The sequence below is a fragment of the Reyranella sp. genome, from assembly GCF_036558665.1.
Lineage (GTDB): Bacteria > Pseudomonadota > Alphaproteobacteria > Reyranellales > Reyranellaceae > Reyranella.
The window spans coordinates 1-56,186 of the sequence record NZ_DATBFE010000057.1; the positions used below are offsets into that span (position 1 = coordinate 1).

General features: G+C 65.1%; 55 protein-coding genes and 1 rRNA gene (1 of these 56 running past the window's edge). 20 read left to right on the forward strand and 36 right to left on the reverse strand.

Going from position 1 to position 56,186, the window contains the following annotated elements:
- Positions 1 to 987 (reverse strand): 16S ribosomal RNA (locus VH499_RS07910); the annotation flags it as partial.
- Between the two features lie 492 nt (positions 988 to 1,479).
- Between VH499_RS07910 and VH499_RS07915 the strand changes: the two genes are divergently transcribed.
- Positions 1,480 to 2,943: a peptidoglycan DD-metalloendopeptidase family protein gene (locus VH499_RS07915; RefSeq protein ID WP_332052162.1), complete on the forward strand. Its 1,464-nt coding sequence runs from the start codon at positions 1,480 to 1,482 to the stop codon at positions 2,941 to 2,943.
- A gap of 73 nt (positions 2,944 to 3,016) precedes the next feature.
- On the opposite strand, the gene clpB is transcribed toward VH499_RS07915, so the two are convergent.
- The 9 genes from clpB to VH499_RS07960 all read right to left on the reverse strand — a co-directional run bounded on the left by clpB (position 3,017) and on the right by VH499_RS07960 (position 15,976).
- On the reverse strand, positions 3,017 to 5,623 hold the full coding sequence (gene clpB, locus VH499_RS07920; protein WP_332052163.1) for an ATP-dependent chaperone ClpB: 2,607 nt from the start codon (positions 5,621 to 5,623) through the stop codon (positions 3,017 to 3,019).
- Positions 5,624 to 5,966: 343 nt separating this feature from the next.
- The gene (locus VH499_RS07925; RefSeq protein ID WP_332052164.1) at positions 5,967 to 6,548 is read right to left on the reverse strand and encodes a DUF4167 domain-containing protein; all 582 of its coding nucleotides are present in this window, start codon (positions 6,546 to 6,548) and stop codon (positions 5,967 to 5,969) included.
- Between the two features lie 180 nt (positions 6,549 to 6,728).
- Positions 6,729 to 7,568, reverse strand: coding sequence for a peptide chain release factor N(5)-glutamine methyltransferase (gene prmC, locus VH499_RS07930; protein WP_332052165.1), 840 nt, complete (start codon positions 7,566 to 7,568; stop codon positions 6,729 to 6,731).
- 20 nt (positions 7,569 to 7,588) lie between these two features.
- The gene (prfA, locus tag VH499_RS07935; RefSeq protein WP_332052166.1) at positions 7,589 to 8,653 is read right to left on the reverse strand and encodes a peptide chain release factor 1; all 1,065 of its coding nucleotides are present in this window, start codon (positions 8,651 to 8,653) and stop codon (positions 7,589 to 7,591) included.
- A gap of 3 nt (positions 8,654 to 8,656) precedes the next feature.
- On the reverse strand, positions 8,657 to 9,898 hold the full coding sequence (gene hisS / locus VH499_RS07940; RefSeq protein WP_332052167.1) for a histidine--tRNA ligase: 1,242 nt from the start codon (positions 9,896 to 9,898) through the stop codon (positions 8,657 to 8,659).
- Positions 9,899 to 9,946: 48 nt separating this feature from the next.
- Positions 9,947 to 11,095 (reverse strand): flavodoxin-dependent (E)-4-hydroxy-3-methylbut-2-enyl-diphosphate synthase, encoded by a 1,149-nt coding sequence (gene ispG / locus VH499_RS07945; protein ID WP_332052168.1) that lies wholly within the window; start codon positions 11,093 to 11,095, stop codon positions 9,947 to 9,949.
- A gap of 86 nt (positions 11,096 to 11,181) precedes the next feature.
- Positions 11,182 to 12,222 carry a helix-turn-helix domain-containing protein gene (locus VH499_RS07950; RefSeq protein ID WP_332052169.1) on the reverse strand — a complete coding sequence of 347 codons (1,041 nt, stop codon included), beginning with the start codon at positions 12,220 to 12,222 and terminating at the stop codon, positions 11,182 to 11,184.
- 26 nt (positions 12,223 to 12,248) lie between these two features.
- Positions 12,249 to 14,480, reverse strand: a complete 2,232-nt coding sequence (ptsP, locus tag VH499_RS07955) for a phosphoenolpyruvate--protein phosphotransferase (RefSeq protein WP_332052170.1) — start codon at positions 14,478 to 14,480, stop codon at positions 12,249 to 12,251.
- Between the two features lie 248 nt (positions 14,481 to 14,728).
- Positions 14,729 to 15,976, reverse strand: coding sequence for an aspartate kinase (locus tag VH499_RS07960; protein WP_332052171.1), 1,248 nt, complete (start codon positions 15,974 to 15,976; stop codon positions 14,729 to 14,731).
- A 61-nt stretch (positions 15,977 to 16,037) separates the two neighbouring features.
- Here VH499_RS07960 and ubiG point away from each other — a divergent pair, with 61 nt between their 5' ends.
- Together ubiG and VH499_RS07970 are read left to right on the forward strand one after the other, a co-directional pair.
- The gene (ubiG, locus tag VH499_RS07965) at positions 16,038 to 16,820 is read left to right on the forward strand and encodes a bifunctional 2-polyprenyl-6-hydroxyphenol methylase/3-demethylubiquinol 3-O-methyltransferase UbiG (protein ID WP_332052172.1); all 783 of its coding nucleotides are present in this window, start codon (positions 16,038 to 16,040) and stop codon (positions 16,818 to 16,820) included.
- Between the two features lie 49 nt (positions 16,821 to 16,869).
- Positions 16,870 to 17,688, forward strand: coding sequence for a DMT family transporter (locus VH499_RS07970; protein WP_332052173.1), 819 nt, complete (start codon positions 16,870 to 16,872; stop codon positions 17,686 to 17,688).
- A 19-nt stretch (positions 17,689 to 17,707) separates the two neighbouring features.
- Here the strand turns inward: VH499_RS07970 and VH499_RS07975 are convergent, their stop codons facing one another.
- Complete coding sequence (locus tag VH499_RS07975; protein WP_332052174.1) at positions 17,708 to 18,187, reverse strand: DUF1178 family protein; 480 nt, start codon at positions 18,185 to 18,187, stop codon at positions 17,708 to 17,710.
- Positions 18,188 to 18,326: 139 nt separating this feature from the next.
- On the opposite strand from VH499_RS07975, the gene VH499_RS07980 reads away from it, so the two are divergent.
- On the forward strand, positions 18,327 to 18,770 hold the full coding sequence (locus VH499_RS07980; protein ID WP_332052175.1) for a class I SAM-dependent methyltransferase: 444 nt from the start codon (positions 18,327 to 18,329) through the stop codon (positions 18,768 to 18,770).
- A gap of 3 nt (positions 18,771 to 18,773) precedes the next feature.
- Here VH499_RS07980 and VH499_RS07985 read toward each other — a convergent pair whose 3' ends face one another.
- Genes VH499_RS07985 through VH499_RS07995 form a run of 3 tightly spaced genes read right to left on the reverse strand, consistent with a single transcriptional unit; the run spans position 18,774 to position 20,679 of the window.
- Positions 18,774 to 19,643 (reverse strand): carbon-nitrogen hydrolase family protein, encoded by an 870-nt coding sequence (locus VH499_RS07985; RefSeq protein ID WP_332052176.1) that lies wholly within the window; start codon positions 19,641 to 19,643, stop codon positions 18,774 to 18,776.
- Positions 19,644 to 19,655: 12 nt separating this feature from the next.
- The gene (gene grxC, locus VH499_RS07990; RefSeq protein WP_332052177.1) at positions 19,656 to 19,916 is read right to left on the reverse strand and encodes a glutaredoxin 3; all 261 of its coding nucleotides are present in this window, start codon (positions 19,914 to 19,916) and stop codon (positions 19,656 to 19,658) included.
- Positions 19,917 to 19,935: 19 nt separating this feature from the next.
- Positions 19,936 to 20,679: a ComF family protein gene (locus tag VH499_RS07995; RefSeq protein WP_332052178.1), complete on the reverse strand. Its 744-nt coding sequence runs from the start codon at positions 20,677 to 20,679 to the stop codon at positions 19,936 to 19,938.
- Between the two features lie 82 nt (positions 20,680 to 20,761).
- Between VH499_RS07995 and VH499_RS08000 the strand changes: the two genes are divergently transcribed.
- Positions 20,762 to 21,676 carry a methyltransferase domain-containing protein gene (locus VH499_RS08000; RefSeq protein WP_332052179.1) on the forward strand — a complete coding sequence of 305 codons (915 nt, stop codon included), beginning with the start codon at positions 20,762 to 20,764 and terminating at the stop codon, positions 21,674 to 21,676.
- A 2-nt stretch (positions 21,677 to 21,678) separates the two neighbouring features.
- Positions 21,679 to 22,491: a hypothetical protein gene (locus VH499_RS08005; protein ID WP_332052180.1), complete on the forward strand. Its 813-nt coding sequence runs from the start codon at positions 21,679 to 21,681 to the stop codon at positions 22,489 to 22,491.
- Here VH499_RS08005 and VH499_RS08010 read toward each other — a convergent pair.
- From VH499_RS08010 to VH499_RS08020, 3 genes are all read right to left on the reverse strand, one after another.
- Entirely contained in the window at positions 22,488 to 22,934 is a 447-nt protein-coding gene (locus VH499_RS08010) for a (deoxy)nucleoside triphosphate pyrophosphohydrolase (protein WP_332052296.1), read from the reverse strand. The genes VH499_RS08005 and VH499_RS08010 overlap by 4 nt on opposite strands.
- Before the next feature lie 2 nt (positions 22,935 to 22,936).
- Positions 22,937 to 24,175, reverse strand: a complete 1,239-nt coding sequence (gene argJ, locus VH499_RS08015; protein WP_332052181.1) for a bifunctional glutamate N-acetyltransferase/amino-acid acetyltransferase ArgJ — start codon at positions 24,173 to 24,175, stop codon at positions 22,937 to 22,939.
- An 84-nt stretch (positions 24,176 to 24,259) separates the two neighbouring features.
- The gene (locus tag VH499_RS08020; RefSeq protein ID WP_332052182.1) at positions 24,260 to 25,219 is read right to left on the reverse strand and encodes a peptidylprolyl isomerase; all 960 of its coding nucleotides are present in this window, start codon (positions 25,217 to 25,219) and stop codon (positions 24,260 to 24,262) included.
- Positions 25,220 to 25,498: 279 nt separating this feature from the next.
- On the opposite strand from VH499_RS08020, the gene secA reads away from it, so the two are divergent.
- A complete protein-coding gene (gene secA, locus VH499_RS08025) occupies positions 25,499 to 28,255 on the forward strand; it encodes a preprotein translocase subunit SecA (protein ID WP_332052183.1) in 2,757 nt (918 codons plus the stop codon).
- A gap of 156 nt (positions 28,256 to 28,411) precedes the next feature.
- Here secA and VH499_RS08030 read toward each other — a convergent pair whose 3' ends face one another.
- The 5 genes from VH499_RS08030 to VH499_RS08050 are packed head-to-tail and all read right to left on the reverse strand — an operon-like array spanning position 28,412 to position 30,420.
- Positions 28,412 to 29,320, reverse strand: coding sequence for a hypothetical protein (locus VH499_RS08030; RefSeq protein WP_332052184.1), 909 nt, complete (start codon positions 29,318 to 29,320; stop codon positions 28,412 to 28,414).
- A 15-nt stretch (positions 29,321 to 29,335) separates the two neighbouring features.
- Entirely contained in the window at positions 29,336 to 29,533 is a 198-nt protein-coding gene (locus tag VH499_RS08035; protein WP_332052185.1) for a hypothetical protein, read from the reverse strand.
- Positions 29,534 to 29,572: 39 nt separating this feature from the next.
- Complete coding sequence (locus tag VH499_RS08040) at positions 29,573 to 29,995, reverse strand: hypothetical protein (protein WP_332052186.1); 423 nt, start codon at positions 29,993 to 29,995, stop codon at positions 29,573 to 29,575.
- Positions 29,995 to 30,165, reverse strand: a complete 171-nt coding sequence (locus VH499_RS08045; protein WP_332052187.1) for a hypothetical protein — start codon at positions 30,163 to 30,165, stop codon at positions 29,995 to 29,997. Before VH499_RS08045 ends, VH499_RS08040 begins: the two co-directional genes overlap by 1 nt.
- Positions 30,166 to 30,420, reverse strand: a complete 255-nt coding sequence (locus VH499_RS08050) for a hypothetical protein (protein ID WP_332052188.1) — start codon at positions 30,418 to 30,420, stop codon at positions 30,166 to 30,168. It lies immediately after the preceding gene.
- 571 nt (positions 30,421 to 30,991) lie between these two features.
- Between VH499_RS08050 and VH499_RS08055 the strand changes: the two genes are divergently transcribed.
- From VH499_RS08055 to VH499_RS08065, 3 genes are all read left to right on the forward strand, one after another.
- Positions 30,992 to 31,246 (forward strand): hypothetical protein, encoded by a 255-nt coding sequence (locus VH499_RS08055; protein ID WP_332052189.1) that lies wholly within the window; start codon positions 30,992 to 30,994, stop codon positions 31,244 to 31,246.
- A gap of 175 nt (positions 31,247 to 31,421) precedes the next feature.
- Positions 31,422 to 32,177 carry a tyrosine-protein phosphatase gene (locus VH499_RS08060; protein ID WP_332052190.1) on the forward strand — a complete coding sequence of 252 codons (756 nt, stop codon included), beginning with the start codon at positions 31,422 to 31,424 and terminating at the stop codon, positions 32,175 to 32,177.
- A gap of 25 nt (positions 32,178 to 32,202) precedes the next feature.
- Positions 32,203 to 33,453, forward strand: coding sequence for an epoxide hydrolase family protein (locus VH499_RS08065; protein WP_332052191.1), 1,251 nt, complete (start codon positions 32,203 to 32,205; stop codon positions 33,451 to 33,453).
- On the opposite strand, the gene VH499_RS08070 is transcribed toward VH499_RS08065, so the two are convergent.
- The 3 genes from VH499_RS08070 to VH499_RS08080 are packed head-to-tail and all read right to left on the reverse strand — an operon-like array spanning position 33,450 to position 35,523.
- On the reverse strand, positions 33,450 to 34,310 hold the full coding sequence (locus tag VH499_RS08070; RefSeq protein ID WP_332052192.1) for a hypothetical protein: 861 nt from the start codon (positions 34,308 to 34,310) through the stop codon (positions 33,450 to 33,452). The two genes, VH499_RS08065 and VH499_RS08070, sit on opposite strands and share 4 nt — an antisense overlap.
- A complete protein-coding gene (locus tag VH499_RS08075) occupies positions 34,307 to 34,630 on the reverse strand; it encodes an MmcQ/YjbR family DNA-binding protein (protein ID WP_332052193.1) in 324 nt (107 codons plus the stop codon). The genes VH499_RS08070 and VH499_RS08075 overlap by 4 nt, the downstream gene beginning before the upstream one ends.
- Complete coding sequence (locus tag VH499_RS08080; RefSeq protein WP_332052194.1) at positions 34,627 to 35,523, reverse strand: TauD/TfdA family dioxygenase; 897 nt, start codon at positions 35,521 to 35,523, stop codon at positions 34,627 to 34,629. The genes VH499_RS08075 and VH499_RS08080 overlap by 4 nt, the downstream gene beginning before the upstream one ends.
- A gap of 175 nt (positions 35,524 to 35,698) precedes the next feature.
- Here VH499_RS08080 and VH499_RS08085 point away from each other — a divergent pair, with 175 nt between their 5' ends.
- Complete coding sequence (locus VH499_RS08085; protein ID WP_332052195.1) at positions 35,699 to 36,343, forward strand: TIGR02466 family protein; 645 nt, start codon at positions 35,699 to 35,701, stop codon at positions 36,341 to 36,343.
- Here the strand turns inward: VH499_RS08085 and VH499_RS08090 are convergent.
- From VH499_RS08090 to VH499_RS08105, 4 genes are read right to left on the reverse strand one after another with little or no spacing between them, the layout of a single operon-like run.
- Positions 36,340 to 37,359: an LLM class flavin-dependent oxidoreductase gene (locus VH499_RS08090; protein WP_332052196.1), complete on the reverse strand. Its 1,020-nt coding sequence runs from the start codon at positions 37,357 to 37,359 to the stop codon at positions 36,340 to 36,342. The two genes, VH499_RS08085 and VH499_RS08090, sit on opposite strands and share 4 nt — an antisense overlap.
- A 28-nt stretch (positions 37,360 to 37,387) precedes the next feature.
- Positions 37,388 to 38,341 carry an acetyl-CoA carboxylase carboxyltransferase subunit alpha gene (locus VH499_RS08095; RefSeq protein WP_332052197.1) on the reverse strand — a complete coding sequence of 318 codons (954 nt, stop codon included), beginning with the start codon at positions 38,339 to 38,341 and terminating at the stop codon, positions 37,388 to 37,390.
- On the reverse strand, positions 38,338 to 39,312 hold the full coding sequence (locus tag VH499_RS08100) for a site-specific tyrosine recombinase XerD (RefSeq protein ID WP_332052198.1): 975 nt from the start codon (positions 39,310 to 39,312) through the stop codon (positions 38,338 to 38,340). The genes VH499_RS08095 and VH499_RS08100 overlap by 4 nt, the downstream gene beginning before the upstream one ends.
- A 6-nt stretch (positions 39,313 to 39,318) precedes the next feature.
- Complete coding sequence (locus VH499_RS08105; RefSeq protein WP_332052199.1) at positions 39,319 to 40,920, reverse strand: hypothetical protein; 1,602 nt, start codon at positions 40,918 to 40,920, stop codon at positions 39,319 to 39,321.
- A 299-nt stretch (positions 40,921 to 41,219) separates the two neighbouring features.
- On the opposite strand from VH499_RS08105, the gene VH499_RS08110 reads away from it, so the two are divergent.
- From VH499_RS08110 to VH499_RS08125, 4 genes are read left to right on the forward strand one after another with little or no spacing between them, the layout of a single operon-like run.
- Positions 41,220 to 41,747 (forward strand): shikimate kinase, encoded by a 528-nt coding sequence (locus VH499_RS08110; RefSeq protein ID WP_332052200.1) that lies wholly within the window; start codon positions 41,220 to 41,222, stop codon positions 41,745 to 41,747.
- Positions 41,744 to 42,883, forward strand: coding sequence for a 3-dehydroquinate synthase (aroB, locus tag VH499_RS08115; RefSeq protein WP_332052201.1), 1,140 nt, complete (start codon positions 41,744 to 41,746; stop codon positions 42,881 to 42,883). The genes VH499_RS08110 and aroB overlap by 4 nt, the downstream gene beginning before the upstream one ends.
- A 6-nt stretch (positions 42,884 to 42,889) precedes the next feature.
- The gene (locus tag VH499_RS08120) at positions 42,890 to 44,188 is read left to right on the forward strand and encodes an HlyC/CorC family transporter (protein ID WP_332052202.1); all 1,299 of its coding nucleotides are present in this window, start codon (positions 42,890 to 42,892) and stop codon (positions 44,186 to 44,188) included.
- 22 nt (positions 44,189 to 44,210) lie between these two features.
- On the forward strand, positions 44,211 to 44,855 hold the full coding sequence (locus tag VH499_RS08125; protein ID WP_332052203.1) for a DUF2889 domain-containing protein: 645 nt from the start codon (positions 44,211 to 44,213) through the stop codon (positions 44,853 to 44,855).
- Positions 44,856 to 44,877: 22 nt separating this feature from the next.
- Here the strand turns inward: VH499_RS08125 and VH499_RS08130 are convergent, their stop codons facing one another.
- Positions 44,878 to 45,159: a BolA family protein gene (locus VH499_RS08130; RefSeq protein ID WP_332052204.1), complete on the reverse strand. Its 282-nt coding sequence runs from the start codon at positions 45,157 to 45,159 to the stop codon at positions 44,878 to 44,880.
- Between the two features lie 47 nt (positions 45,160 to 45,206).
- Here VH499_RS08130 and VH499_RS08135 point away from each other — a divergent pair, with 47 nt between their 5' ends.
- From VH499_RS08135 to VH499_RS08150, 4 genes are all read left to right on the forward strand, one after another.
- Positions 45,207 to 45,782 carry a J domain-containing protein gene (locus VH499_RS08135; RefSeq protein WP_332052205.1) on the forward strand — a complete coding sequence of 192 codons (576 nt, stop codon included), beginning with the start codon at positions 45,207 to 45,209 and terminating at the stop codon, positions 45,780 to 45,782.
- Positions 45,783 to 45,895: 113 nt separating this feature from the next.
- Positions 45,896 to 46,900 (forward strand): cobaltochelatase subunit CobS, encoded by a 1,005-nt coding sequence (gene cobS / locus VH499_RS08140; RefSeq protein ID WP_332052206.1) that lies wholly within the window; start codon positions 45,896 to 45,898, stop codon positions 46,898 to 46,900.
- A 9-nt stretch (positions 46,901 to 46,909) separates the two neighbouring features.
- Complete coding sequence (gene cobT / locus VH499_RS08145) at positions 46,910 to 48,814, forward strand: cobaltochelatase subunit CobT (protein WP_332052207.1); 1,905 nt, start codon at positions 46,910 to 46,912, stop codon at positions 48,812 to 48,814.
- The gene (locus VH499_RS08150) at positions 48,753 to 49,838 is read left to right on the forward strand and encodes an esterase-like activity of phytase family protein (protein WP_332052208.1); all 1,086 of its coding nucleotides are present in this window, start codon (positions 48,753 to 48,755) and stop codon (positions 49,836 to 49,838) included. The genes cobT and VH499_RS08150 overlap by 62 nt, the downstream gene beginning before the upstream one ends.
- Positions 49,839 to 49,847: 9 nt before the next feature.
- Here the strand turns inward: VH499_RS08150 and rpmB are convergent, their stop codons facing one another.
- From rpmB to VH499_RS08180, 6 genes are all read right to left on the reverse strand, one after another.
- A complete protein-coding gene (rpmB, locus tag VH499_RS08155) occupies positions 49,848 to 50,153 on the reverse strand; it encodes a 50S ribosomal protein L28 (RefSeq protein ID WP_332052209.1) in 306 nt (101 codons plus the stop codon).
- 72 nt (positions 50,154 to 50,225) lie between these two features.
- Positions 50,226 to 50,708 (reverse strand): YcgN family cysteine cluster protein, encoded by a 483-nt coding sequence (locus tag VH499_RS08160; RefSeq protein WP_332052210.1) that lies wholly within the window; start codon positions 50,706 to 50,708, stop codon positions 50,226 to 50,228.
- Positions 50,698 to 51,696, reverse strand: a complete 999-nt coding sequence (gene meaB / locus VH499_RS08165; protein WP_332052211.1) for a methylmalonyl Co-A mutase-associated GTPase MeaB — start codon at positions 51,694 to 51,696, stop codon at positions 50,698 to 50,700. The genes VH499_RS08160 and meaB overlap by 11 nt, the downstream gene beginning before the upstream one ends.
- A gap of 15 nt (positions 51,697 to 51,711) precedes the next feature.
- A complete protein-coding gene (locus VH499_RS08170; protein WP_332052212.1) occupies positions 51,712 to 52,866 on the reverse strand; it encodes an MFS transporter in 1,155 nt (384 codons plus the stop codon).
- Positions 52,853 to 54,025, reverse strand: a complete 1,173-nt coding sequence (locus VH499_RS08175) for an MFS transporter (protein WP_332052213.1) — start codon at positions 54,023 to 54,025, stop codon at positions 52,853 to 52,855. Before VH499_RS08175 ends, VH499_RS08170 begins: the two co-directional genes overlap by 14 nt.
- On the reverse strand, positions 54,012 to 55,811 hold the full coding sequence (locus VH499_RS08180) for an ABC transporter ATP-binding protein/permease (protein ID WP_332052214.1): 1,800 nt from the start codon (positions 55,809 to 55,811) through the stop codon (positions 54,012 to 54,014). Before VH499_RS08180 ends, VH499_RS08175 begins: the two co-directional genes overlap by 14 nt.
- Positions 55,812 to 55,994: 183 nt before the next feature.
- On the opposite strand from VH499_RS08180, the gene VH499_RS08185 reads away from it, so the two are divergent.
- Positions 55,995 to 56,186, forward strand: the 5' end (the start) of a protein-coding gene (locus VH499_RS08185) for a DUF3108 domain-containing protein (protein ID WP_332052215.1). Its footprint extends 633 nt past the window's final position; the window shows 192 of its 825 coding nt (coding positions 1-192); its start codon is at positions 55,995 to 55,997; the stop codon falls past the right edge of the window.

A 56,186-nucleotide genomic window follows, 5' to 3' on the forward strand; every position in this document is an offset into this window, starting at 1 on the left:
GACTCCGGCCGAACCGAAGGGAGCGTCTCTGCTCCCGGCGAGTCCCATGTCAAGGGCTGGTAAGGTTCTGCGCGTTGCGTCGAATTGAACCACATGCTCCACCGCTTGTGCGGGCCCCCGTCAATTCCTTTGAGTTTCAACCTTGCGGCCGTACTCCCCAGGCGGGGTGCTTAACGCGTTAGCTGCGACACTGACGAGCAAGCTCGCCAACGTCTAGCACCCATCGTTTACGGCGTGGACTACCAGGGTATCTAATCCTGTTTGCTCCCCACGCTTTCGCGTCTTAGCGTCAGAAACCGTCCAGATAGCCGCCTTCGCCACTGGTGTTCTTCCCAATCTCTACGTATTTCACCACTACACTGGGAATTCCACTATCCTCTCCGGTCCTCGAGTCGCCCAGTATCGAGTGCATTTCTTGAGTTGAGCTCAAGGCTTTCACACCCGACTTGGACAACCGCCTACACGCGCTTTACGCCCAGTAATTCCGAACAACGCTAGCCCCCTTCGTCTTACCGCGGCTGCTGGCACGAAGTTAGCCGGGGCTTATTCTGCGGGTACCGTCATCATCGTCCCCGCCAAAAGAGCTTTACAACCCGAAGGCCTTCATCACTCACGCGGCATGGCTGGATCAGGGTTGCCCCCATTGTCCAATATTCCCCACTGCTGCCTCCCGTAGGAGTCTGGGCCGTGTCTCAGTCCCAGTGTGGCTGATCGTCCTCTCAGACCAGCTACCGATCGTCGCCTTGGTAGGCCATTACCCTACCAACTAGCTAATCGGACGCGGACTCATCTTTTGGCGATAAATCTTTATCCCGTAGGAACCATCCGGTATTAGCCCCAGTTTCCCGGGGTTATTCCGAACCAAAAGGCAGATATCCACGCGTTACTCACCCGTGCGCCACTCGTGTATTGCTACACGCGTTCGACTTGCATGTGTTAAGCCTGCCGCCAGCGTTCGTTCTGAGCCAGGATCAAACTCTCAAGTTTAACGTGCTCCTCCGAAAGGAAGAGCGAGATCCCGTCACTAGATTACTTGTCCGACCCGAAAGCCGGACCTCGAACTAGCGACGACGAAAACGTCCATGCCGAAGCACTGACGTTCGCCGCCGCCGGCGTATCCCTTTCCGAACATACGATGCATAGAACGCACGGCCTTGCGGCCGAGACCTCAGCGAAACAGGAACCATTGGGGTCGAACAACCCTTCGTCGCAAGTACGCGCGACGTTTTCGGTACGCCCCGTTCGCCGTGGGAGCCGCGCTTATATGGGGGGTCTTTCGGGGTGTCAAACGCAAAATTCCAAAAATTCGACCTGCGCCTAAAACGCTGAAATCGCTGGTCAAACCTATTGTATTGTTGTGCTGGCGTAGGCTTTCCGGCATCAATATGTAGCGACCTGCTGCTGGGGACAAAATCACCGCCAGTAGCACCAACCCCAGCCGAGATTCGGATCCACCGAGTCCGTATTAGGTCAACGGTCATGACGGATTTCCCCTCTCCGTCGGACCGGCCCAGAACCGCCCGTTCGGCGGCGTTCAGGCTGTTCCGGCCCGTGCTCTTCGCCGTTGCCGCCATTGCGGCGACGGTGGGCGCGGTGATCGTCATTCACCACCCCCCGGCGCCTGAAGTCGCAGCGGCCCCGGCCTCTCCGGTTCCATCCGCTTCGATCGTGCTGCCCGATCCGGAGCCCGTGCCGCCACTGACCACGGCGGACTTCAAAGGCTTCGAGCTCAAGCCGACCGATCAGGAGGCCGATAGCGACAAGCCCGCACCGGATCGCTACGAACTCACTCTGCGCCTGGAACGCGGCGATACGGTCGAAAAGGTGCTGGCCGACATCAACGTGCCCGAGACCGACCGCAGACAGATCGACGCCGAATTGAAATCGCTCCTGAAGAAGCGAAAGCTTGCCGTCGGTGAATCGATCGATCTGCAACTGCAGACCGTGCCCGAGCAGCCCGATGCGCCGCGCGTCCTGGAGCTGTCGATACGTCCGCAACCGCAGCGCGAGTACATCGTGACGCGGCGTGACGACGGTTCCTACGAAGCGCAGGAGAAGATCTACAAGGTCAGCCCGCGCATCGTGCGGGTCGACGCCGTACGCAAGGGCTCGTTGCAGCAAAGCGGCACCAGGGCCGGCGCGCCGACCACGGCAATCCTCGAATTCATTCGCGCCCTTTCCTATGACGTCGACTTCCAGCGCGAGCTCAAGGAAGGACAGCACTTCACCCTGCTGCTGGAGCAGCAGGTGACCAGCGACGGGCACGTTGCCGATCCCGGCCGGCTGCTGGCGGGAGAGCTCAGGCTCGCGAAGCGCACCATCACCGTCATGCGGTTTCGTCCTCACGCTGGCGCCGACGGCTTCTACGATCCCAAGGGTGAAAGCGTCGTGCGCTCCTTTCTGCGCACACCGATGGATGCCTCACACGTCACCTCCGGCTTCGGCATGCGCATGCATCCCATCCTGGGTTTCAGCGCCATGCACACAGGCGTCGACTTCGGCGCGCCCGTCGGCACGCCGATCTTCGCCGCCGGCGCCGGCAAGGTGGTGATGGCCGGACCCAACGGCGGCTACGGCATCTTCGTCAAGCTCCAGCACACCAGTCAGATCGGGACGGGCTACGGCCACATGTCGAGACTCGGGCCGGGCATCAGGCCCGGCGTGTCGGTTCGTCAGGGCCAGGTGATCGGCTTCGTCGGCTCGACCGGCCTCGCGACCGGACCGCACCTGCACTACGAGTTCTACCGCAACGGACACCCCGTCAATCCGCTCGCCCAGAAGTTCGCGATGCGCGCGGCGCTCGGCGGCAAAGACCTCGTCCGCTTCAGGACGCTGTCCCGGCAATATCTCAGCGAGCTGAAGAACGCGCCTTCGCTCGCCGAGGCGTCGCTGCCGGCCAAGGCGAAAGAGAGCGCCGCGGCGCAGTTCGCGCGGGACGAATAGGAAGGCGCGACGAAAAGACCGTCCGCCGTGCTCGGCGAACGGCCTTTCGCCTTGGCTTCATCGACCGCTGCCGTCAGTCGGCTGCTTCGCTCATGACCCGCTCGCCACCGATGGTGAGCTCGCCCTTGTCGACGCCGATCTCCACCGTTTCGCCGTCGCCGATCTTGCCCTCGAGCAGCAGCGTCGCCAGCGGGTTCTGCAGGCTGCGCTGGATCACGCGCTTCAGCGGGCGCGCGCCGTAGACCGGATCGTAGCCCCGGTTCGCCAGCCATTGCAGAGCCTTGGCGTCGAACTTGAGCTCGATCTTGCGATCGCCGAGCAACTTGCGCAGCCGGTTGAGCTGGATTTCCACGATATCGGTCATGTTCGCCCGGCTGAGCCGGCTGAACAGCAGGATCTCGTCGAGGCGATTGAGGAATTCCGGCCGGAAGGCGCGGCGCACCTCCTCCATCACCTGCTCGCGCACAGTGTCCGTCGACTGGCCGTCCTTCAGCGCCGCCAGGTAGGAGCTGCCGAGATTGGAGGTGAGGACGATCAGCGTGTTCCTGAAATCCACAGTGCGGCCCTGGCCGTCGGTCAGGCGACCGTCGTCCAATACCTGCAGAAGGACGTTGAACACGTCGGGATGTGCCTTCTCGACCTCGTCGAACAGGATCACCTGGTAGGGCCGGCGGCGCACCGCTTCGGTCAGCACGCCGCCCTCATCGTAGCCGACATAGCCCGGAGGCGCGCCGATCAGGCGGCTAACGGCATGCTTCTCCATGAACTCGCTCATGTCGATGCGCACCATCGCCTGGTCATCGTTGAACAGGAACTCCGCGATCGCCTTGGTGAGCTCGGTCTTGCCGACACCCGTAGGCCCGAGGAAGAGAAACGATCCGATCGGTCGGTTCGGATCCTGCAGGCCGGCCCGTGCGCGCCGCACGGCGTTTGACACGGCCCGGATTGCCTCTTCCTGGCCGATGACTCGCTTGCCGAGCTGTTCCTCCATGCGCAGCAGCTTGGCGCGTTCGCCTTCGAGCATCTTGTCGACCGGCACGCCCGTCCAACGCGAGACGACGGCGGCGATGTCCTCCGGCGTGACCTCTTCCTTCACGCCCTTGCCGCCGGATACGTCGTGACCCTCGGCTTCCTTGAGCTTCTTCTCGAGGTCGGGAATCACGCCATAGGCCAGCTCACCCGCCCGACCGAGCTCACCCTTGCGCTGGGCGATCTCGAGTTCGGACCGGGCCTTGTCGAGGTGCTCCTTGAGCTTCTGAGAATCGGCCAGCTTGTCCTTGGCCGACTTCCACTGTGCGGTAAGCGCCGCGGATTTCTGTTCGAGCTCCGCAAGGTCCTTCTCCAGTCGCTCCAGCCGTTCGCGCGACGCCTCGTCGCTCTCCTTCTTGAGCGCCTCGCGCTCGATCTTGAGCTGGATGACACGCCGGTCGAGCTCGTCGAGTTCCTCGGGCTTGCTGTCGACCTGCATGCGGATGCGGCTTGCCGCCTCGTCCATCAGGTCGATCGCCTTGTCCGGCAGAAAACGGTCGGTGATGTAGCGGTTGGAAAGCGTCGCTGCCGCGACGATGGCGCCGTCGGCGATGCGCACGCCGTGATGCAGCTCGTACTTCTCCTTGAGGCCGCGCAGGATCGAGATCGTGTCCTCGACCGTCGGCTCGGCCACGAATACCGGCTGAAAGCGGCGGGCAAGGGCCGCATCCTTCTCGATGTGCTTGCGATATTCGTCGAGCGTGGTCGCGCCGACGCAATGCAGCTCGCCGCGCGCCAGCGCGGGCTTCAGCATGTTCGACGCGTCCATCGCGCCATCGGCTTTTCCGGCACCGATCAGCGTATGCAGCTCGTCGATGAAGACGATGATGTCGCCCTCGGCGGCGGCAATCTCCGAGAGCACGGCCTTCAGCCGCTCCTCGAACTCGCCGCGATACTTGGCACCCGCGACCATGGCGCCGAGATCGAGCGCCATCAGCTTCTTGCCCTTGAGCGATTCCGGCACGTCGTCGTTCACGATGCGTAGCGCCAGCCCCTCGGCGATGGCGGTCTTGCCGACGCCCGGCTCGCCGATCAGTACGGGATTGTTCTTGGTCCGTCGGCTCAGAACCTGGATGGTGCGACGAATTTCTTCGTCACGGCCGATCACGGGGTCGAGCTTGCCCTCGCGCGCCGACTGGGTGAGGTCGCGCGCATACTTCTTGAGCGCGTCGTAGCTTCCTTCGGCCGAAGGAGAATCCGCCGTCCGGCCCTTGCGCAGCTCCGCGATCGCCTTCTCGAGCGCCTGGGGTTTGACCCCGCCCTTGGCCAGAGCCTCGGCGGCATCGGTGCCCTTGGCCAGCGTCAGGGCCATCAGCATCCGCTCGACCGTGACGAAGGAATCGCCCGCCTTCTCGGCGATGGCCTCGGCCTGGTCGAAGAGCCGCGCGGTTTCCGGCGCCATGTAGATCTGGCCGGCGCCTTGCCCTTCGACCTTGGGCTGTTTGGCAAGCGTCGCCTCGACCGCGCGATGCACGGCGCGGGAGTCGCCGCCCGCGGCGGTGATCAGGTTGGCGGCGAGCCCCTCGGGGTCGTCGAGCAGCACCTTCAGAAGGTGGTCGGGAATGAAGCGCTGGTGCCCCGAGCGCAGGGCCAGCATCTGCGCACTCTGCAGGAAGCCCCGCATGCGCTCAGTGTATTTCTCTTGATTCATCTCACTCTACCCTTTCATTTCGCGCCCCCGTCCTGCGGCGGGCGAAAGAGTGGACCCCTATACGGGCATCCTGCGCTCGATATGGGGCGTGCGCGTCGTGGTGCAAGACCGGACCAGCACTACGGCTTTTCCGGACAAGATCGGCGCACCGCACCGGACACCGACGGCATTCGGATCAGGGGAGAGATTCGATGACCGAGGCATCGGAAGCCGGCGCAAGCGCGAAGCGCGCGTGGCCTCGGCCACTCCTATTCGAGCGGCCGCCAGACAGCGCCGAACGGCCGCCGGCGCCGGCCAGCTTCAGGAAAAAGAAATGCCGCGCACCACGGGGCGCGGCGGTCGGTCAGCCACGCCGACCGGCAGTCGGCGTGAAGTCCGGAACGTCGGGCTGGTCCTCGGCTGCCGGATCGGGATTGGCCGGAGTGCCGCGGCCGTTCTGCAGGAAGGCGACGCCGCCCAGTCCAGGTTCGGTCTCGCCCCGCTCTTCGTCGCGATTGGCGTTCCGATCGTCCTGTGTATAGCCGGCACCGTTGCCATTAGCTTGCGCCGGCTGGGGAGACTGACCCGGCTGCTGCGGACTGCCCTGCTGGCCTTCTTCGCTGCTGCCCTCGCCCCAACCCTGATTGTTGCGATGAGTGAAGCCGCCCATCGTCTGGATCACGCGGAAATAGTGATCAGCGTACTGCCAATAGGCCTCCGCCATGATCCGATCGCCCGACGCCGCCGCTTCGCGCGCCAGCGCCTGGTATTTGTCGAACACCTGGTGGGCGTTGCCGCGGACCCGCACATCAGGACCGCTGCTGTCGAAGATCTGGTTGCGGTTGGGTGGGCGGTTGGGATTGTGATGCTGCTTGTGATGGCCATGGCTGCCGCCGCCACCACCACTACGGCCGCCACGCGACCGCTGACGATTGTTTGGTCTCATAAACCTAGGGCCATTTGCACGCCGGACGGTGTTGTTGTTCGCGAGCCCCTCTGCCCTTCCCGGGCGCCGTCCCAGCTCAATATATCGAGGGTCGATTGCCCGTCGGCACTTGCCGGGCCGGGCGAAGCCTCCCCAAGGGGCAGATGGAACGTAGTCGTTAAGCGTTGCCTTGCCAACCTTTTAATGGCGCGCCCCAACCACTCTTTCAATACCCCCCAGGTCCTTCCAGGGCGGCAAGGGGGCGAGGCCGACAGAAGCCAAAATACCCACTATTTCAGTCGCTTGCCCATGTCCCACCTCAAACAGGAGGTGGCCTTCTGGTGTGACCAATCTGCGGCCGGCAGCCGCAATGGTCCGGTATGCGGTCAGTCCGTCCGGTCCGCCGTCGAGGGCTTGCCGAGGTTCGTATTGCGCCACTTCCGGCATGAGCCGGGAGATCGCCGCGGACTCGACATAGGGTGGATTGGATACCACGAGATCGAACGGCCCGCCCAGCCGGTCCTCCCAGCCCGGCTGCCGCCAGTCCCCCTGTACAAGAGTCGCCCGCGCGGCAACATCCAAGGCGGCCGCATTGTCCCGAGCGACCTCGAGAGCGCCGTGGGAGATTTCGAGGCCGACGCCGCCCGCGTTCGGCAATTCCTTCAGGAGGGTGAGCAACAGACAGCCCGAACCCAACCCCAGATCGAGCAATCGCCAGCAGCGCTCGCGGTCGGGCAGAAGCGCCAGCCCCGCCTCGATGATGGTCTCGCTGTCGGGTCGCGGCACCAGGACTTCCGGCGTGACCTTGAACGGCAGGCCCCAGAATTCTCGCTCGCCCAGGATGTAGGCCATTGGCTCATGCTGCAGGCGCCGCACGCTCAGCGAGCGGAGCGCGTCTACGATCGCCGCCGCCACCGGGTCACGGCCGCGGCCGATCAACGCCTCGACCGGCAGGCCCGCCGCCTTTGCCAACAGCAAGCGGGCCTCGAAACGGACATTGTCGATGCCGGCTGCGGCCAGCGCGACGGCCGTGTCACGCAACAGCGAATCGTAAGTGGTGTTCAGCTCGCCAGCTCCGCCAGACGCGTCGCCTCGTCGTCGGCGATCAGCGCGTCGATCAATTCGTCGAGCGCGCGCCCTTCCATCACCTCGTCGAGCTTGTAGAGCGTCAGGTTGATACGATGGTCAGTCACGCGGCTCTGCGGAAAATTGTAGGTCCGGATGCGCTCGCTGCGGTCGCCGGTGCCGACCTGTCCCTTGCGGTCGGCGGCACGCGCATCGTCGCGGCGCTGGCGCTCGGCATCGTAGAGGCGCGCGCGCAGGATCTTCATCGCCTTGGCCTTGTTCTTGTGCTGGCTCTTCTCGTCCTGCTGGCTCACCACCACGCCGGTTGGAATGTGGGTGATGCGCACCGCCGAGTCCGTCGTATTGACCGACTGACCGCCGGGGCCGGATGCACGAAACACGTCGACGCGCAGGTCCTTCTCGTCAATTTTGACATCGAACTCCTCGGCTTCCGGAAGCACCGCCACCGTCGCGGCCGAGGTGTGGATCCGACCCGAGGCTTCGGTTGCCGGCACGCGCTGGACGCGATGCACGCCTGATTCGAACTTCAGCCGGGCGAATACACCTTTGCCGCTCACCGTGACGATCGCTTCCTTGTAGCCGCCGATACCGGTGTCGGACAGCTCCATGATCTCGAACTTCCAGCCACGCTCGGCGGCATAGCGCTGGTACATGCGGACGAGGTCGGCGGCGAAAAGCGCCGCCTCGTCGCCGCCGGTTCCGGCGCGTATCTCCAGGATGGCGTTCTTCTCGTCTGCGGCGTCCCTGGGAAGGAGCATGCGCTTCACAGCGCGCTCGAGCTCGGGCAGACGCTTCTTGATCTCGGCCGCCTCTTCCTCGGCCATCGCCTTCATGTCGGGATCCGCGGCCAGCGCCTCGGCGTCCTTCAATTCACGTTCCGCCTTCCGCCACTCGTTGACCGCCTCGACCAGCGGCCCGAGATCGGCGTACTCCTTCGAGGCCGCTACGAACCTCTGCGAATCGAGTGCCCCACCGGAAAGGGCGGCTTGCAGCTCGGCATGCCGCGCCACGACCTGGTCGAGCTTCTGAAGAAGCGACATGGATCAGCCCTTGAGAACGTCGACGAGCTTGTCGAGCGCCACTTCCTGCTGGCCGCCGCTGTCGAGGTCCTTCAGTTGGACCACGCCCTTTGCAAGCTCGTCGTCGCCGATGATCACGGCGGCGCGGGCGTTGAGCTTGTTGGCGCGCTGCATGCGGCGCTTCACATTGCCACGATAGTCCTGTTCGACGGCGATGCCGGCGCGCCGCAGTTCACGGGCGATGCCGAGGGCCCTGGCCTCGGCCGCAGCTCCCAGCGGCGCGATCACCACCGGCCGCGGCAACGGGGCAGGCTCGTCGGCCAGCATCATCAGGCGCTCGATGCCGCCGGCCCAGCCGATGCCGGCGGTGGGCGGCCCGCCCAGTTCGGCGATCAGGCCGTCGTACCGGCCGCCGCCCAGCACGGTGCCTTGCGCGCCGATATGCGTCGTCACGAACTCGAACGCGGTATGCGTGTAGTAGTCGAGACCGCGCACGAGGGCGGGATCGATCTCGAACGGGATGCCGGCCGCCGCGAGGCCGCCCTTCACCGCGTCGAAGAAATCGCGGCTCGCGGCATTCAGATGATCGGCGAAGGATGGCGCGTTCGCGTTCACCGCCTTGTCCCCCTCGTCCTTGCTGTCGAGGATGCGCAGCGGATTTCGTTGCAGCCGACTTTTCGAATCCTCGGAGAGCCGGTTTTCGTGCTCACGGTAGTAGTTATGCAGGATGCTGCGATAGGCCAGCCGCGATGCCGGGTCGCCCAATGAGTTGAGCTTCAGCACGCAGCGGTCGAGAATGCCCAGCCGATCGAGGATATCGGCAGCGAGCGAGATCACCTCGATGTCGGCCCCTGGCTCGGAGGCGCCCAGCACCTCGACATCGATCTGGTGGAACTGCCGCTGCCGGCCCTTTTGCGGCCGCTCGTAGCGGAACATCGGCCCGGCGGCGAAGATTTTCAGCGGAAGCTGCTGCGCCAGCTCGCCGTTGGAGATGAACGCGCGGCAGATGCCGGCCGTATATTCCGGCCGCAGCGTAAGCGATTCGTTGCCGCGATCGGAGAAGGTATACATCTCCTTGGACACGACATCCGTCGTCTCGCCGATGCCGCGGGCAAAAAGCTCGGTGAATTCGAAGATCGGCGTCGCCATCTCGCGGTAGCCGTAGAGACGCGCGACATCGCGCGCAGTTTCCACCACGTGGGCGAAACGTCGGTACTCATCCGGAAGAAGATCGTGCGTGCCCCGTACGGGCTGGAGTTTGCTCACGTGAAATCGCCTCGGGAGGGAGCTGCAGAGCAGGGGGAGCGAACGGCGCTACTCGGCGGCGGCGCGGTGTCGGTCGGCTTCCTCGGCCTTGCCCTCGGACTTCGCCGCTTCGATCTCGGCCGCCTTCTTCTCGATCAGCCCGGCCAGATGGTCGACGATGCCCGCATCCTTCAGGCGATGATGCGGCACGCCGGCGATGTAGACCTGATGCGTGCCGTTGCCGCCGCCGGTGAAACCGATGTCGGTCTCGCGGGCCTCGCCGGGCCCGTTCACGACGCAGCCGATCACCGAGACGGTCATCGGCGTGGTGATGTGCGCCACACGCTTTTCCAGCGCCTCGACAGTGCGGATCACGTCATATTGCTGACGGGCGCAGGACGGACAGGAAACGATATTGACGCCGCGATGGCGCAGGTTCAGCGCCTTCAGGAGCTCGAACCCGACCCGCACCTCCTCCTCCGGCTCGGCCGAGAGCGAGACGCGGATGGTGTCACCGATCCCCGCCCACAGAAGCGCACCGAGGCCGATCGAAGACTTCACGGTGCCCGTGCGCAGAGCTCCTGCCTCCGTCACGCCGATGTGCAGCGGATAGTCGCAGGCGTCGGCAAGCTGCTGATAGGCGGCGACCGCGAGGAAGACGTCGGAGGCCTTCACGCTGATCTTGAAGTCGTGGAAATCATGATCCTGCAGGATGCGTGCATGATCGAGCGCGGACTCGACCATCGCCTCGGGACAGGGTTCGCCGTACTTCTCCAGGAGATCCTTCTCGAGTGACCCGGCATTGACGCCGATGCGCATGGAGACGCCGTGGTCCTTTGCCGCCCTCACGACCTCCCGCACCCGGTCGGCGCTGCCGATGTTGCCGGGATTGATGCGCAGGCAGGCGGCGCCGGCATCGGCGGCCTCGATGGCGCGTTTGTAGTGGAAATGAATGTCGGCCACGATCGGCACCTTCGAGGCCTTGACGATCGCGGGCAGCGCCGCCGTCGAGTCCTCGTCGGGGCAGGACACCCGGATGATGTCGACGCCAGTCTCCTCGCAGCGGCGGATCTGGGCGATGGTCGCCTCAGCGTCCGCCGTCAGCGTGTTGGTCATGGTTTGTACAGAGATCGGCGCACCGCCGCCCACCGGTACGGATCCGACCATCACCTGCCGCGACTTGCGGCGCATGATATCGCGATAGGGCCTGATGCTCATGCGGCCAATGTAGCGACCGGCAGGCGGCTTATCCAGCGACCCCCGTCATTCGCCCGCTGCCGAGGATGCTTCCCTAAACCGTGCTCTCAGCGGGCCTCGATGATGCGATAGGCGATACCGGCGGGCACGGTATAGCTCTCACCGGCACGCACATAGGTCTGGGCAAGAACGTCGCCATTGGGGGATCGCAGCTCGACCCAGCTGTTCGACCGGACGATGACCCGCGTATCCGACTTGGTCGGAGTCGCCACGACCATCGCGCTGTCCGTGCTGGCCGGTGGCGGCGGACGGACGACGGCCTCCTGGGGATCGACAGCGGGCGGATTGCTTTGGGTTTCGATAGCCGGAGGCTGGGCGGCCAGCGCCTGACCGGCCGCCGGCGCCGTCACGATGACAGGAGGCGGTGCGGCAGGCACGGCGATCACGGCCGGCGGCGGAACGAGCGGAATCTCGGGTGGCGGACCAGAGGCCGCCGGCACTCCGGCCTGCATCGGCGCCGGTGCCGCCGCCCGCACCTTCGACTGGACCTGACTGGGCGTCACGACGGCAGGCGCCGTGGCGAGGTGGGCCGTCTCACTGGTCGAAGAATCACTTTTCGCCGGGCGCTCGGCGAGCAGACGGTCCGGCACAGGCGGCACCTTCTCGGCGACTACTTCCTGTTGCTGTGGCAGATAATGCCAGACCGCGTATCCGGCGGCGACCACCAGCAACACCGTCAGCACGGCGAGACCCACCGGGGCGCGTCTTTCGGCCAGAGGGAAGTTCGCCGGCAGGGAAACCGGACGCACGACGGGCAACGAACCGGAAAGCTGGTAAGCGGTTAGGACCTTCTGCGCATCAAGACCGAGGTAACTCGCATAGCCCCGCAGGAACGCCGGAATGTAGGCAGCGCCGGGGAGCTCCTCGAAACGACCTTGCTCGATCGCTTTGAGAAAGGCACTGCGAATACGCAGACTCTTGGCAACTTCTTCGATCGTGATGCCGCGCTCTTCGCGCTGTTCCCGCAGCAATCGCCCGACGGCGTGCCCCGTCGTGTCGTGCTCCGTCGCTCGCCACTCAACCTGATCCGGCATGAATCGTCCCCGCCGCCCTGCCTTGGTTAAAGTTTTACCAGAGGCGCTTTGCAAGGGCAAAAGCGATTCGCCCCGACGCGCTAAATTTCGATGGCATGATCGGCAGCGAACAGGCGCACTGTCTCACGCAGGGGGCGATCAGGTTGCGCGAGTGCTGAAGATACAAACGCGCTGGCCTCAGCAAGGTCGAGGGAACGAATCATAGCCTTAACGGGACCGATCGATGCCGGCGACATGGACAATGTGCGTACGCCGATCGCCAGCAAGGCCAGAGCCTCCACCGGCCGGCCGGCCATCTCGCCACAAACAGCGAGGTCGACACCGGCCGGACGGGTCTTTTCCACAACAAAATGTAGCAGCCGAAGCAAGGTCGGGGACAAGCTGTCGTAGCGTCCTGCCACGCGTGTGTTTCCCCGGTCGGCCGCGAACAGGAACTGCACGAGGTCATTTGTTCCAACTGAAATGAAGTCGACGTGCGGCAGGAGACTGTCGAGTTGCCAGGCCAGGGCCGGCACCTCGAACATTACGCCAACGCGCAGGCGACTTGGTTCCGGCAAGCCGCGACGGCGCACACGCTCGAGCTCGAGGTCGAGCAGGCCACGTGCCGCCAGCAGTTCGGATACGTCGGCAATCATCGGAAACATGACCGACAGCGGCCTGCCGCTCGCGGCCTGGATGAGCGCGCGCAACTGCCGGCGCAACATCGCCGGGCGATCGAGACCGATACGGATGGCGCGCCATCCCATCGCAGGATTCTCGTCGCCGAACGAATCGACATAGGGCAGTACCTTGTCTCCGCCAACATCGAGGGTCCTGAAGGTCACGGGTCGTCCGTCGGCGATGTCGAGCACGCGACCATAGAGCCATGCCTGCGCTTCGACGTCGGGGAATTCCGAGCGCACCATGAACGGGATCTCGGTCCGATAGAGACCGACTCCATCAGCGCCGGTTTCCTCGAGATGCTGCATGTCGATCAACAGGCCGGCATTCATGTGCAGCCCGATGCGCGCCTGGTCGCGCGTTGCCGATGGCAGATCGCGCAGCGCTGCATACTTCCGTCGCCGCGCGGTGCGCACTTCGATTGCGGCATAAACCGTCTGCAGCACGTCCTCGGCCGGCCGCACCAGGACCTGGGCGCTGTCGCCATCGACGACGATGGCGTCCCCCGGCTCGACACGCGACAGCACGTCGGGCGCGCGACCCACCACAGGAATGTCGAGTGCGCGCGCCACGATAGCGACGTGGCTCATCGCCGAGCTTTCCTCGAGCACGACGCCGCGCAAGCGGGCGCGATCATAGTCGAGCAACTCAGCCGGGCCCATGTCGCGCGCAATCACGATCATGTCGTCGGGTTGCACACCTGACTCGGCGGCCGCCCGGCCGGTCAGGCGCAGCAGGAGCCGGTTGGTCAGGTCCTGCAAATCGCTCAGCCGTTCGCGAATGTAGGGATCTGTCGACTGGCCGAGCCGGGCACGCACATCGTCGAAAGCGCGCTGCACGCCGGCTTCGGCGGTAAGGCCCGAGCCGATGGCTTCGCGCACGCGCTCGCGCCAACCGCGATCGTCGACGAACATACGGAACGTCTCGAGCACCTCGCGATGCTCGCCGGACTGCATGTCGTGCGCCTCGAGCATGCGGTCGACGTCGTCGCGCACCGATTCGAGCGCTTCCTCGAAGCGCTTCTGCTCGGCGCGAATATCCTCGGCTACGACGCGCTGGATGACGATGCGTGGCTCGTGCAGCACGGCATGCCCAACGGCCACGCCCGCGGTGAGCTGCACGCCATCGATGCGCAAGGGCAGCAGGCCGAGCCCGTCGACCTGCTGGACCTCGTTGGGGCTGACCAGATGGCCGGCCGCAACCATCTCCGCCAGGACCATGGCGATGGTCTGGAGGGTCTCGATCTCTTCCTCGTCGTACTGCCGCCGCGTGCGGTTCTGCACGACCAACACGCCCAGCACGCGGCCGGCGCGCAGGATCGGGACCCCCGCCAGCGAGTGATAAACTTCCTCGCCGGTTTCCGGCCGGTAGGCGAATTGAGGATGGCTTTGGGCGTCGTCGAGGGCGAGTGGCCGGCCGTGAGCGGCGATGTCGCCCACCAGGCCCTCGCCGATACGCAGGCGCGTGCGATGCACGGCGGTTGGATTGAGGCCCTGGGTTGCGAACAGCTCCAGCACCTCGCCGGCCCGCAGGATATAGATAGAGCAGACCTCGGCCACCATCTCGTTGGCAACCAGGCGCACGACCTCGCCGAGCGTGTCCTCGGCGGAGACGCCACGCGCCATCGTGTCCCGGAGCCGCTTGAGGAGCATTCGCGGTCCGGCCAGGGGAGTCCCTCTCTCCATGGTCAGACCGCTGGATGCTTGAGTCGGATGACGACGAAGCTGCGGTCGATGACGCACGTGCAGACACGCCACATCGTCGCCGACAGGGCCGGCCGGGCGTTCTGACAGGTCACATGGACGCGTGCGCCGTGCATAAGGCGCTTATAGCAAGAGCCGCGCCGAAATGCCTACCGACTATTTATGCTGCGCATGAGGCAACCTCATGCATCCGTTGCTCACGTGGCATCGAGTTCGTAGGCCGTGTGGAGGGCTCGGACCGCAAGCTCGGTGTATTCGGCCGCCACCAGCACGCTCACCTTGATCTCCGAAGTGGAGATCACCTGGATGTTTATGCCCTTGGCGGCCAGGGTCTCGAACATCTTGAGGGCGACGCCTGCATGGCTGCGCATGCCGACGCCGATCACCGAGATCTTGGCGACGTTGATGTCGGATTTCACTTCGGCGAACTTGAGCTCGCTCTTGGCGCGCTCCAGCCGTTCGACGGCACGAGCCAGATCCGCCCGTGGCACCGTGAAGGTGATGTCGGTCGAACTCCCGTCGAGGGACACGTTCTGCACGATCATGTCGACGTTGATGTTGGCGCCGGCCAACGGGCCGAAGATCGCAGCCGCGACACCGGGACGATCGGCGACGTGTGTGACGGTTACTTTGGCCTCGTCCTTGGAGAAGGCGATGCCGCTCACGACGGATTTCTCGAGCCCCTGGGCCATGATCTCGTCCTCGTCCACAACCAGCGTGCCGGGCAGGTCGCTGCCCAGGGTTCCATCGAACGACGACAGCACCTGTACACGCACATGATGATTCATCGCCAGCTCGACCGAGCGGGTTTGCAGCACCTTCGAGCCCTGCGAGGCCATTTCGAGCATTTCCTCATAGGTCACGCGGTCGATCTTGCGCGCCTTCTCGACGATCCGGGGATCGGTGGTATAGACGCCATCGACATCGGTATAGATGTCGCAGCGTTCGGCTCTGAGCGCCGCCGCCAGTGCCACGGCGGAGGTGTCCGAGCCGCCGCGGCCCAGGGTCGTGATCCGGCCCTCCGGCGAAACGCCTTGGAAGCCCGGCACGATCGGCACTTCACCGGTGGCCATCGAGTGCGCCATCCCGCTCGTGTCGATCTGCTGGATACGTGCCTTGGCATGGGCCTGGTCGGTCTTGATGGGGAGCTGCCAGGACACCCATGAGCGGGCCCTCACGCCTTCCTGCTGAAGCGCCATCGCGAGCAGGCCGATGGTGACCTGCTCTCCGGTAGCGACCACCACGTCATACTCCCGCGGATCGTGGAGCGGCCCGATCTCGTTCACCCATTTCACCAGCTGGTCCGTAGCGCCGGACATCGCCGAGACCACGACAGCAACCTGATTGCCGCGCTCGACCTCGGCCTTGACCTTGCGCGCAACAGTCTTGATCCGATCGGTGCCGCCGACCGAAGTGCCGCCGAATTTGAGAACGATGCGCGCCATGGACCTGCTCGAGAGCGGGGTATAGACACCGGCAGCACCACATGGGTCAAGGGCAGCAGCGATGGTTGGTTCCGCGGATATCCCCAACGCCTCGACGATCGATCCCGCCGAGGTCGAGCGCTTCTCGCGCCTTGCCGACGAATGGTGGGATCCGGCTGGCAAGTTCGGACCGCTCCATCGGCTCAACCCGGTACGCCTTGGCTACATCCGCGATCGTGCCGCCGCCCATTGGCAGCGCGAGGCGCTGAGCGGCTCGCCGCTACGGGGGCTGTCGCTGCTCGATATCGGCTGCGGCGGCGGCTTGATCTGCGAACCCATGGCACGGCTTGGCGCGCACGTGACCGGTATCGACGCTGCGGAGCGCAATGTCGCCACGGCACGTCTCCATGCCCGCGGCCAGGAACTCGTCATCGCCTATCGCGTCGCCACGGCAGAAGCCCTGGCCCAGTCGGGCTCGCGGTTCGACATCGTGCTGGCACTCGAGATCGTCGAGCACGTGGCCGATGTCGATCTTTTCCTGGAGGCCTGCGGCCGGCTCGTCGCGCCCGGCGGCCTGCTTTTTCTGTCGACCCTCAACCGCACCGCCAAGGCCTGGGCGTTGGCGATTGCCGGTGCGGAATACGTGCTGCGCTGGTTGCCGCGCGGAACGCACGACTGGCGGAAATTCCTGAAGCCCTCCGAAGTCGTGCGCGGCCTCGGCGCCGGGGGCATCGCGGCGCAGGAGATCGTCGGCGTCATCTACAATCCGCTCAGCCGGACCTGGTCGCTGAGCAGGAGCGATTTCGACGTGAACTATATGCTGTATGGGAGCAAAGCCGCTGGCGTCCGAAGCACAACGAACTGAAGCCGATGCCGGCCCGCTGTCGTCGCCGACGGTCAAGGCCGCGGCATGGATGGCGGGGTGGCTCGGCTGCCTGACGGTGATGGCCGTGGCAGGACGCGAGGCCACGCGCGAGCTTCATGTCTTCCAGGTCACGATGATGCGCTCCATCCTCGGCCTTTTCATGCTCTATCCGCTGTTGAGAGCCAGCGGCGGCCTCGGTGCGATCCGGACCTCGCGGCCTTGGCTCCATGTCCTGCGCAACATCGTCCACTACGGCGCACAGTTCGCCTGGCTGATGGCCCTGACGCTGATCCCGCTCGCGCAGGTGGTGTCGATCGAGTTCACCATGCCGATCTGGACCGCGATCCTCGCCGTCAGCTTTCTCGGCGAGCGCATGGGAGTCTGGAAGAACATCGCCGTCATGACGGGCCTGGTCGGCGTGGCGATCATCGTGCGTCCCTTCTCCGGCGCGGCGGATGTCGGTCAGCTCATCGCGCTCGCTGCCGCCCTAGGCTTCGCCGCATCGGTAATCATGGTGAAGGTACTGACGCGCACCGAGAGCACGATCGCCATCATCTTCTGGATGATGGTGATCCAGTCGGCGGTGGGGCTCGTTCCGGGATTGCTCGTCTGGCGGTCGCCGTCGCCCTACGTCTGGGCCTGGCTCCTTGTGATCGGCTTCGTCGGCACCTACTCGCACTACTGCATGACCCGCGCGCTGCAGCATGCCGATGCAACGACCGTCGTACCGATGGACTTCCTGCGTGTCCCGCTGGCAGCGCTGGCGGGCTGGATGTTCTACGCCGAGCGGGTCGATCTCCTCACCGGCCTTGGTGCGGGGCTGATCCTGACCGCCAACCTGCTCAACCTGAAAGGGCCACGCCGGTAGTGTGACGAGTGGCCAAGGATCAGTTCCCTCTCGGGATCCACGGCAGGCGACCGAACTCGATTCCTTCCTCGGCCAAGGCCGCTGCTTCTTCGTCGGTCGTCTCGCCGTAGATGCCCCGCTTGTCACCTTCGCCGTAGTGGATCTTGCGCGCCTCCTCGGCGAACTTGTCGCCGACATGCTCGCACGTCTTCTCGACCTCGGCGCGCACCTTCAACAGGGCTTGGCGCAACTCCTTCGGCATATGGCGAGCCAGTGCCGCCATTTTCTGCTGTTCGGCCGTCGGGCTCGGAGGTGGGGCAGTCACCGCTGGCGTCTCCACTTCGACCTTCTCGCCACCCTTGCCGATGCGGGGCGACATGAGCGCACGCGCTACCTTGGCGTCACCACAGACGGCGCAGCCGATCAGGGACTTCTTTTCCTGCCGTTCGTAGGTCTTGCTGTCCTTGAACCAGCTCTCGAATTCGTGGCCCTTGGAGCAGCGCAGTCGGTACAAAATCATAAAATACGGGTAACTTCCGGCTGTTGGCACTCCCGCTGGGAGAGTGCCAATATGATGGGGTCTGAGCGTGTCGGAAGCAAGAGGGATGCTACCCTCGCCCTGGATCGTTCGATGGGCCGGGCTGGCGCCGCCAAAGACTGTGGTTCTCGATATCGCGGCCGGTTCTGGCCGCCATGCCCTTCTTTTTGCGGAGCGTGGTCATTCGGTGATTGCGATCGACCGCGACGTGAGCCGACTTCCGCAGCGTGCCGGTATCGAAGGCCTGCAAGCCGATCTCGAGAACGGGAGCCCCTGGCCCCTGCCCGGCCGGACCTTTGGTGCCGTCGTTGTGACGAATTACCTGCACCGCCCGCTGATCCCGGTTCTGCTCGATGCCGTCCAGTGCAACGGCGTACTGCTCTACGAGACGTTCATGGTCGGCAACGAACGCTTCGGAAAACCGGCCCGTCCCGAATTCCTGCTCGACGACGGCGAATTGCTTGACGTCGTGCGCGGCCGATTCTCCGTGGTCGCCTATGAAGCGCGTCCCGTCCGCCAGCCGCGCATGGCGGTCGTGCAACGGATTGCCGCGCGCCGATTGTAGAGACTATTCCGCCGCCCTTGCCACCACGGCCTTATGCGACACCGGAGGTTGATAACTGCGGTCGTGAGTCAGCGAAGGCACCATCCTCCGCGCCTCCGCGACCTTGCCGAGATCGATATCGGCGATGACGAAGCCAGCTTTCTCGCCGCCGGCGTCGGCCAGCACCTCGCCCCACGGCGCCACGGCGACCGAATGGCCGTACGTCTTCCTGTTCGAGCCCTTATGGATGCCGACCTGGGCGGGCGCAAAGACAAAACAGCCGGTCTCGATGGCGCGGGCGCGCATCAGCGCATGCCAATGCGCCTGACCCGTCGGGACAGTGAAGGACGAAGGAATCGCGAGCATCGTGGCGCCGGCATGAGCGAGATCGCGATAGAGATACGGAAAGCGCAGGTCGTAGCAGATCGTCATGCCGAGGACGCCCCACGGCGTCTCGGCCAGGACCGATTTCTCGCCAGGCCTGAAGGTCGAGGACTCGCGATAGCTTTCGCCGCCGGCAAGTTGCACGTCGAACATGTGAATCTTGTCATAGCTCGCGGTCACGTCGCCTGACGCGTCGATAAGATAGGAACGGTTACGAATCTGTTCCTCGCCCGGCACGCGCACATGGATCGAGCCCAGCAGGAACCAGGCGCCCGTCTCGCGTGCCGCCGCACGGCAGGCCGCGAGCATGGCGTGACTCTCCTCGATCTGCGCCTTGGCCAGCGTCTCGGCCCGGTTGGCACCAATCAGACCGGTATTCTCCGGCGTCATCACGAAGTCGGCGCCGGCGGCGCGGGCGAGCCGCGCCTGCTCGCGCACGAAGGTCACGTTCTCCGCCATTTCGTTGCTGACATTGGTCTGGATCAGACCGGCCTTGAACGTGGTCACCATGTTCCGCTCCCGTCAGCCCGGCTGGGCGAGCAAGCCATCGAGGTCGCCCGTCCGGTCGAGCGCCGCCAATTCATCGGAACCACCAATGTGCCGCCCGTTGATGAAGATCTGCGGCACTGTCGTCCGCTTCGACCGCTCGCGCATCTCCAGCCGCCTGGCCGAATCTTCCATCACGTCCATCTCGTCATAGGCCGCGCCCTTCTTTTCGAGCAGGCCCTTGGCACGGGCGCAATAGCCGCAGAACGGGGTTGTGTAGATCTCGACCCTCGCCATGAAGAACTCCTTGCCCTGACTATAGCGTCGGCCGGACGACCCGCGCCAGCGTCAGGACGTCAACGTACTGCGCACCGGCACGCTGCAGGGCGCGGGCACACGCCTCGACCGTGGCGCCGGTGGTCAGAACGTCATCGACGAGCAGAACGGTCTTCCCCTTTACGCCCGCTTTCCAGCGCGGATGGATCACGAACGCTTCCCGAACGTTGCGCCGGCGTTCCGTGGCCGCAAGCCCTGCCTGCGATCCAGTCCAGCGCGGGCGCAGCAGTAGATCGGGCGCGAGCCTGGCCGACGTGCCCTGCGCGAGATTGCGCGCCAGCAGGAGCGCCTGATTGTAGCGGCGGCTAAAGAGGCGCCGCCAGTGCAGCGGCACGGGAGCCACGAGATCGGCGGCGGCAAGGAGCTCGGCACCGGCACTCGCCATCCACGCGCCGCACGTGCGCGCCATATCGGTCCGATCGCCATGCTTGAAGGGCAGGATCAGGCGGCGGCTGCGATCATCGTAGATCAATGCGGCGCGGGCCCTGCGGAAGCGTGGGCGTCGGGCAAGACAGGCAGCGCACAGAGCCTCGCCGCCCAGATCTTCGGCAAAGGGCGTACCGCAGCAGACGCAATGTGGCGCCGCGATGAAGGAGAAAGTCGGCCAGCACGTCGCGCACAGCGCGCCCGCCGTGCCGACGATCTCGCCGCATCCCAGGCAGAGCGGAGGCAGGACGCTGTCGAGCAGGCGCCGGCCTGCGGCTGCACAAATCCGGAGCGGCATGAGCTCGATTGCACCCGGCAAATGTGCCGCCATCAGGGCGGAACCCCTATTCCTGGCCTGCCTTTAGCCCTACATACACGCCGTGAAATCCCCCGACCCCCTGCTGATCTTCGATCGCGCGGTCCTGCGCGCCAGGCGCGAGCGCGCGGCACGCGACTGGGATCGGCGCTCGTTCCTGAAGCGCGAGATCGCCGAGCGCCTGGTCGAGCGCCTCGACGATGTACGGCGGACATTTCCGTTGGCGCTCGATCTCGGCTCCCATGGCGACGAGATTGCCGTGGCCTTGCGCGGCCGCCGGTCGGTCGGCGAACTGGTGCGCTCGGACCTCGGCTTGAACTTTGCCCGGCGTGCGGCGGGGCCTGCCATCGTGGCCGACGAGGAGGCGTTGCCCTTTGCGGCCGACTGTTTCGATCTCGTGCTGAGCGCCATGACTCTTCACTGGGTGAACGACCTGCCCGGCACCTTGATCCAGATCGGGCGCATCCTGAAGCCCGACGGCCTGTTCCTCGGCGCCATGCTGGGCGGCCGCACGCTGTGGCAGCTTCGCGAGGCTTTGGCCGCGGCAGAAAGCGAAATTGAAGGCGGATTGAGTCCCCGGGTCTCGCCGTTCGCGGATCTCGGCGATGCGGCCGCCCTGTTGCAGCGCGCGGGCTTCGCCCTGCCGGTCGCCGACAGCGACACGATCGAGGTCGAGTACGAGCACGCGCTCGCTCTGATGCGCGATTTGCGCGCCATGGGCGAAGGCAACCTCGTCGGCGAACGGCGGCGCGGGTTCAGCCGACGTGCCACGCTTTTGCGAGCGGCTGAGATCTATGGCGAGCGCTTCGACTCGCCGGCGGCGCGGGTGACCGCGAGCTTCGAGGTGCTGTTCCTGCACGGCTGGAGGCCGCACGCCTCGCAGCCCAAGCCGCTGAAGCCGGGCGCTGCACGGCACCGACTGGCCGCGGCGCTCGGCACGACCGAGATGAGCACCGGCCAGAAAGTGGATCGGACCTGATCGTGCCGGCTGTCAGGTTGTCGTTCGGCGAAGTCCTGTCGGAGAGCTTCGGCTTCTTCTTCAACAACCTCGCCCTGTTCTTCCATCTCGTGACGATCCCCTGGATCCTGTCGCTGCTGCTCAGGATCGCGGGCGACGCGATTGCGGCCGAATCACTGATCGTCGTTCTGCTGGAAAAGGCGGCCGACGTCATCCCGACCACGATGTTCATGGTGGGCTGGATGCGCGTGACACTCCTGGGGTCGCAGCAGCTGGGCCATCTGCCGGGCGTACGCTGGTCGGCACGCGAGACCGCCTTCCTCTTTTACCTGATCCGGGTGGCCGGCATCACCTTCCTCCTTCTGGGGGCCTTCACCCTGACCGCAGGACCGATCAATCCCGCGGCGCTCGGCCAGGTCCCGCTCGACCCGGCGATCGCCCGCCGCGAGGCGATGGCGGCGCCCCTCGGCACAGGCTTCTTCATCTCGGCGTTGCTTGCCTTGCGTGTCAGCTTCGGTCTCGCCGCGATGGCGATCGACACGCCTTTCACGCCGCGACAGGCCTGGGCCGCGAGCCGCGGCAACGCCTGGCCGATCATCGGCGTGCTGTTCGTCATCTTCTTCGCCAGCGGCATCGCGACCATCATGGCGGCTCTCGTCCCTCTGTCGCTGGTCCGTGGAATGCTGGACGGCACGGCAGGGGCGGCCATCATTGCCTGGACGGTCGCGACTCTCGTCTCCTACGGCGGCGCCGCCTTGATCGGGACTGCTCAGGCCGTGATTTTCAGGCGCCTTACTGGCTGGCGAAACGGCCTTCCGCTCACACAGCCGTCCTAAAGCAGATCACGCAGCACGCCGATCAGCGGCAGATCGGCCGGCGGCATGGGATAGCGCACGAGTTCAGCGGGCCGCACCCATTTCAGCGTCTGGCGCTCGCGCGGCTGCGGGATGCCGACCCATTTGCGGCATGCAAAAACAGGCATCAGCAGATGGAACTTTTCGTAGCCATGGCTCGCGAAGGCGACAGGTGCCAGGCAGCTCGTCGCCGTCTCGATGCCAAGCTCCTCATGCAGTTCGCGCACCAGGGCTTGCTCGGGCGTCTCGCCGCGATCGACCTTGCCGCCGGGAAATTCCCACAGGCCCGCCATCGTCCTGCCCTCGGGCCGCTGCGCGATCAGCACCCGGCCGTCGGCATCGACCAGCGCGACGGCGGCAACCAGCACGAGCGGGCGATCGCCGAGTGGCGGCGGCCCGCCGGGACAATCCTGGTCGAACGACAGGCTCAAGAACGATAGCTGCCGTTGATATCGATGTAGCCGTGTGTCAGGTCGCAGGTCCACACGGTCGCCCGGCCGCGGCCGATGCCGAGATCGATGTCGATCACGATGTCCGTCCCCTTGATGTGCTTCGCGACCGGCGTCTCGTCGTAGTTCGGCACGACTTGGCCGCCTTCGGTGATCTTCACGCCGCCGATCGAGATCTTGAGCTTGTCGCGATCAGCGCGCTCGCCGGACTTTCCCACCGCCATGACGATACGGCCCCAGTTTGCGTCCTCGCCGGCGATCGCGGTCTTGACGAGCGGAGAGTTGGCAACCGCGAGCCCGATCTTGCGCGCGGCGCCGTTGGAGGAAGCGCCACCGATATTGATGGTCACGAACTTGCTCGCCCCTTCGCCGTCGCGGGCCAGAAGCTGCGCCAGATCGATCAGCACCTCGTCCAGTGCCCGCTTGAAGTCGACCAGCACCGGATCGTCGGCCTCCTCGATCGGCGCATGACGGGCCGCGCCGGTCGCCGCCAGCAGGAGCGTGTCGCTCGTCGAGGTATCGCCGTCGACAGTCACGCAGTTCAGAGACTTGTCGGCCGAGTCGGACAGAAGCTTCTGCAGGACGACGCCCGGCACCTTAGCGTCGGTGAACACGAAGCTCAGCATGGTCGCCATGTCGGGCGCGATCATGCCCGAGCCCTTGAGAAATCCGTTCAACGTCACCGTCCGTTCACCGATCTTGGCCTGGCGCGTGGCGAGTTTGGGGAAGGTGTCCGTCGTCATGATGGCTGCCGCCGCAGCCGACCAGTTGTCCTCCCGCGCGCCCTTGACCAAGGTCGGAACGATCGCGGCGATCTTCTCCCAGTCGAGGGGCTGGCCGATGACGCCTGTCGAGGCCATGAAGACTTCATTGCGCGGACAGCCGAGCGCCTGTGCGACCGCGCGCGTGCTCTCCTCGACGGCCTTGTCGCCCAGTTTGCCCGTGAAGGCGTTGGCGTTGCCGGCATTCACCAGGATCGCCCGGATCCTCCCGCGCCCGAGGTTCTTTCGACACCAGTCGACCGGCGCCGAGGAAGTTTTCGACCGCGTGAGGACGCCTGCGACGGTTGCGCCCGCCGGCAGCACGGCGAGCATGACGTCATTGCGACCGGCATATCGCACGCCCGATGCCGCCACTGCGAGCTTTACTCCCGCGATCCGCGGCAGCACCGGCGTCGTCTTGGGCGCGAGCGGCGATACGGCGTGCTTTTCGGCCATGGAAGTCCCTCTCAGCGGCCGGGCGATACGCCGAGCGGCCGAAAGACGGGAGCCTACACCAGAAACGCCGAAAAACGGGAATTTCTACTTGGCGGGAGTGCCCGGCGTTTCCGGCTTCGCTGGAGCAACGCCTGGCGCGGCAGGCGAGGCCGCGCTGCCGTCGATGTTGAACTTCTCGATCTTGGCCTCGGCGCGAAGCTGGTTCAGCATCGCTGTCACTGTCTGGCGCGCCAGGTCCTGGCGAATCTGGTCGGACAACTCGTCGAACGAAGGCGGCGCGGCCTTGCGCCGATCCTCGACCTGGATCACGTGGTAGCCAAACTGGGTCTTGATCGGGGTGTCGGTAAGCGCGCCCTTCTTCAACGCGAAGGCGGCGTCGGCGAACTCCTTCACCATGTCGGTCTTCTTGAACCAACCCAGATCCCCGCCCTCGGCACCGGATGCCTTGTCGGTCGACTTCTCCTTGGCGAGTTTGTCGAACGGCGTCCCTTTCTTGAGATCGGCGATGATCGCCTTGGCCTCGGGCTCGGTCGCCACCAGGATGTGCCGCGCATGCACCTCCTCCTCGGCGGGCAGGTTCTTCAGCTTCTCGTCGTAGGCCTGCTTCATCTTCTCGGGCGTCACCTTCTCGGCGATCTGCTTCTGCAGCCAGAAGTCCTGGACCACCTGGTCCTCGACGAAGGCCATGCGCTTCTTGAAGGCAGGATCGTCGGTGACCTTGTTCTTGCGCCCGTCCTGCTCGACCAGCTTGCTGTCGACCATGCGGTCGAGCAACGCCGGGAAAACGGTGGCCAGCGGCACGTTGCGGTACTGTTGTGGCAGCGACTGCTGGGCGACCTGCAGCTCAGAGAGATGGATTTGCTGGCCGTTCACAGTGGCGACCACCGGATCTTTCGGCGATTCGGCGGGCTTGGCCGTGGGCTGCGGGGCCGGCTTGGCAGCCGGCGCCTTCGTGGCGGGCTGCTGGGCGGCGGCAACGCCGGCCATGCCTGCCGTGGCAAAACATGCGAGGGCGGCACGCAGGAGGCGCAGGCGAAGACTCATGGATGGCTCCAGAAGTGAGGGAAGAGAAGGACGTGGAAGAAGTGGGGACGCGCGGCGGCCGGCGGCCTCCGTTTACACAGGGCGGCTCGCCTCAAGCAAGCGCCCGGACCAACGGCAGCATCTTTTCCTCGCCGCCAATTACGGCACTTTTCCGTGATCCGGTGCGGCTTGCCGAAGCGACCGGCGGCGCTTGCGTTGACACTCCATCACACGCTCTCTATCTGTGATAGGCAGGGCGGGCCGGGTGCCCGCCTAAGTCTTTAGAATATCGAGGATTTCATGCTTGGAGCGCTTGCCCGGAGCTTGTTCGGGACGGCCAATGACCGCGTCGTCAAGGGCTTTGACAAGCCTGTAACCAAGATCAATGCGCTCGAGCCCGAATTCAGCACGCTCTCCGACGAGCAGTTGCGCGCCAAAACGATCGCGTTCCGCGAGCGGCTGGCCACAGGCGAGACCCTGGACGATCTTCTGATCGAGGCCTTCGCCACCGTGCGTGAAGCCGCCAAGCGTGCCCTCGGCCAGCGGCCGTTCGATGTCCAGCTCAAGGGCGGCATGGTCCTCCATTCCGGCAAGATCGCGGAGATGAAGACCGGCGAAGGCAAGACGCTGGTCGCGACGCTACCCGTTTATCTCAATGCCCTCGAGGGCAAGGGCGTCCATGTCGTGACGGTCAACGACTATCTGGCACGCCGCGATGCCGAGTGGATGGGCAGGATCTACAGCTTCCTCGGGCTGACGGTCGGCGTGATCGTGCACAACCTCGGCGACGAGCAGCGCAAGGCCGCCTACGCCTGCGACATCACCTACGGCACCAACAACGAGATCGGTTTCGACTATCTGCGCGACAACATGAAGTTCCGTCGCGACGAAATGGTCCAGCGGCCGTTCAATTTCGCGATCGTCGACGAGGTCGACTCGATCCTGATCGACGAGGCGCGCACGCCGCTCATCATCTCCGGACCGGCCGAGGATTCCTCCGAACTCTACCGACGGGCCGATGCGGTGATCCCGCGGCTGAAGCCCGACGCCTACGAGAAGGACGAAAAGAACCGGCAGGTGACTTTCACCGAAGGCGGTATCGAGGCGGTCGAGGAGATCCTGCGCGCCGATGGCCTGTTGCCCGAGGGCCAGAGCCTCTACGCGCCTTCGCAGATCACCCTTCTGCACCACATCACGCAGGCGCTGCGGGCCCACAAGCTCTTCACGCGCGATGTCGACTACATCGTCAAGGACGGCCAGGTCGTCATCATCGACGAATTCACCGGCCGCATGATGGCGGGCCGTCGCTATTCCGAAGGCCTGCATCAGGCCCTCGAGGCCAAGGAGAAGGTCGAGATCCAGCGCGAGAACCAGACGCTGGCCTCGATCACGTTCCAGAACCTGTTCCGCATGTATCCCAAACTCGCCGGTATGACCGGCACAGCAATGACGGAGGCCGCCGAGTTTGCCGAGATCTACCGGCTTGAAGTGGTCGAGATCCCCACCAATGTGGCCGTCGCGCGCAAGGATCAGGACGACGAGATCTATCGCACCTTCGCCGACAAGACGCGCGCCATCGTCAAGCTGATCGGCGAGTGCCGCGCCCGCAACCAACCGGTCCTGGTCGGCACGGTGTCGATCGAGAAGTCGGAGGGGCTCTCCGACGAACTGAAGAAAGCCAAGATCCCGCACAACGTGCTGAATGCACGCTATCACGAGCAGGAAGCGGAGATCGTGGCCCAGGCGGGTCGTCCGGGAGCGATCACGATCGCCACCAACATGGCCGGCCGCGGCACCGACATCCAGCTCGGCGGCAATGCCGACATGCTTTTGCGCCAGGCCGAGACGGAGATCGCGACCCGCGTTCCCGACGAGGCCGAACGCACTGCCGAGCTGGAGAAGGTCGCGGCGCAGATCAAGGCCGACGTCGAGCGCAATCGCGAGATCGTGCGGTCGGCGGGCGGCCTCTACGTGGTCGGCACCGAGCGCCACGAAAGCCGCCGCATCGACAACCAGCTGCGCGGCCGCTCCGGCCGCCAGGGCGATCCGGGCGGCTCGAAGTTCTTCCTGTCGCTGGAAGACGACCTGATGCGCATCTTCGGTGGCAACAAGGTTCTGGACTGGGTGCAGAAGAAGGGCATGGGTGACGACGAGGCGCTGACCCACCGCTGGCTCAACAAGGCATTGGAAACCGCGCAAGGCAAGGTCGAGGCGCGCAATTTCGAGATCCGCAAGAACCTCCTGCGCTTCGACGATGTGATGAACAGCCAGCGCAAGGAGATCTACAAGGAGCGGCTCGAACTGATGGCCACCGAGGATGTCTCCGACGTCGTGGTCGGCATGCGACGCGACGTCGTCGACGCCATGGTGTCGCGCGCCATCCCCGAGGATGCCTATGCCGAACAGTGGAAGACCGCCGAGCTCAAGGAGGACGTGCAGCGCGTGTTCGGGCTCGACCTGCCGATCGATGTCTGGGCGAAGGAAGAAGGCATCGCCGAGGAACAGATCAAGACGCGCCTGAACGAGGCGGTCGACCGGCTGTTCGCCCAGAAGGTGGCGCAGTACGGGCCGGAAGTGTGGCGTCAGGTGGAAAAGAGCGTGCTGATGCAGCTTTTCGACCAGGCATGGAAGGAGCACCTGCTGCATCTCGACCACCTGCGGCAAGGCATCGGCCTGCGCGCCTACGGCCAGAAGGATCCGTTGAACGAATACAAGCGCGAGGCATTCAATCTCTTCAGCGACCTGCTGACCGGTCTGCGCGAATCGGTCGTGAACGTGCTCGCGAACCTGCAGCTCCGCATGGAGCCGCCGCCGATGCCTGAGCCGGTGCAGATGCGAGAGGTCCACGAGGATCCCGCGCTTGCCTCGGCGATGGCCGGCGACCCCGGCTTCGACGCGGCCGGCCCCCCGGGCGGCGGCGTGGCGACGCTTGCGCGCCCGGCCTCGAAGCAGACGGTCGATCCGAACAATCCCTCGACCTGGGGCAAGGTCGCACGCAACGCGCCGTGCCCGTGCGGGTCGGGCCGGAAGTTCAAGCACTGCCACGGGCGGGTATAAAAGTCTTATTTTATTGGACTTTTTGTGAGTGTAAACTGTTAGGCACTTGTTAGGCACGAGCTGATTGTGGCTGGTTCCTAGGCAAAACCTGCTCAGGCAAAGCGATGGCCGACTTCCCCTACGATCGCAACCATCAGTCAGCAGCGGTGGCTAGGATTACTTCCGCTTCTTGTGCGTCACCGGCTTGAACTTGGCGGGATAGGCCCGCCGAAGGCGTTCACTGTCGGTGCCGTCGATGATGCCGTAGCGGATGAGCTTACCAGTGCTCACGGATTTCGCGACGGCAAGAGAGCGCATCATCTCGGGAACGCTCGGCTTGATTTCACGCCAGTGCTGCACGAGGAACACGTCGGCGTCTTGGCGGAATAGGCGACTGAGCTGGTCACCGTTTTTGCCCATCCGCCCCGGCACGAGCGCGCCGGGCTCTCCTGGTCCTTTAAAGGCAAAGGCACCTGCATGGCGCTTGCCGTTGATGCGTAGCCTTCCGCTATAAAGGTCACTGTCCTCGCCGCCCCAGTCCTTGAAGGCGCCGGGCTCGCCTAGAATCTTCTGCACACCGACCTTGATTCCTTCCTCGCTGACCGTCTTCGGCAGCGATGGTGAATTTTTGATCTTCCGGACGAGCCTAAAGGACTCGATATCGTCGACCGTGATGCGCGTTACCTGCGCGCCAGTCGACGGGACCTTCACGAACTTCGGCAGCACGACAGCGGTTTTCCGCTTGGTTGGCAACTTCGCGATCTTGGCAGGGTTACCCGCAAGGCTCAGGATTTGAGCGCGGTGTGCGAAGATGGCGTCAATTCGCTGATAAGCGGTGTCGCCGTCCTTTTTCGCCTGCTTCACCGCGCCCTTCAGCACGAGATGCCGACCGGCCTGCAGTACTTGCATTCGCGAGAGACCCGTCCGTTCGGCGATCTGGCCGACCGTCTTTGTCAGCGACTTGTGGTGATAGACCGCTTCGAAAACCTGGCGCCGGACCTTCGACTTCCCGACAGCATTCGCCACCGCCTCGATCTGTTCGTTGACGTTCGAAAGGTTGTCTGAGACTTCGATTGCGTTCGCCATCTTTCAGCCGCCCGATCAGGCGCCCTTCGCGCTGCCGGGCCGGTAGCCCTTGATCAACCCATTGGCCGATCCGGTCGAGATGCGGAGGAGCTTCCCGATGCCGGCGTGGCTTACACCTCCTTTGGCTAGCTCGATCGCCACCAGCTGCGAAAGAAGCGTCAGAGCACGGTCGAGCTTTTCCTCAACAGATTTCATGTCGGCCTTGCGTTTCATGCTTCCCTACCTTCCTAGAAATGCGGAGCGTCGGATGCGCTATTTTCGCCGCGTCGGCGTGAGCAGTGTCCGGACGCTGGTGACTGGCGAGCCGACGATGGCGGCAATGTCTTTCGCATCGAGGCCCATTTCGGCGAGGAAATGGATGATCTCGCCCGCTCCGGTGTTGCGCTTACTTTTTGCAAACCCCTTCTGACCGGTCATTTGCTTCAGGGTCAACGCGATCAGCACGTTTAGTTTGGCAGAGATGTCGGCCGGCAGGTTTCTCGCTACGTCAGTCATTGGTTTGATCCCCTTCAGCATCTGGCCGACGGTAGCCTTGGCGAGATGGACATGCTTGCCGATGGCCTGATGTGCCACCTTCTTCTCGGCTAGCTGCAGTACGATCAGGTGCTTCAGCAGGTCTATGATTGTGTCGAGCTTCTGCTCGAGCCGGTCAGTAGGATCCGTCACCGGCCGCATTAGTCTTTCGCCCTTTTTACGAGCTTCGCGATCCGGGCGACGCGGTTGGCATCAACTCCCGCGATCTGGCGGATTTCACGTTGACCGACGCCGCCCAGCGCGAGCTGGACAATCATCAGGTCGCGCAGCAGGTCCTCGACGGACTCCGCTTTGTAGTTCTTGCCTGCCATTTACTTCTTTCCCTTCTGCCTCCTAATCCCCGTCAGCTCCTTGTTAATATGCGTCCCGCTTTTGCCCAGGACGGTGGCAATGTCCTTAGGACGCATACCGGCATCGCTAAGAATTTCGATCTGCTGCTTAAGGGACATGGGGTTGTCTCCACCCCTTATCAGGATCGCCACTATTACCCGGAGAAGCTGATTTGTTGATTCGAGGTCAATTTTATCCACTGTTTCATCGCCTTTTAAGTTAGACGCTGCTCTCAACTAAAGAGCGATAAGTAATAAGGAGTATCTGTAGACCATTATTCTGGCGTTATATCAGTAAGTTACAGACATCTCTCCATTACCATTCGCCCATATATGGTTTATGCGTGCATATTCAAGGGGGCATTCAACTTACTCTCGGACCTCCGCGGCCGATCCGTCGCGTTTTTCATTTGAAAAACGGTGCGCTGTCGGTTGTGCGGCACCGGCGCGCGTACTTTTTGGTCCAAAAAAAGACAGACTTCGCCGCTTCTCACGGTTCGGTCGTCCGGCAGTAAGCGGCCAAACGTGCTGAGATCAGCTCGCCTTGCTATACTGCCAAATCATCCCTTTGGGCTGTTGAGTGGTTAGGCAGATGTTTGGCACTGTCTTTTTTGAGGCGAAAAGTTCAACAGAAGCTGGCGCTTTTGCATGGACTTGGCAGTTCAAGCACTGCCACGGACGGGTCTGACCGCCGTTTCCCGTCCGCGATGAGCGCTTCGTGCGCCCTGGTAGTGGTGCGGCCAGCTGCGAACCTTTTGGCCATTCGTACGTTAGAGAACGCGTATTGGCGAGAGTAGGACCTATGGCGATGAGCGGTGCACTACAGGATCTGGCGCTCGAGATGTGCACTTCCCTTTTTCACCAGACCGATGGCAAGCCACGTCCCGTCGACCTGGGTCCACGACTGGTCATGGAATGGGTTGCCCTCGAGAGCTCTGCGGAGGCCAACGCGGTGCTGGACTGCGCAATCGAGATGGGATGGCTGCGCGAAATGCCCGACGGCTTCGCCCTGAGTGCCAGCGGCATCTACGTCATCAAGCGCCGCCTCGGCTTCACGACCTAGCGATCGCCGGCCAAGGTCATTGCAATTCCGAAATCCGTGCGGCGCAACGGCACCAGGATGGGCATCGGCGCCCCGCCGTTCGGCCGGCGGCGAACCTTCCCAGTGACGCTGACGCAAGGATTCTGACTCAAAACAGACAAGATTCCCAAGCGCAGGACATGATAAGCCAGCGCTCATGGACACCATTGCTGTGCCTTTTGTCGTGCCGCTCGAAGGTGGCTCCAATTTCCGTGACCTCGGCGGCTATCGCACCGCCGACGGCCGCACCGTGCGGCGTGGAGCGGTGTTCCGTTCGGCCCATCTCGGCGCCCTGACCGATGCCGACCGCGCGTCGCTCGGCAAGCTCGGCGTGCGTACCATCGTCGATCTACGCGGTGTCGAAGAGGCCGCTGAGACGCCGCATCGCATCGATGGTATCGAATGCCGCGTCGTCGGCGCCCACATCGAGCCCGGCATTGGCGATAGGATCCGGCGCGCCATCGCCGACGGCAGCGCCTCGCCTTCCCTCATGATGCAGTATCTCACCGATCACTATCGGGACTATCCGCGCCGCTGTACGCCCGGCTTTCGCACTCTCTTCGCGACGCTGAGCGACGGCCGTTGCCGACCGCTGGTCTTCCATTGCACTGCGGGCAAGGACCGCACCGGTTTTGCATCGGCGCTCTTGCTGTCCCTGCTCGGGGTGCCGTGGGATACCGTGGTCGAGGATTATCTGCGCACCAACGCATTGTGGATTGGGCATCTTGGCCGCTATCCGGAACTCGACATCGACACCCGGGCTGCCATCATCGAGGCGCGGCGGCCCTATCTCGAGGCGGCTTTCGAGGTCGTACGCGCAGATTTCAGCAGCCCGGAAGCGTTTGCCGAAAAGGCGCTCGGTCTCGATTCGGCCGCTCGCCAGCGCTTGAAGGCCGAATTGCTGGAGGATTGACTCAACCAACCGCTATGATGGCGCCATGGCGGATGCCCACTACGACACGCCCGAGCCGTTCAAGGTCGATATTCCCGAGCGCGCGCTGATCGATCTCGACGAGCGGCTGCGGCGCTGGCGGCCTGCGACCGCAATCGCCGACGGGGGAAGCTGGTCGTCCGGCACCGATCCCGAATTCCTGGCAGCGCTCGTCGATCATTGGCGTCATGGCTACGAGTGGCAGCGGTGCCAGGAAGCGATCAACCGCTGGCCCAACTACCTGGTCGATATCGGCCGGCAGCGGCTGCATTTCATCCGCGAGCCCGGGACGGAGGTCGAGGGTGCGCCGCGACCGATGCCCCTCGTGATCACGCACGGCTGGCCGGGCTCGATCGTCGAATTCCTGCACGTCATCGATTTCCTCGCCCATCCCGAGCGGCATGACGGCGATCCGCTCGATGCCTTCGACGTGATCGTGCCGTCGCTGCCGGGCTACGGCTTCTCCGGACCGCCTGTCCGCGAGGACGGCAGCACGGGGCCGGTCGGACCGCGCGCGATCGCGGCCCTGTGGCACCAGCTCGTGCACGACAAGCTGAACTATCGCCGGCCCTATGGAGCGCAGGGCGGCGATTGGGGCGCCGTCGTCTCCTCCTGGCTCGCCTTCGACCATCCGCTGAAAGAGGAGAAGGACGACTGGAAGTCGGGCGTTGTCGGACTGCATCTGAATATGATGGGGCTGCGGCCGGGCATCGATCTCAAGTCGGCTGAACTCAGCGCGGCGGAGAAGACTTGGCTCGAGACGATGCGCGCCGGGCTCGACGACAAGACCGCCTATCAGCGCATCCAGGCCACACGGCCGCAGACGCTCGGCGTCGCACTCACGGACTCTCCCGTGGGCCTTGCTGCCTGGATGGCTGAAAAATTCCGTGACTGGAGCGATTGCCAAGGCGATCTGACCAGCCGCTTCTCGATGGATCTCCTGCTCGACAACATCATGGTCTACTGGCTCACCGGCACGGCGGGGAGCGCGACATGGCTCTATCGCGGCGCTGCCCAACAAAAGCCGCGCGGCCTTCCGCCGGGCCGGCGTGTCGAGACGCCGACGGGGTTTGCCGCCTTCCCGGCCGATCTCGCGCCGGCGCCGCCCAGGGAGTGGATCGAGCGCGCCTACAATCTGAAGCGGCATACAAACATGCCCAAAGGCGGCCACTTCGCTGCGCTCGAGGAACCCGGCCTGCTAATCGAAGATATCCGCGCCTTCTTTCGCCCGCTGCGCTTCGGCGCAGCGAACGACTAGGCCAGCGTCGCCGTCGCCTGGGCCGCGATCGTGCCCTGCGGTGTTACGGTCCAGAGCTCGGCGCCTTTGCCGTCCGACGTCGGCCGACCGATCACCTCGAACGGTGCCGTATCGAACAGCGGCGCGCGCGCACGCACCGCCAGCGCCTTGATTTCACGTCCCGGCATCGAATCGCGCAACAGGTCGAAGATGCACTGCTGCGCAAATGGCCCGTGGACCACGAGGCCAGGATAACCTTCGGTCTCCACGCAATAGGTCCGGTCGTAGTGGATGCGGTGTGGGTTGAAGGTGATCGCCGAGTAGCGGAACAGCATCACGGGATCGGGCTTGATGGTGCGCCGCCAGGAGACGTCCCTGGGCGCGGCGTCCCGCACCGGCACGCCGCTCTTCTGCCCCGCCTTCACCTCCTCGCGGAAGACAGTGTTGGCGGCCTCGGTCAAGGCGAGCCCGCGCGGCGTGAAAATACGGCGCGTCTGGGTCGTGACGATCAGGCTGCCCGTGCTGCCCTGGCGCAGCTGAATGTCGGTGAACTCGAGCTCGCGGCGCAGCTTGTCGCCGACGCGGATGTCACCATCGAAGGTGAAGGTCGACCCCGCATACATGCGGCGCGGCATCGGGATCCTGGGCAGCACGCCGCCCTCGGCGGCAGCGCCGTCCTGGCCTAGCTGAGCTCGGCGGGCATAGGAATGCAGGAAGCAGAGATGCCATCCCGGCGCGATCGGCTCGCCCGGCTTCGGCACCTTGTCCTGACGATCGAACGTGGCGACCATCGCCTTGAGCGGCGCCTCGGTGACGACGTCCTCGTCCTCGAGCTTGCGGCCGAGCTGCTTCTTCAGAGGCTCGATATCGATCGTCATCGCCTTCTCTTCTCCGCGACATTCCGCCGGGCCATCGCAAGGGCGCTGCGCGCCGTCGCCGTGTCGGCAGTCGACAGCTTCAGATTGGTCGAGCCCTGCCGGCCCCAGGCCCCGTTGACCGGGCGGAAGACGGCAGGTTCGACCTCGCACAACATGCGCTGCTGGTCCGGCGTGAGCTTGACCATAGCCCATTCGTTGTCGGGGTAGCCCAGAGTGGCAAAAACCTTGCCCGCAGCCCGAAAGTCGGCATGGCCGCCATGCGCGCCCTCGGACGCACCTTGGAGCGAAAGGGCAAGCCTGCGGAAGGCAGCCGGCGTCATTCCGCCGCCACCGCCAGCCCCATCTGCTCGCAAGTTGGCGCGACGTCGGAAACGGTGGCGCGGCGCATGTCGCGCTTGTAGCGCTGATCGTCGAATTCCATGCCGCGATGCATGGTGCAGCGATCGTCCCAGATCACAAGGTCACTCACCCGCCAGCGATGGCTGTAGACGAACTGCCGCTGCGTGGCATGCTCGATCAGCTCCTTCAGCAGCGCCTCGGCTTCCGCTTGCGGCATGCCGCGGATCGTGCCGGCATGGCTCGCGAGATAGAGGCTCATGCGGCCGCTGTCGGGCAGGCGGCGCGCCAGCACCTGGGGCACCGGCGCAAAAGCGCGGCGCTCGTCCTCGTCGAAATCGGCAAAGCCGAGCTTGGCGCGCGAGGTCATGATCGAATGCTCGGCGATGCGGCCCGTTATGCGTCGTTTCGTCGGCTCGGGCAGGGCATCGTAGGCGGCGCGCAGATCGGCGAATTCGGTCTGGCCGCCGATCGGCGGAATCGAACGGGCATGCAGCATGGAGCAATAGGCCGGCACGCGCTTGAACGACGAATCGGTGTGCCACAGGCGATTGCCGAGATTGTAGAGACGCTGACGGTCGCTGCTTGTGAGGATCCTGTCGTCGGCGTCGAGATTGCCGACATCCGCCAGGTTCTCATGCAGGCGAAGCTTGTGATCCTTGCGCTGCTTGAACACCGTCGTCTCGAGCGGGCCGAAGTTGCGCGCAAATGCGAGCTGGCTTTCGTCGTCGAAGGTCTGATCCGGAAAGACCAGCACCGCATACCGCGTGAAGGCCGAGCGGATCTCGGCCAGGTTCTCGACGGACAGCGGCTTGCCGAGATCGACGTCGCCGACTTCGGCTGCAAAGCCTGATGTGATCGGCTGCACGGTGATCATGCTCTTCCTCCCGATCCTGTGTTCGGACCCGATTGGACCACCGAAGAGGCGTAACAGCAATCAGGTTCCGGCGCCTTTGCCGCGGAGAGATTTTGAAATGCGATTTCTGATCGTCATCCACCCGCATGGACGCTCTGTAACGCGCCATCACGAAGTGATTTCGCTATAGTGAGGCATGATCGAGAAGCAGGAAGTCCAGGAACTCTTCCCGACGGCCATCTGGATCGTCGATCTGAAACCCGCCGAGGCCGCGCCGTTCAACAGCAAGCTCAAGGCCGAGATCGAGAAGATCATCTCGCCGCGACCGAAGGTGCCGGCGGGCAGCAACTGGCAGACGCCGCAGGACCTGCACACGCGCCCCGCCTTCGCCGACTTCGTGAAGCTGGTCGAGACGGCGGCGCGCGGTGTGGCTCGCTTCCTGCAGGTCGATCAGCATCCCATGACCATCACCGGCTGCTGGGCAAACATCAATCCTCCGGGTGCCTACCATCCGACGCACAATCATCCGAACAACTATCTGAGCGGCGTCTACTACGTGGCGGTACCGGAATCGGGCTCGCACATCGTTTTCCAGGATCCGCGTCCCTCGATGATCATGCCGCGGCCGCGGCAGTTCACGCGTCTAACCGCCAATGCCGCGGACGCCGAGAGCAAGCCGGGCCGGCTGTTGATCTTTCCGGCATGGCTGAGACACAGCGTGCCTGCCAATGACGGCCAGACGGAGCGCATCAGCGTCTCGTTCAACCTGATGTTCAAGCAGTTTGCCGAGACTCTCGCCGCCCCGATGTGGGATCCAACGGCCGGCACGAAAAAAGACTAGGGCGGCGCGAGATCGAACTCTTCCGCCAGCAGTTGATAGGAGCGTTTGCGCTTCTCGAAGGCGTAGCAGATGGTCACGGCCATGACCTCATCGACCTGATGCCTGGCGGCATGCTCCTCGAGTCCCATGCGCACGGTCTTGCGCGATCCGACGATCGAACGTCGCCTGAGCTTCGGGAGCCATCGCTCTGCCTCCGGTGCCTTGGCTTCGACCAGCGCTTCCTCGACCGACGGCACGGGCCCCGCCTCGCCGCGTGAAAGCAGGCGCATTGCCCACACTTCGCGGCTGGTAGCCAGAAGATTGGCCTCCTCGTCGGTGTCCGCGCAAAGAACCGTGACGGCCATCATCGCCACCGGCTCGGCATGGAGCGCCGATGGCCTGAAACGGGCGCGATAGGCGCGTGTCGCCACATCGCCGCCGTCGGGATTGATGAAATGAGCGAAGCAGAAAGGCAGGCCGAAATGCGCGGCCAGCGCCGCGCTTTCGTCGCTCGACCCCAGCAGCCACACGTCGGGGGCCGTCGGACCCGTCGGCTGGGCCGTCACACCACGACCGAGGTGGCTGTCCGGCAAGGCGTCATGCAACCAGGCCACCAGATCGCGCACCTGATAGGGATAACTCTCCGGTCTTGCCCAATTTGATCTTCCGTCGGCCAGGACACGCATGGTGCGCTGGTCGCTGCCCGGCGCGCGACCGATGCCGAGGTCGATGCGGCCCGGAAAAAGCGTCTCCAGCATGCGGAAATTCTCGGCCACCTTGAATGCGCTGTAGTGTGGCAGCATCACCCCGCCCGACCCGATGCGCATGTGGCTGGTCAGCGCCGCAACGCGCGTCATCAGCACCTCGGGTGCCGAACCGGCCAAGGCCGCGCTGCTGTGATGCTCGGCAAGCCAGTAGCGATGGTAGCCGAACTGATCGCAGAGCTTTGCCAGCTCGAGGGTCTCGGCCACTGCCTGTGCCGCCGTGCCGCCTTTGCGGACGGGAGACTGATCGAGAACGCTGAGACGCAGAGTCACTTTCCTCCCCAGTCGCCGGGGGAGGCGCTCACAGTCCCTTCTTGCCCATGGCGAGGAACTTGTCCTGGCGCTGCCGTCGCAGCGTATCGCGATCGAGCTGCGAGAGCTCGGCCAGCGCGCCGGACACGGCCTTGCCGACCGCATCGATCGCCTCGTCGGGAGCGCGATGAGCACCGCCCATCGGTTCGGGAATGACCTCGTCGATGACGTCGAGCTTCTTGAGATCGGCCGCTGTCATCTTCATTGCCTCGGCCGCGTCCTGGGCATTGGCGTTGGAGCGCCACAGGATCGAGGCGCAGCCCTCGGGCGTGATCACCGAATAGACCGAATTCTCCAGCATATAGACCCGGTCTGCCGAGGCGATCGCGAGCGCCCCGCCCGAACCGCCCTCGCCGATCACGACGCTGACCAGTGGCACTCCGATCGCGAGGCAGGTATCGATCGATGCCGCGATGGCCTCGGCCTGGCCACGCGCCTCGGCGTCCAAACCGGGATAGGCGCCGGGCGTGTCAACGAAAGTGAGCACCGGCAGGTTGAAGCGATCGGCCAGCCGCATCAGCCGTTGCGCCTTGCGGTAGCCCTCCGGCCGCGCCATGCCGAAATTGTGCTTGAGTCGCGACTCGGTGTCGTCGCCCTTCTCCTGGCCCAGCACTACCAGGCTGCGGCCCTCGAGCCGGCCCATGCCGCCGACGATGGCAGCGTCCTCGCCGAAAACGCGATCGCCGGCGAGCGGCGTGTAGTCGGTGACCAACCGATCGATGTAGCGCTGGGCATGCGGGCGCTCGGCGTGACGGGCGACCTGGACGCGCTGCCATGGCGTGAGCCGGGCATAGGTCGCGCGCAGCAGCTTCTGCACCTTGTCCTGCAGGCGCATGACCTCGTCGGCGATGTCCACGTCGGCAGAGTTGGGCAGGTGCCTGAGCTCGGCAATCTTGCTTTCGAGCTCCGCGATCGGCTTCTCGAATTCGAGATACGTCGTCATCGCGATGAGGTGTCGCCCGGCGTCCGAGTCCTGTCAACCGCCCGGCGCCGGCGCCGCGCCAGCGGATGTTTCTCCTGCACCAGCGCGCGCAGCTTCTCGTCGAGGACGTGCGTGTAGATCTGTGTCGTGGCGATGTCGGCGTGGCCCAACATCAACTGCACGCTGCGCAGATCGGCGCCGCCTTCGAGCAGGTGACTGGCGAAGGCATGACGCAGCACATGCGGCGAGATGCGCGCCGGATCGATGCCGGCCTCCAGCGCCGCTTCCTTGAGAAGCTGCGCGAAGCGCTGGCGTGTCAGATGGCCCGCCCGGCCGCGTGAGGGAAACAGATAGCGCGAGGTCTCGCCGTCACCCAGCAGACCGGCGCGGATATGCAGCCATGCCGCAATCGCCCTTCGCGCGGGATCGGAAAGCGGCACCAGCCGCTCCTTGTCACCCTTGCCGCGCACCACCAGCATCGTCGGGTCGCGCTCGACTGCCGCGAGCGGCAAAGTCACCAGCTCGGTAACGCGCAAGCCGGCGGCATAGAGAATCTCGAGCAGCGTCGCCATGCGGCCGCCATCGCCAGCCTCCTTGCCTTGCGTCGCCTCGATCAGGCAGTCGACCTCGGCGCGCGACAGCACCTTGGGCAGAGGCCGGCCGAGCCGCGGTGAATCGAGGGCGCTCGAGGGATCGTCCTCGCGCAGGCGTTCCACCAACAGAAAGCGGAAGAGCTGGCGGATCACGGACAGACGCCGCGCGACCGTTCGCGCAGTCATGCCGACGTAGTCGAGCGACTTCAGGTAGGCGCGCAGCGCCGCTTCATCGACGGTTCGGGGCTTCTGCTTGCGGCGGGCGAGAAAGGTTTCGAGATGGGCAAGGTCGCTGCGGTAAGCCGCCTCGGTGTTCCTCGAGGCGCCACGTTCGGCCGCCATCATCTCGATGAAGGCCTCCGCTTCATGCGACAGCGTCGCCGATGGCCTCTTTCTCACGGCGCCTCACAAACCGTGCGCGATCGCCGTCTCGATCGCGAACAGCCGCGCAGCCCTGTCCTCGCCGGCGTCGCGCAGCGCACGCACGATGATCGCGAGCGCCGCGGGATGGAGAGCCGTCAGCGGCGTTTCACCGATTGCACCGCAGGCAAGGAGCGAAGCTTCGGCCCGTCGATGCCCCGCGCCGGCGGCCTGCAGCGCCTGGAGGACCCCTGCCGAGGGCATCACCAGCCCGACACCCGATGGTGGTGTTTCGGGCAGGTCCGTCGAACGCGGTGCAATATCGAAACCGACCCCGCGAAACAGCGCAAGCAGGACGTTGCCGCGCAAGGCAGCCGCGCGGGCATCGTCCTGGCGCACCACCTCGTACCAGCGGTTGATGTCCTCCGGTACCACCTTGGGCGCGCTGTCGATCCCGGCGATCTCGATCAGCGGCATCAGGCGGTCGAGGGCGTTCAGGGCGCGCGCATTGTTGTAGGCGGCCTGCAGGGCAAGTTTTGTCCAGGCCTTGGCGAGTTGCTTGTCGCCCAGCAGCAGGAAGCCGCGAATCGCCTCCTGCGCCAGATCGGCGTAGGCCGGTTTGGCGGGAAGGTTGAGAAGCGCGGCGGCGCTCGCCCGGGCGATCGTCGGAAACAGCGGGCTGCCACGCGTCTCGCCATAGACGGCGCGAACGGCGTCGACGATCTCCTGCGGTTTGGCCGCGTTGCGCGCCGACGCGACCAGCCGTGCCCGGCGCTCCATTGCCGGCGGCAGTGGCGCTCCCTGGCGCAGGGCATCCACATAAAGATCCGCCAGTCGGGTGGCCTCGATGATCGCCAGCGCCTCGCCACGCTCGGCGATGTCGATCCGTGTCGCCATCGGCAAGGCGGGTTGCCCGACCAGCGCGCGGATCAACGGCGGCTGCGTCGTCGAGAGCAGCGATGTCGGCGGCGCCAGATGCGCAAGATAAAGAAGGACCATGGCCGGTCCATCGGCAGGGCCTGGCGGCGCCGCGACGGGCGGTCTGACACCTGCCGCGACTTCGACCAACGCGGCAAGCGACGGGTCGCTGCCGCGCAATGCCGCCGCCGCATGCAGCGCGCCATCGGTGTCGCCTTTGGCCAGCATGCAGGCGACCTGGGCGCGACGGGCGAAGGGCTCCAAAAGCGTGTGACGATCGGCGACCGCACAAGCACCGTCGCGTTCGCCGGCCATCATCATCGCGTTGGTGACGGTGGTGGCCACTGCGGGATCGTCGTAATCGCCGGCGCTGCGCACCATCTCGTTGAGGCTCTCGCCCTCACCCATGGCTGCCAGCCGGTCGACCTTGCGGGCGAAGAGGCTCGGCAAGGGACTGCCATCCGCGGCGGGCGGCGTCAGCAGGCTCACCATGACGTCGAACTGCAGGTCGCGCAAAGCGCGGCTGCGAGGCGCCGCCGGCAGGGCCGAAACCAGTCGTTTGGCAGTGGCCAGGGTCGTACCGGACCAGCTGTCGGCCGGCATGCCGCCTGTCTTCTCGGTCAGGAAGCCGGTAGGACGGTCATCGAGGTTCGGGCCCTGCGCGGAAGCGCCCGCGGCCGCGACAACGAGGCCGGCCGCGACGACGAGGCTAGCGCGCAAAGCGATCACTGGGCACGGTCACCTCGAAGTGCCGCACCGCCGGGCGAGGCTGGAACAGGGCAAGAAGAAGTCCCGCACCGACCAGCACAAGAACGACGACAACGATCACCAACGGCCATACCCGGGAGGGAGGCGCGCGAAAATGACTCTTGGACCGAATGGACCGAATAGGGGGCACAGCGGCGGCAAACTAGCCGTCCGATGCCGGGCCGGCAATCGCTGGTCGCTTGAAACCGCGGCCGGTTTGCGCGACATCCCTGCATGAAGTGATCGACTCCCCTTCTCCAGCCCCGCCTGTATCGCGTACCGTGGCCCTTGTCGGACTGATGGGCGCGGGCAAGACGGCAATCGGCAAGCGGCTTGCCGCACGGTTGGGCCTGCCGTTCATCGATGCGGATGACGAGATCGAGCGCGCGGCCGGCTGCACGGTGGCGGAATTTTTCGAGCGCTACGGCGAGGTGGAGTTTCGCACCGGCGAGCGACGAGTCATCGCGCGCCTGCTGGAGGGACCGCCGCATGTGCTGTCCACAGGCGGCGGCGCCTACATGGACTCCGACACGCGCGCGCTGTTGCGCGCACGAGCGGTCACCGTGTGGCTGCGCGCCGATCTCGAGGTGCTTTTCGAGCGCGTGAAGAAGCGGGCCCACCGGCCGTTGCTGCGGCAGGGCGATCCGCGCGACGTTCTCGCCCGGCTGATGGCCCAGCGTTATCCGGTCTATGCCGAGGCCGATCTGGTCGTCGAGTCGACGGCGCAACCGGCCGAGATCACGACCGAGCAGGTGATCGATGCCCTTCGCCGGCATCTCGCATTCCAGCCCCTGGGGGCGCCGGCATGAATGCTCGATCGTCGGCACCGCGGATGGTGCGCCTCGATCTCGCGGGCCGCGCCTATGACATCGCGATCGGAGCGCAACTCATCGACCGGGTGGGCGAGCTGGCGGCGCCCCTGCTCGCCGCGCCACGCGTTCTCGTGGTCAGCGACCAGACCGTCGCGGCGCTTTACGGCGCTCGCGTTGCAGCCTCCTTCGAGCGGGCCGGTGTCCAGAGTGCAAGCGTCACGGTCCCTGCCGGCGAAGGCACCAAGGATCTCGCCGGCTTTGGCCGCCTTATGAACGACCTTCTCGACCGCCGCCCGGATCGCAGGACCACGCTGGTGGCGCTGGGCGGCGGCGTCGTCGGCGACCTCGCAGGCTTTGCCGCCGCCGTGTTGCTGCGCGGCGTCGATTTCATCCAGGTGCCCACGACGCTGCTGGCACAGGTCGATTCCTCGGTGGGCGGCAAGACGGGCATCAATACCCGTCATGGCAAGAATCTCGTCGGCGCCTTCTATCAACCACGTCTGGTCGTGGCCGACACCGATGTGCTCGACACCCTGCCCCGGCGCGAATTGCTGGCGGGCTATGCGGAAGTGGCGAAGTATGGCCTGATCGACGATCCCTCGTTCTGGGACTGGTGCGAGAAGAATGGCAGTGCCCTGATCGCAGGCGATGGGGTCAGGCGCGCCTACGCCATCGAGCATAGTTGCCGCGCCAAGGCGCGCATCGTCGCCGCCGACGAACGCGAGACGACCGACCTGCGGGCCCTTCTCAATCTCGGCCATACCTTCGGCCACGCGCTGGAGGCCGAAACCGGCTTCGGTCCCGACCTGCTGCACGGCGAGGCGGTGGGTGCGGGCATGGCGATGGCCTTCACTCTGTCGGCCCGGCTCGGCCTCTGTCCCGCGCCCGACGCCGAGCGTGTACGCCACCATCTCGGCACGGTCGGCTTGCCGGTGCGGCTGCGCACTATCGGCGGTGACAATCGGAGGCAGTGGAATGCGGCGAGGCTGATCGACCATATGCGCGGCGACAAGAAGGCCGAGGCAGGCCGCCTGACCTTCGTGCTCGTCCGCGGCATAGGCAAGGCGTTCGTCACCCGCGAAGTTGACGAGACGGCGCTGCGAGGCCTGCTCGACGCTGCCATCGCTGCCTGACGTCCCATGGAAAACCTCGAAGTACCGCTGGTCGCCGCGGCCCCGCTGGTTCTGCTTTGCCTCCTGCTCGGCGCCTACCTTTCAGCCGCTGAGACGGCCATCACCGGGGTGTCCCGGCCGCGCATGCATCGACTGGCGCAGCAAGGCAATCGTCGCGCCAAGCTCGTCAATCACTTGCTCGACCGCAAGGACGAGACGGTCAGCGCCGTGCTGCTGGGCAGCAACGTGGTCAACATCTTTTCGGCGTCGCTGAGCACCGCCGTGCTGACGGCCCTGTTCGGGGCGGCGGGCGTCGTCTATGCCACGGTGGCGATCGGCATCATGGTGGTTATCTTCGCCGAGGTCATGCCGAAGACGTGGGCGTTGCTGCGCGCCGACCGCGTGGCCCTCATGTTGGCGCCGTCGATCATCGTCAGCCTGAAGATCCTGGGACCATTCGCGCGCGCGGTATCGTGGATATCGCGGGCCTTCCTGCACTTGCTGGGCGCGCGCACCGACCGCACGCCCGATCCGGAAGAGCACGACGAACTCCTGCGCGGCGCCATCGAGCTTCACGGCATCGATCTCACCGACGCCGACGCGCCGGCCGAGAAAGCCATGTTGCGTTCGGTACTCGATCTCGGCGATCGCACCGTGAGCGACGTCATGGTGCATCGCGGGAGCGTAGCGCTGATCGACGCCGACGAGCCGACCGAGTCGATCGTCACGCAGGTGCTGGCCGCACCCTATACCCGTCTCCCGCTCTATCGAAGCCAGCCGGACAACATCGTGGGCGTTGTCCATGCCAAGGACCTCTTTCGCGCAGTCAACGCGGCCGGCGGACCCGCCACGGTGCGTATCGCCGACGTCATGACGCCGCCCTGGTTCATCCCGGAGTCGACCATTCTGTTCGATCAATTGAATGCCTTCCAGGCCCGGCACGAGCACTTCGCCATCGTGGTCGACGAATATGGCGTGATGCTGGGTATCGTCACCCTCGAGGACATCATCGAGGAGATCGTCGGCGACATCGAGGACGAGCACGACGCCATCAAGCGCGGCGTTATCCGGCGAGAGGACGGCAGCCTGATCTGCCAGGGCAGCGTGCCGATACGCGATCTCAACCGCGAATTCGGCTGGGAGCTGCCCGAGGACGTGGCCACGACCATCGCCGGTCTCGTTCTCTACGAAGCCCGGCGCATTCCCGAGGTCGGCCAGACCTATGCTTTCTACGGCTTCAGATTCGAGATTTTGAAGCGCGAAGGCACCCGCATCGCCGAGTTGCGAATCGTGCCGCCGAACGCCATACAGGCGCCCAACGTCTGAAGACCAGCCGAGAGGATTTGCCATGCCGCTTTCGCCGCCGACCGGGCGACAGCACCTGCATACGCGCCGCGTCACCTGCCAGGGCTTCTTCCGGGAAGACGGCCTGTGGGACATCGAGGGCCGCATTACCGACGAGAAGACCTACGAGCATCCCAATGAATGGCGCGGACCGCTGAGGGCCGGCGATTTCGTGCACGACATGTCGATCCGCCTGACGCTCGACCACAAGTTCACGATCGTCGATATCGAGGCCGTCACCGACAGGTCCCCCTACCAGGTCTGCGGTAACGTCGCGCCCGACTTCAGGAAGCTGATCGGGCTCAGGATCGGCGGCGGCTTCCATCGCGAGGTCCGCGCCCGGCTGGGCGGGGTTCATGGCTGCACCCACATCGTCGAGCTTCTGGGGCCGGTCGCCACGACGGCGTTCCAGACCGTGGCCTCGGGCAAGGCGCGCGAGCTGAACCGTGTCCACCGCGCCAAGAACGGCGCCGCTCCGGCCAGCCGCGCCGCACGGTCGCCACGCAAGCCCTACGTCATCGACACGTGTCATGCCTGGTCATCCGACGGCGAGGTGGTCAAGCGCTGGGCGCCGCATTTCTATACCGGCCCCGATGCCGAGGCCGTACGTGCCGCCGCCGCGGGCAAGGAAATCGAGCTCGACGGTTGATCCGGGAAGCGCCACGGGTAGGCTATGGCTTGCGGTCTTCCTCGGGTGTGAGCGTCGTCAGCGCAAGGGCATGCAGGCCGGCAGCGAGCTCGTCCTTCAACGCCTGATAGACGAGACGCTGGCGCGCAACGCGGGTCTGTCCTTCGAAGGCCGACGATACGATCTCGACGCGGAAGTGGGATTCGCCACCCTCGCGATAGCCGGCATGGCCGCGATGGCGCGACGATTCATCTTCGATGCTGAGCCGCAGCGGCGAGAAACGCTGTCGAAGCTTCTTGTCAATTGCTATTGCCACGTCACCCATCGCTCGCCTCTCTTGCCCGGCCATTCGCTTGAACTCATATTAGCGGAATGCCGCGACGGCGAGCCAAACCTCTGACCGCGACCGAGAGCAACGTCTCCTTCGAGCGAGTTTGCGAAGCGCCCGGCTGCCGGCAGCATGGCGAGTACCGCGCGCCCTTGGCACGCGACCGACTGAACGAATATCGCTGGTTCTGCCTCGAGCATGTGCGCGACTACAACAAGCGGTGGGACTACTTCGCTGGCCTTGACGCCGCCCAGATCGAGCAACATATCAGAGCCGATACGATATGGCGCCGGCCTGTCTGGCCGTTGGGCGGCCGTCGCAGCGGCGGACCGCGAATCCACGATCCGCTCGGCCTCAGCGACGATGCCGGCCTTGCCGAACGGCCGACGCCGCGTCTCGATGGCAGCGAGCAACTGACGCCTGCGGAGCGCGGTGCCATCGAAGTCCTTGAACTTTCATGGCCCTTGACGCTGGCCGACGTGAAATCTCGTTACAAGGAGCTGGTCAAACTGCATCATCCCGATGCCAATGGCGGGGCTCGGGAGGCCGAAGAAAAGCTGAAGGAGATCAACGCGGCCTATTCCACATTGCGGGCATCGGAGCATCTTCCCGCCGATTGACATGGACGCGCGTCTGGCCTGCCAATTGGCCGCTTGCAGCGCACAATAGGGCCTGCGACTATTGGATTTAGGCCCGCAATCTGGCGGGTTTTGCTTTGTTAGGAATTCGTCTGATGGCTTCTACGACGACCGTGGCCCGCCAGAACGTCTCGGGTATGCCGGACATCAAGGTTTCGGCTCGCCAGGTGTTCGGCATCGACACCGACATGGAGGTGCCTGCCTTCAGCAGCATCACCGAGCATGTGCCGGCGGTCGACGACGCCTATCTGTTCGACCACGACACGACGATGGCGATCCTTGCCGGGTTCGCTTTCAACCGACGCGTCATGGTCCAAGGCTACCACGGCACCGGGAAGTCCACCCATATCGAGCAGGTGGCGGCCCGCCTCAACTGGCCGTGCATCCGGGTCAACCTCGACAGCCATATCAGCCGTATCGACCTGATCGGCAAGGACGCGATCGTGCTGCGCGACGGCAAGCAGGTTACCGAGTTCCGCGAGGGAATCCTGCCGTGGGCCCTGCAGAACCCGACGGCCCTGGTGTTCGACGAGTACGATGCCGGCCGCGCCGACGTCATGTTCGTGATCCAGCGCGTGCTCGAGGTCGAGGGCAAGCTGACGCTGCTCGACCAGAACAAGGTGATCCATCCGCATCCGGCCTTCCGGCTGTTCTCGACCGCCAACACGGTCGGCCTCGGCGATACGACCGGTCTCTACCACGGCACGCAACAGATCAACCAGGGCCAGATGGACCGTTGGTCGATCGTCACCACCCTCAACTATCTTCCGCACGACCAGGAAGTGAACATCGTCGCCGCCAAGACGCCGTCCTACGACAGCGAAGACGGCCGCAAGATCATCTCGGCCATGGTGGCGCTCGCCGACCTCACACGGGCGGGCTTCATTGCCGGCGACATCTCGACCGTCATGTCGCCGCGTACCGTGATCACCTGGGCGGAGAATGCGCGCATCTTCAGCGGCGACATAGGCTTCGCGTTCCGCCTCACCTTCCTCAACAAGTGCGACGAGGTCGAGCGCAGCACGCTCGCCGAATACTACCAGCGCTGTTTCGGCAAGGATCTGCCACCGAGCAGCGGCAAGGGCGGCAAGCTGCACTAGGGCGCGCCGATGGCCAAGGACACGACTCCCCTCGAGGAGTTCCGCCGGGTCACTGCCACCACGATGCGGGCGATCTCCCGCCGTGAGGTCAACGTCTCGTTCGTGCCCGACGGCGGTTCGCTGCTGGGCCAGGAGGCGCGCATCACCGTGCCCGCGCGCGACCTTCCGGTGGAGGATGTCAGCCGCGTTCGCGGCGAAGCCGATTCGATGGCGCTGAAGCTGCGCCACCATGATCGCAAGATGCATCTGCGGCGCGTGCCGCGCGGCGAGACTGCCCGGGCGATCTTCGAGGCGGTGGAACAGGTGCGCGTCGAGGCGCTGGGTGCCAAGCGCATGGCCGGCGTCGCCGACAATCTCGCCGCGCTCTGGCGCCAGCGCTCCGACCAGCGCGGCCATGGCCGCATCAAGACCAAGGACGACGCCCCGATCGCCGACGTCATCGGCCTGATCGCGCGGGAACAGCTTCTGGGCGCATCGCCGCCGGAATCGGCGAAGGCGATGGTCGATATGTGGCGGGCCGACGTGGAAGCCGCCGCCGGCCGCGACTTCCAGAAGCTCAAGGACGCGCTCGGCAACCAGGACGCCTTCGCCCGCGCCGCCCGTCAGCTCATCCGCGATCTGAAACTCGGCGACGAATCAGCCGATTTGCAGGACGAAGATCCGGAAGAGTCGCAGGATCAGGAGAACGCCGACGGCCAGTCGAACGAAACCGGCGACGACCAGAGCGATTCGAGCGAAACGCAGGGATATGGCGCACAGGGCGAGGAGACGGAGGATGCCTCCGAGCAGGAAGATGCATCGGAGACCGTCGCCGATCAGGCCCAGACCGAGATGCAGATGGGCTCCGGCGACGAGGAGGAACCGGGCCGCGCCGAGCGCCCTTGGCTGCCGCCCGGCGCTCTCAGCAACGAGCCGCTGGGCCAGCAATATCACCCCTACACGATCAAGTTCGACGAGATCGTCGAGGCCGACCAGCTTTGCGACGCCGAGGAGCTCGGCCGGCTGCGCAACCACCTCGACCAGCAGCTTTCCCATCTGCAGGGCGTGATCGGCAAGCTCGCCAACCGCCTGCAGCGCCGGCTTCTGGCGCAGCAGAACCGCGCTTGGGAGTTCGATCTCGACGAGGGCATGCTCGATGCCGCGCGGCTCACGCGCATCATCACCAATCCGATGCATTCGCTGTCCTACAAGCAGGAAAAGGACACGAACTTCCGCGATACGGTCGTGTCGCTCCTGATCGACAATTCGGGCTCGATGCGCGGCCGACCGATCACCGTGGCCGCCATGAGTGCCGACATCCTTGCCCGCACGCTCGAGCGCTGTGGCGTCAAGGTCGAGATCCTGGGCTTTACGACGCGCGCCTGGAAAGGCGGCCAGAGCCGCGAGCAGTGGCTCGCCGCCGGCAAGCCCGGGAACCCGGGGCGCCTCAACGACCTGCGCCACATCATCTACAAGCCGGCCGATGCGCCGTGGCGCCGCGCGCGCAAGAGCCTCGGCCTGATGCTGCGCGAAGGCATCCTAAAGGAGAATATCGACGGCGAGGCGCTTCTGTGGGCGCACAACCGGCTGCTGCCACGGTCGGAAGAGCGCAAGATCATGATGGTGATCTCCGACGGGGCGCCGGTCGACGACTCGACCCTGTCGGTCAATCCCGGCAACTACCTCGAACGCCACCTGCGTGACGTCATCGACTGGATCGAGACGCGCTCGCCGGTCGAACTGATAGCCATCGGCATCGGCCACGATGTCACGCGCTACTATCGCCGGGCCGTCACTATCGTCGATGCCGATCAGCTCGGCGGCACCATGATGGAGCAGCTCGCCGCCTTGTTCGACGAAGATGACAACAAGGATGTTCGCGCTGCCCGCACCGCCAGGTCCAGCGGAAGGTCCGGCAGTCGCCGCGCGGCCTGATCTTTCGAACCGGCGTTTTCTGCCCGACTTCTTCCGCTTGCTTGTGCTTGCCTGCCTGTTGCTCGCCGCTGCCTGCGGCGCGCCGGCGACAGCACCGCTCGACACGCGGTCGCGACCGCTCGAGATCCGGACCCAGAAGGAGCCGTTCAAGCTCGATGATCCCTCGGCGCGGCAGGTGGGCCGGCTGATCTGGCGCGGCGGTCTCTCCCTCCATGCCAACTCGGCCCATTTCGGCGGATGGTCGGATCTCCATGTCACACCCGATGGCAGCCGCCTCGCCTCGGTCTCCGATGTCGGCGACTGGCTCATCGCCTCCATCGATTACGACCAGCACGGCAATCTGTCGGGCATCAGCAACGCCCGGATCGGCCCGCTGCATGGGCCCGACGGCAAGCCGCTGGTCGGCAAGGAATGGTCGGATGCCGAGGGGATGGCTCGCATGCCCGATGGCTCGTGGATGGTGTCGTTCGAGGGGCACCACCGCATCTGGCACTACACGACCCTGGACGGCGTACCAGTCGCCGTCGACGCCCCAGAAGATTTCCGCCGCCAGCCCCGCAATGGCGGTGTCGAAACTCTGACCGCGCTGCGGGACGGACGCCTCATTGCGATCAGCGAGGAATATTCGCTCCGGTCGGGATTCAATGTCGGCTGGATCGGCGTGCCAGCGGGCGAGGGCCGATATGCTTGGAGCCGCTTCGAGTACGCGACCATCCCAGACTTCCATCCGACGGCGATCGCCCAGGTTCCGGACGGCTCTCTTGTCCTGCTCGAGCGTGCATTCGACCTGATCCGGGGCGTGCGCGTACGGATCATGCACTTCGACGCGAGCACGCTCAGGCCCGGAGGCACGGTGCATGCCGAAGAACTGGCCTTCCTCGCCTCCCCGTACGTGGTGGACAATCTGGAAGGCATATCCGCGGCCACGGGCCGGCACGGCGAGATCCTTCTCTGGATGATCTCGGACGACAACTTCAATCCGTTGCAGCGCAACCTGCTGCTGATGTTCGAGCTGGTCAAATAAAAGGCCGCTTCACGCGGCCTTCTTTGCATCCTTCTTCGCCTTGGCCGAAGTGACCCGGCGCTTCAGCGTCAGCATTTCCGGACTGAGCTTGCTGTCGTTGGTGCCCAGCAGATAGGCGTCGATTCCGCCATTATGCTCGATGGTCTTGATGCCACGCGGCGTGAGCCGCAGGCGCACACTGTGTCCCAGCACGTCGGACAGAACCGAAGCCACTTGCAGATTGGACATGAACCGACGCTTGGTCTTGTTGTTGGCGTGGCTCACATTGTGGCCGTATTGCACGGACTTGCCCGACAGGGCGCAACGACGAGGCATGACGATTTCCATAAAAAACCATCCCGCCAGCGGGCGGGAAGGCGGGCTTTTTAGGGGCCCGGGCAGGGGCCGTCAAGCGAACCAGTCCACGATCCTTTCGCTGATATCCTCGACCTGGTCCTCGGGAATCACACGTCCGCGCGCCGAGATTCCCGCCTGATGCACGGTTTCCGGGTCGCCCGAGACCAGCGGGTGCCACCAATAGAGATCCTGCTTGAAATGGATCAGGCGGTAGGCGCAGGTCTTGGGAAGCCAGTCCATCGTCGCCACCACGGTTGGGGTGAGCTGGATGCAGTCGGGCACGATCTTCTTTCGGTTCTTGTAGTCCCGGCACCGCGCCGTCTTGGGATCCAGGAGCTTGCAGCAGGTATCCGTCTGGGCAAGCTCGCCCGTCCCTTCGTATTCGAGCTTGTTGACGCAGCACATGCCGCACCCGTCACACAGCGATTCCCACTCGGATCTCGACATCTGAGCAAGCGTCTTGCGCTTCCAGAACGGCGATTCTGCCCTGGCGGCGGCGCGGCGGGCGCGCCTCACGAACGACTTAGCGGCCATGGAAGGCTTCCAGCATGCGCCGGGCGGCCGCGGCGGGAGTCGATCGTCCGCTCTCGACATCGCGCTCCAGTCCGCCCACCAGGCGCTTCACCTCGGGATGTTTGCGCAATTCAGCCAGCAGAGTTTCGCCGACCTCGTTCCACATCCAGGCACGCGCCTGCCCGGCGCGGCGGCGCGCGATGCCCTTCTCGCCTACCGCCTGGTTGAAGCGTTCGACGATCGCCCAAAGCTCGGCCACGCCTTCGCCCGTGTGTGCCGAGCAGGTCGTCACTTCCGGCGTCCAACCCGCGGTCGGGGAGCGCAGCATGCGCAGGGCGTGCTTGTAGTCTGCGGCCGACCGTCGCGCGGTCGCCTTCAGATCGCCGTCGGCCTTGTTCACCACGATCAAATCGGCAAGTTCGATCACGCCGCGCTTGATGCCCTGCAGTTCGTCGCCACCTGCCGGCAGCAACAGCACGATGAACATATCGACCATATCGGCGACAGCGGTCTCCGACTGTCCGACACCCACGGTTTCGACGATCACAGTGTCGAAGCCTGCCGCCTCGACCAGCAGCATTGCCTCGCGTGTGCGGCGCGCTACCCCACCCAGGGTGGCGCCGGCCGGCGACGGTCGGATGAAGGCGGTGGTCCTGCGCGACAGCTCCTCCATGCGTGTCTTGTCGCCCAGGATCGAGCCGCCGCCGCGCTTGGACGACGGGTCGATCGCCAGCACGGCAAGCGACCGCTCGCGCTCCAGCAGCGACAGGCCGAAGCGCTCGATCAGGGTCGACTTGCCGACGCCGGGGACACCCGTAATGCCGAGCCGCACCGACTTGCCGGAATGCGGCAGCACGGCAGCCAGGAGCACGTCCGCGCGCTCGCGGTGATCCGGACGCGTCGATTCGACCAGAGTGATCGCCTGGGCAAGTGCGCGCCGATCGCCGGCTAGCAGTGGCTCGAGCAGGGAATCGGCGGCATGGCCGGATTTGGCGACCGACGGGCTCATGGCGGGCAAGCTTTATCAGCGGTGTCGGCGCAAGGCCAGCAAGGCGCCCGCACCCGCCGCCAGATAGAAGATGGCGATCGACGGCCCGAAACCCGCGTGGCCCATGATATCCATTGCGGCGCCGGCGATCGGTCGCCCGATCAGCCCGCCGATGGTATAGAAGATCGTGAAGGCGGCGTTGGCGAGCGCGATCTCCCCGCCTGTGAAACGCTGGCCGAGCAGCGCCAAGCCGACCGTATAGATGCCGAACGAAATGCCTCCCCAAAGCAACAGCAGCGCGAAAATTCCCTCGCTCCGCAGATCGATCATGGACAGCAGGATCGTCATGGCGGCGCTGAAGAGCGCGCAGGCGGCGAGCACCTTGTGGCGATCCCAATGGTCCGCAGCCCAGCCGATCGGCCACTGCAAGCCGAGATTGCCGATTACGAAAGCCGAGAGCCACATGGCCCCGGTCTCGGGCGGGACACCTGCGGTCACGGCGTAGACCGGCAGAAAGCTGAAGGCGGCCTGCTCGCCCAATCCGCAGGCGAAGGCGGCCAACATGGCGACCGGCGCGAGCCGTGCAATGCGCAGGAAGCTGCCCCCGGCCGCCTCCTCAACTACCGGTGCGGTGCGCCAGTTCGGCAGCAACGGCACAGCGATCAGCAGGGTGAGCGCTGCCGTCGCCAGAAACGGGCGCGGTCCGTAGACGCCCACGACCTGGAGGATCACCGGCCCGACGGCCAGACCCGCCGCCACGAGGGTCGAATAGATCGCCACGGCGCGGCCGCGACGGCCTTCGTCCACGACGATATTTATCCAGATCTCGCTCACGACCCACGGAATGCCGCCCGACACGCCCGACAGCAGGCTGAGACCGAACCAGAGGATCGTGTCCTCGGTGTAGGCGAACGCGACCGAGATGGCCGCCGTCATCACAAGCGAAAGACAAATCAGCGGGATCACCCCGATACGCGCCGCGACGGCGGGAATGCGGTGCGCGGTCGAGATCATGCCGATGCCCCAGGCCGCGCTCACCAGCCCGATCGTGAAATTGTCGACGCCGCGCCGCTCGAGTGCCAGCGGCACCAGCGGCAGGGCCGCGCCGACCTGCACGCCAAAGGCGAGGCAGGCCACATAGACGGGCAGCAACGCCCGCCACGGCGCTGCGATGACACTATTCGACGACATAGGGATCGCCTTTGACGCCACGGCGCAACGCCGCCAAGGCGCCGATGCCGGCCGCGGCATAGAAGAAGGCCAGCGTCCAGCCGAGGCCGGAATCCCCCAGGAGATCCATCGCCGCCCCGGTGAGCGGCTGGCCGATCAGGCCGCCGCCGATGTAGAGCATCGAGAAGATCGTGTTGGCGCGGGCAATATCGCCGTTGCGGAACCGCTGGCCGAGCAATGCCAGGCCGAGCGGATAGATACCAAACGAAATGCCGCCCCAGACCAGCACGATGGCCAGAACCGCGGGCGAATGCGCCGGCACCACCGGCAGCAGGAGAACGAGGCCCGCACTCGCAATCGTTGCGCCGGCCAGCACCGCGCGCCGGTCGACCCGGTCGGCCAGCCAGCCGACCGGCCATTGCAGCACCAGGTTTCCAACCACGAACGCCGACAGCCACAGCGCTCCGGTCTTCGGCGCCACGCCGGCGCCTACGGCATAGACCGGAAGGAAGCTGAATGCCACTTGTTCACCGACACCACTCGAGAAGGCGGCAAGCATGGCGAGCGGCGCGGCGAGGACGACCGCCACGAAGCCGCTTCCCGCCTGGGGCGCGATGGCAGGTGCCGCTTTCCAATAGGGCAGCAGCGGCACCGCGATCAGCAAGGCGATCAGGGCGCAGGTCAGGAACGGCCATGGCCCGTAGACGCCGACCACCTGCAGGACGAACGGCCCCAGCGCCATGCCGGCCGCGATCAGGATGGCGTAGATCGCCATCGCGCGGCCGCGGCGCCGTTCCTCGACAACGATGTTTATCCAGATCTCGCTCAGGACCCACGGCACACCATCGACCGCGCCGTGCGCGAGATTGAGTGCGAACCAAACGATGGGGTTGCTGGTGAGCGTGTAGGCAACCGAAACCGCGGCACCCACGACCACGGCACCGACGATCAACGGCACCGTGCCGAGCCGCACCGCAAGATGGGGGATGCGCGGTGCGGTCAGGAGCATGCCGATGCCCCAGGCCGCGGCGATGCCGCCGATCACGAGCTTGTCGAACCCCTGCCGCTCCAGGGCGAGAGGTACGAGAGGCCACGAGGTGCCGGCCAGCAGGCCGGCCGCGCCACAGGCGGCGAGGATCGGCAGCAATGGCTGGCGCGACGCAACACTATTCGGCGACACGCAGATGTCCCTCCGCGCGGAAGGACGGCAGCTTCTCGGCTTCGGCCTCGACCTTGCGCTCGGCTTCGGCCGCGGCTTCCTGCTGACGCCGCCACATATCGGCATAGAGGCCGTTTCGCGCCAGCAGCTCGCCATGCCGGCCGCGCTCGACCACGCGGCCGCGGTCGAGCACCACGATCTCGTCGGCGTGGACGATCGTCGAGAGCCGATGCGCGATCACCAGTGTGGTACGGCCGCGGCTCACCTCCTCGAGCGAGCGCTGGATTTCCTGCTCGGTGCGGGTGTCGAGCGCGCTGGTCGCCTCGTCGAACAACAGGATGCGCGGGTTCTTGAGAATGGTGCGCGCGATCGCCACGCGCTGCTTCTCGCCGCCCGAGAGCTTCAGGCCGCGCTCGCCGACCGTCGACTGGTACTTCTGCGGCAACGCCATGATGAAATCGTGGATACGCGCGAGCTTCGCCGCCTGTTCCACTTCCTCGCGGCTTGCATCGGGCCGGCCATAGGCGATGTTGTAGTAGATCGTGTCGTTGAACAGGACCGTATCCTGCGGCACGACACCGATTGACGCGCGCAGGCTCGCCTGCTGCACGTCGCGAATGTCCTGGCCATCGATCAGGACGCGCCCGGCGGCCACGTCATAGAACCGGAACAAGATACGTGACACGGTGGATTTGCCCGCCCCGCTCGAGCCCACGATGGCCACCGAGTCGCCGGGCGCCACGCGAAAGCTGACGTCGTGCAAGATCGGCCGGGCCTTCTCGTAATGGAAGTCGACATGATCGAACACGATCTCGCCGCCGCCGACGTGAAGCGCCGGCGCGCCGGGCCTGTCGGCGATCTCCGCCGGCACGTCGAGCAGACCGAACATCTTTTCCATGTTCACGAGCGCCCCGCGGATCTCGCGATAGGCGAAGCCCAGCATGTTGAGGGGCGCATAGAGTTGCAGGAGGAACGCGTTAACCGCCACGAAATCACCGACGGTCATGGTGCGATCGACGACACCGCTGCCGGCCATCACCATGACGCCAGCGAGGCCTGCGGCAATGATCAGGCCCTGGCCGATGTTGAGCAGCGAGAGGGTGCGGCTCGAGCGGATCGCCGCCGTTTCATAGCGTCGTCGGCCGACGTCGTACCGCCGCGCTTCGTGAAGCTCGTTGCCGAAGTACTTCACCGTTTCGTAGTTGAGGAGACTGTCGATCGCTTTGGCGTTGGCGTCGGTATCGGCGTCGTTCATGCGGCGCACGAACTGGATGCGCCATTCCGAAAGCGTGATCGTGAAGACGATGTAGCCGGCAATGACGCCCAAAATGACCGCGGTGAAGCGCCAGTCGTACAGCCGCCACAGGATCGCACCCACCAGCGCGATCTCGAGCAGCGTCGGCAGGATGTTGAAGGTCGTGAAGCGGATCAGGAACTCCATCCCCTGCGTGCCGCGCTCGATGACGCGACTGAGCCCGCCGGTCTGGCGCTCGAGGTGGTAGCGTAGCGACAGGCTGTGGAGGTGACCGAAGACCTGGAGCGCGAGGTTGCGGATCGCGCGTTGCCCGACGGGTGCGAAGATCGCGTCGCGGATCTCGCCGAAGGCCTGGGCCAGCACGCGCGCCAGTCCGTAGGCGAGGATCAGGGCCACCGGTACCGTCACCGCCTGGGCCTGCGGAGTGCCGAATGCGTCCACGGCGTGCTTGTAGAGGATGGGGACGTAAACGTTGGCGATCTTCGCCAGCACGAGGAGCGCCAGGGCAACCGCAACGCGCGTGCGCAGCCCCCATTCGCCCTTTGGCCACAAATGACGGGCCAATATGGCGAGCACGGCCCATGACCGGCCGAGACCGATGGTGGGAGGACGATCGTTGCCTGGGGGTGACATGGACGGAAGGCCGGTTCGGGCGCGCAAGCTCGGTGGCAGAGAGGGCGTCGGCCTTCTATCGTGCCTGCAGGGTCGGGGTAAGTCCCCACGGAGCGCTATTTCATGACTTTTCGTAGGGCCTTGATCGCGTTTGCCTTGTGCAGCGGCCTTTCGCCGGCCGCGTTGGCCGAGGAGGCGCGACAGGTGGAGGTCGGCTATGCCATCACGTATCTGGCCTTCACCGGCTTTCGCATCGACTTCACGGCCCGCTTCAACGACCACCGCTACGACGTCGAGAGCCACACCTTCAAGGAA

Bases quoted from the DNA above. Each gene is read 5' to 3' on its own strand.
- prfA (WP_332052166.1), bottom strand. From the start codon at position 8,653: ATGTCGCTTCTTCAGAAGCTCGACCAGGTCGTGGCGCGGCATGCCGAG.
- VH499_RS08040 (WP_332052186.1), bottom strand. From the start codon at position 29,995: ATGCGGCCGGTGACGGATCCTACTGACCGGCTCGAGCAGAAGCTCGAC.
- VH499_RS08120 (WP_332052202.1), top strand. From the start codon at position 42,890: ATGGAAAACCTCGAAGTACCGCTGGTCGCCGCGGCCCCGCTGGTTCTG.
- VH499_RS08080 (WP_332052194.1), bottom strand. From the start codon at position 35,523: ATGATCACCGTGCAGCCGATCACATCAGGCTTTGCAGCCGAAGTCGGC.
- VH499_RS07995 (WP_332052178.1), bottom strand. From the start codon at position 20,679: ATGCCGCTCCGGATTTGTGCAGCCGCAGGCCGGCGCCTGCTCGACAGC.
- cobT (WP_332052207.1), top strand. From the start codon at position 46,910: ATGGCCAAGGACACGACTCCCCTCGAGGAGTTCCGCCGGGTCACTGCC.
- VH499_RS08020 (WP_332052182.1), bottom strand. From the start codon at position 25,219: ATGAGTCTTCGCCTGCGCCTCCTGCGTGCCGCCCTCGCATGTTTTGCC.
- meaB (WP_332052211.1), bottom strand. From the start codon at position 51,696: ATGAGCCCGTCGGTCGCCAAATCCGGCCATGCCGCCGATTCCCTGCTC.
- VH499_RS07915 (WP_332052162.1), top strand. From the start codon at position 1,480: ATGACGGATTTCCCCTCTCCGTCGGACCGGCCCAGAACCGCCCGTTCG.
- rpmB (WP_332052209.1), bottom strand. From the start codon at position 50,153: ATGCCTCGTCGTTGCGCCCTGTCGGGCAAGTCCGTGCAATACGGCCAC.
- VH499_RS08170 (WP_332052212.1), bottom strand. From the start codon at position 52,866: ATGTCGTCGAATAGTGTCATCGCAGCGCCGTGGCGGGCGTTGCTGCCC.
- aroB (WP_332052201.1), top strand. From the start codon at position 41,744: ATGAATGCTCGATCGTCGGCACCGCGGATGGTGCGCCTCGATCTCGCG.
- VH499_RS08095 (WP_332052197.1), bottom strand. From the start codon at position 38,341: ATGACGACGTATCTCGAATTCGAGAAGCCGATCGCGGAGCTCGAAAGC.
- argJ (WP_332052181.1), bottom strand. From the start codon at position 24,175: ATGGCCGAAAAGCACGCCGTATCGCCGCTCGCGCCCAAGACGACGCCG.
- clpB (WP_332052163.1), bottom strand. From the start codon at position 5,623: ATGAATCAAGAGAAATACACTGAGCGCATGCGGGGCTTCCTGCAGAGT.
- VH499_RS07925 (WP_332052164.1), bottom strand. From the start codon at position 6,548: ATGAGACCAAACAATCGTCAGCGGTCGCGTGGCGGCCGTAGTGGTGGT.
- VH499_RS08070 (WP_332052192.1), bottom strand. From the start codon at position 34,310: ATGACGATCGATATCGAGCCTCTGAAGAAGCAGCTCGGCCGCAAGCTC.
- VH499_RS07970 (WP_332052173.1), top strand. From the start codon at position 16,870: ATGGCGGGGTGGCTCGGCTGCCTGACGGTGATGGCCGTGGCAGGACGC.
- cobS (WP_332052206.1), top strand. From the start codon at position 45,896: ATGGCTTCTACGACGACCGTGGCCCGCCAGAACGTCTCGGGTATGCCG.
- VH499_RS08135 (WP_332052205.1), top strand. From the start codon at position 45,207: ATGCCGCGACGGCGAGCCAAACCTCTGACCGCGACCGAGAGCAACGTC.
- VH499_RS08150 (WP_332052208.1), top strand. From the start codon at position 48,753: ATGTTCGCGCTGCCCGCACCGCCAGGTCCAGCGGAAGGTCCGGCAGTC.
- VH499_RS07975 (WP_332052174.1), bottom strand. From the start codon at position 18,187: ATGATTTTGTACCGACTGCGCTGCTCCAAGGGCCACGAATTCGAGAGC.
- ispG (WP_332052168.1), bottom strand. From the start codon at position 11,095: ATGAGCATCAGGCCCTATCGCGATATCATGCGCCGCAAGTCGCGGCAG.
- VH499_RS08065 (WP_332052191.1), top strand. From the start codon at position 32,203: ATGGCGGATGCCCACTACGACACGCCCGAGCCGTTCAAGGTCGATATT.
- ptsP (WP_332052170.1), bottom strand. From the start codon at position 14,480: ATGCTCCTCAAGCGGCTCCGGGACACGATGGCGCGTGGCGTCTCCGCC.
- VH499_RS07960 (WP_332052171.1), bottom strand. From the start codon at position 15,976: ATGGCGCGCATCGTTCTCAAATTCGGCGGCACTTCGGTCGGCGGCACC.
- ubiG (WP_332052172.1), top strand. From the start codon at position 16,038: ATGGTTGGTTCCGCGGATATCCCCAACGCCTCGACGATCGATCCCGCC.
- VH499_RS08130 (WP_332052204.1), bottom strand. From the start codon at position 45,159: ATGGGTGACGTGGCAATAGCAATTGACAAGAAGCTTCGACAGCGTTTC.
- VH499_RS08030 (WP_332052184.1), bottom strand. From the start codon at position 29,320: ATGGCGAACGCAATCGAAGTCTCAGACAACCTTTCGAACGTCAACGAA.
- VH499_RS08055 (WP_332052189.1), top strand. From the start codon at position 30,992: ATGAGCGGTGCACTACAGGATCTGGCGCTCGAGATGTGCACTTCCCTT.
- VH499_RS08160 (WP_332052210.1), bottom strand. From the start codon at position 50,708: ATGGCCGCTAAGTCGTTCGTGAGGCGCGCCCGCCGCGCCGCCGCCAGG.
- secA (WP_332052183.1), top strand. From the start codon at position 25,499: ATGCTTGGAGCGCTTGCCCGGAGCTTGTTCGGGACGGCCAATGACCGC.
- VH499_RS07985 (WP_332052176.1), bottom strand. From the start codon at position 19,643: ATGGTGACCACGTTCAAGGCCGGTCTGATCCAGACCAATGTCAGCAAC.
- VH499_RS08035 (WP_332052185.1), bottom strand. From the start codon at position 29,533: ATGAAACGCAAGGCCGACATGAAATCTGTTGAGGAAAAGCTCGACCGT.
- VH499_RS08125 (WP_332052203.1), top strand. From the start codon at position 44,211: ATGCCGCTTTCGCCGCCGACCGGGCGACAGCACCTGCATACGCGCCGC.
- VH499_RS08060 (WP_332052190.1), top strand. From the start codon at position 31,422: ATGGACACCATTGCTGTGCCTTTTGTCGTGCCGCTCGAAGGTGGCTCC.
- VH499_RS08075 (WP_332052193.1), bottom strand. From the start codon at position 34,630: ATGACGCCGGCTGCCTTCCGCAGGCTTGCCCTTTCGCTCCAAGGTGCG.
- VH499_RS08085 (WP_332052195.1), top strand. From the start codon at position 35,699: ATGATCGAGAAGCAGGAAGTCCAGGAACTCTTCCCGACGGCCATCTGG.
- grxC (WP_332052177.1), bottom strand. From the start codon at position 19,916: ATGGCGAGGGTCGAGATCTACACAACCCCGTTCTGCGGCTATTGCGCC.
- VH499_RS08045 (WP_332052187.1), bottom strand. From the start codon at position 30,165: ATGGCAGGCAAGAACTACAAAGCGGAGTCCGTCGAGGACCTGCTGCGC.